The 52,721-nt window shown below is 60.6% G+C and carries 65 protein-coding genes, 1 tRNA gene and 1 pseudogene (1 of these 67 only partly in view); 33 read left to right on the top strand and 34 right to left on the bottom strand.

Annotated elements, in window-relative coordinates:
- From EOB49_RS05260 to EOB49_RS05245, 4 genes are all read left to right on the top strand, one after another.
- On the top strand, window positions 1-243 hold the 3' portion of the coding sequence (locus EOB49_RS05260; protein WP_127271130.1) for a Bax inhibitor-1/YccA family protein. The gene continues 474 nt to the left of window position 1, outside the view; the window shows 243 of its 717 coding nt (coding positions 475-717); its start codon lies beyond the left edge, outside the window; it ends in the stop codon at window positions 241-243.
- A gap of 175 nt (window positions 244-418) precedes the next feature.
- A complete protein-coding gene (locus EOB49_RS05255) occupies window positions 419-1,291 on the top strand; it encodes an aldose 1-epimerase family protein (RefSeq protein ID WP_127380360.1) in 873 nt (290 codons plus the stop codon).
- A gap of 40 nt (window positions 1,292-1,331) precedes the next feature.
- Entirely contained in the window at window positions 1,332-1,994 is a 663-nt protein-coding gene (locus EOB49_RS05250; RefSeq protein WP_127380359.1) for a glutathione S-transferase family protein, read from the top strand.
- Between the two features lie 64 nt (window positions 1,995-2,058).
- A complete protein-coding gene (locus EOB49_RS05245; RefSeq protein ID WP_127380358.1) occupies window positions 2,059-2,715 on the top strand; it encodes a DUF1629 domain-containing protein in 657 nt (218 codons plus the stop codon).
- A 2-nt stretch (window positions 2,716-2,717) separates the two neighbouring features.
- Here the strand turns inward: EOB49_RS05245 and EOB49_RS05240 are convergent, their stop codons facing one another.
- Window positions 2,718-3,629 (bottom strand): agmatinase, encoded by a 912-nt coding sequence (locus EOB49_RS05240; RefSeq protein ID WP_127380357.1) that lies wholly within the window; start codon window positions 3,627-3,629, stop codon window positions 2,718-2,720.
- Window positions 3,630-3,994: 365 nt separating this feature from the next.
- Here EOB49_RS05240 and EOB49_RS05235 point away from each other — a divergent pair, with 365 nt between their 5' ends.
- Window positions 3,995-4,804 carry a nucleotidyltransferase family protein gene (locus tag EOB49_RS05235; protein WP_023812007.1) on the top strand — a complete coding sequence of 270 codons (810 nt, stop codon included), beginning with the start codon at window positions 3,995-3,997 and terminating at the stop codon, window positions 4,802-4,804.
- Window positions 4,797-5,546, top strand: a complete 750-nt coding sequence (locus EOB49_RS05230) for a metallophosphoesterase (RefSeq protein ID WP_127380356.1) — start codon at window positions 4,797-4,799, stop codon at window positions 5,544-5,546. Before EOB49_RS05235 ends, EOB49_RS05230 begins: the two co-directional genes overlap by 8 nt.
- 38 nt (window positions 5,547-5,584) lie before the next feature.
- On the opposite strand, the gene EOB49_RS05225 is transcribed toward EOB49_RS05230, so the two are convergent.
- From EOB49_RS05225 to EOB49_RS05210, 3 genes and pseudogenes are all read right to left on the bottom strand, one after another.
- Window positions 5,585-5,770, bottom strand: a complete 186-nt coding sequence (locus EOB49_RS05225) for a hypothetical protein (protein ID WP_127271064.1) — start codon at window positions 5,768-5,770, stop codon at window positions 5,585-5,587.
- Window positions 5,771-6,168: 398 nt separating this feature from the next.
- Window positions 6,169-6,269 (bottom strand): annotated as a pseudogene (locus EOB49_RS05215) (hypothetical protein); the annotation flags it as partial.
- A 29-nt stretch (window positions 6,270-6,298) separates the two neighbouring features.
- A complete protein-coding gene (locus EOB49_RS05210; RefSeq protein ID WP_127322666.1) occupies window positions 6,299-6,694 on the bottom strand; it encodes a hypothetical protein in 396 nt (131 codons plus the stop codon).
- Window positions 6,695-6,948: 254 nt separating this feature from the next.
- Between EOB49_RS05210 and EOB49_RS05205 the strand changes: the two genes are divergently transcribed.
- Together EOB49_RS05205 and EOB49_RS05200 are read left to right on the top strand one after the other, a co-directional pair.
- A complete protein-coding gene (locus EOB49_RS05205) occupies window positions 6,949-7,176 on the top strand; it encodes a hypothetical protein (RefSeq protein WP_127322665.1) in 228 nt (75 codons plus the stop codon).
- 150 nt (window positions 7,177-7,326) lie between these two features.
- The gene (locus EOB49_RS05200; RefSeq protein ID WP_081738677.1) at window positions 7,327-7,485 is read left to right on the top strand and encodes a hypothetical protein; all 159 of its coding nucleotides are present in this window, start codon (window positions 7,327-7,329) and stop codon (window positions 7,483-7,485) included.
- Window positions 7,486-7,541: 56 nt separating this feature from the next.
- Here EOB49_RS05200 and EOB49_RS05195 read toward each other — a convergent pair whose 3' ends face one another.
- Window positions 7,542-9,443 carry a DUF4396 domain-containing protein gene (locus EOB49_RS05195; protein WP_127380354.1) on the bottom strand — a complete coding sequence of 634 codons (1,902 nt, stop codon included), beginning with the start codon at window positions 9,441-9,443 and terminating at the stop codon, window positions 7,542-7,544.
- A gap of 192 nt (window positions 9,444-9,635) precedes the next feature.
- Between EOB49_RS05195 and EOB49_RS05190 the strand changes: the two genes are divergently transcribed.
- Window positions 9,636-10,064, top strand: coding sequence for a hypothetical protein (locus tag EOB49_RS05190; protein WP_127268879.1), 429 nt, complete (start codon window positions 9,636-9,638; stop codon window positions 10,062-10,064).
- A 127-nt stretch (window positions 10,065-10,191) separates the two neighbouring features.
- On the opposite strand, the gene EOB49_RS05185 is transcribed toward EOB49_RS05190, so the two are convergent.
- The 4 genes from EOB49_RS05185 to EOB49_RS05170 all read right to left on the bottom strand — a co-directional run bounded on the left by EOB49_RS05185 (window position 10,192) and on the right by EOB49_RS05170 (window position 13,251).
- Window positions 10,192-10,350: a hypothetical protein gene (locus EOB49_RS05185; protein ID WP_127268877.1), complete on the bottom strand. Its 159-nt coding sequence runs from the start codon at window positions 10,348-10,350 to the stop codon at window positions 10,192-10,194.
- 84 nt (window positions 10,351-10,434) lie between these two features.
- Window positions 10,435-10,905 (bottom strand): YbhB/YbcL family Raf kinase inhibitor-like protein, encoded by a 471-nt coding sequence (locus EOB49_RS05180; RefSeq protein WP_127268875.1) that lies wholly within the window; start codon window positions 10,903-10,905, stop codon window positions 10,435-10,437.
- A gap of 46 nt (window positions 10,906-10,951) precedes the next feature.
- Window positions 10,952-11,158, bottom strand: a complete 207-nt coding sequence (locus EOB49_RS05175; RefSeq protein ID WP_013531530.1) for a hypothetical protein — start codon at window positions 11,156-11,158, stop codon at window positions 10,952-10,954.
- Window positions 11,159-11,259: 101 nt separating this feature from the next.
- Entirely contained in the window at window positions 11,260-13,251 is a 1,992-nt protein-coding gene (locus EOB49_RS05170; protein ID WP_127380353.1) for a protein-L-isoaspartate(D-aspartate) O-methyltransferase, read from the bottom strand.
- A 264-nt stretch (window positions 13,252-13,515) separates the two neighbouring features.
- Here EOB49_RS05170 and EOB49_RS05165 point away from each other — a divergent pair, with 264 nt between their 5' ends.
- The 4 genes from EOB49_RS05165 to EOB49_RS05150 all read left to right on the top strand — a co-directional run bounded on the left by EOB49_RS05165 (window position 13,516) and on the right by EOB49_RS05150 (window position 17,851).
- Window positions 13,516-15,927: a phosphoketolase family protein gene (locus EOB49_RS05165; protein ID WP_127380352.1), complete on the top strand. Its 2,412-nt coding sequence runs from the start codon at window positions 13,516-13,518 to the stop codon at window positions 15,925-15,927.
- Window positions 15,924-17,102, top strand: coding sequence for an acetate/propionate family kinase (locus EOB49_RS05160; protein ID WP_127380351.1), 1,179 nt, complete (start codon window positions 15,924-15,926; stop codon window positions 17,100-17,102). The genes EOB49_RS05165 and EOB49_RS05160 overlap by 4 nt, the downstream gene beginning before the upstream one ends.
- A gap of 10 nt (window positions 17,103-17,112) precedes the next feature.
- Window positions 17,113-17,550 (top strand): hypothetical protein, encoded by a 438-nt coding sequence (locus EOB49_RS37375; protein WP_245472502.1) that lies wholly within the window; start codon window positions 17,113-17,115, stop codon window positions 17,548-17,550.
- 88 nt (window positions 17,551-17,638) lie between these two features.
- Complete coding sequence (locus EOB49_RS05150; RefSeq protein ID WP_164749045.1) at window positions 17,639-17,851, top strand: hypothetical protein; 213 nt, start codon at window positions 17,639-17,641, stop codon at window positions 17,849-17,851.
- Between the two features lie 61 nt (window positions 17,852-17,912).
- Here the strand turns inward: EOB49_RS05150 and EOB49_RS05145 are convergent, their stop codons facing one another.
- The 4 genes from EOB49_RS05145 to EOB49_RS05130 all read right to left on the bottom strand — a co-directional run bounded on the left by EOB49_RS05145 (window position 17,913) and on the right by EOB49_RS05130 (window position 19,326).
- Entirely contained in the window at window positions 17,913-18,077 is a 165-nt protein-coding gene (locus EOB49_RS05145) for a hypothetical protein (protein WP_127380350.1), read from the bottom strand.
- A gap of 152 nt (window positions 18,078-18,229) precedes the next feature.
- Entirely contained in the window at window positions 18,230-18,430 is a 201-nt protein-coding gene (locus EOB49_RS05140; RefSeq protein ID WP_127380349.1) for a KTSC domain-containing protein, read from the bottom strand.
- Between the two features lie 80 nt (window positions 18,431-18,510).
- Window positions 18,511-18,945 (bottom strand): GFA family protein, encoded by a 435-nt coding sequence (locus EOB49_RS05135; protein WP_127267420.1) that lies wholly within the window; start codon window positions 18,943-18,945, stop codon window positions 18,511-18,513.
- Between the two features lie 81 nt (window positions 18,946-19,026).
- Window positions 19,027-19,326, bottom strand: coding sequence for a PRC-barrel domain-containing protein (locus tag EOB49_RS05130; RefSeq protein WP_013531539.1), 300 nt, complete (start codon window positions 19,324-19,326; stop codon window positions 19,027-19,029).
- 570 nt (window positions 19,327-19,896) lie between these two features.
- On the opposite strand from EOB49_RS05130, the gene EOB49_RS05120 reads away from it, so the two are divergent.
- Together EOB49_RS05120 and EOB49_RS05115 are read left to right on the top strand one after the other, a co-directional pair.
- Window positions 19,897-20,646: a Crp/Fnr family transcriptional regulator gene (locus tag EOB49_RS05120; RefSeq protein WP_127380347.1), complete on the top strand. Its 750-nt coding sequence runs from the start codon at window positions 19,897-19,899 to the stop codon at window positions 20,644-20,646.
- A 385-nt stretch (window positions 20,647-21,031) separates the two neighbouring features.
- Window positions 21,032-21,637 (top strand): alpha-ketoglutarate-dependent dioxygenase AlkB, encoded by a 606-nt coding sequence (locus tag EOB49_RS05115; RefSeq protein ID WP_127267416.1) that lies wholly within the window; start codon window positions 21,032-21,034, stop codon window positions 21,635-21,637.
- Here the strand turns inward: EOB49_RS05115 and EOB49_RS05110 are convergent.
- Complete coding sequence (locus tag EOB49_RS05110) at window positions 21,634-21,876, bottom strand: hypothetical protein (protein WP_185928984.1); 243 nt, start codon at window positions 21,874-21,876, stop codon at window positions 21,634-21,636. The two genes, EOB49_RS05115 and EOB49_RS05110, sit on opposite strands and share 4 nt — an antisense overlap.
- Before the next feature lie 296 nt (window positions 21,877-22,172).
- On the opposite strand from EOB49_RS05110, the gene EOB49_RS05105 reads away from it, so the two are divergent.
- Both EOB49_RS05105 and EOB49_RS05100 read left to right on the top strand, forming a co-directional pair.
- The gene (locus EOB49_RS05105) at window positions 22,173-22,790 is read left to right on the top strand and encodes an NAD(P)H-dependent oxidoreductase (protein ID WP_127320538.1); all 618 of its coding nucleotides are present in this window, start codon (window positions 22,173-22,175) and stop codon (window positions 22,788-22,790) included.
- Between the two features lie 145 nt (window positions 22,791-22,935).
- A complete protein-coding gene (locus tag EOB49_RS05100; protein WP_013531546.1) occupies window positions 22,936-23,100 on the top strand; it encodes a DUF3309 family protein in 165 nt (54 codons plus the stop codon).
- 126 nt (window positions 23,101-23,226) lie between these two features.
- On the opposite strand, the gene EOB49_RS05095 is transcribed toward EOB49_RS05100, so the two are convergent.
- A complete protein-coding gene (locus tag EOB49_RS05095) occupies window positions 23,227-23,937 on the bottom strand; it encodes a DUF1236 domain-containing protein (RefSeq protein ID WP_127380346.1) in 711 nt (236 codons plus the stop codon).
- 195 nt (window positions 23,938-24,132) lie between these two features.
- Here EOB49_RS05095 and EOB49_RS05090 point away from each other — a divergent pair, with 195 nt between their 5' ends.
- Window positions 24,133-24,585, top strand: a complete 453-nt coding sequence (locus tag EOB49_RS05090) for a hypothetical protein (protein WP_127380345.1) — start codon at window positions 24,133-24,135, stop codon at window positions 24,583-24,585.
- Window positions 24,586-24,927: 342 nt separating this feature from the next.
- Here EOB49_RS05090 and EOB49_RS05080 read toward each other — a convergent pair whose 3' ends face one another.
- Window positions 24,928-25,185: a hypothetical protein gene (locus EOB49_RS05080; protein ID WP_127267547.1), complete on the bottom strand. Its 258-nt coding sequence runs from the start codon at window positions 25,183-25,185 to the stop codon at window positions 24,928-24,930.
- 303 nt (window positions 25,186-25,488) lie between these two features.
- Between EOB49_RS05080 and EOB49_RS05075 the strand changes: the two genes are divergently transcribed.
- The 4 genes from EOB49_RS05075 to EOB49_RS05060 all read left to right on the top strand — a co-directional run bounded on the left by EOB49_RS05075 (window position 25,489) and on the right by EOB49_RS05060 (window position 27,359).
- Window positions 25,489-25,683, top strand: a complete 195-nt coding sequence (locus EOB49_RS05075; protein ID WP_127267550.1) for a DUF2934 domain-containing protein — start codon at window positions 25,489-25,491, stop codon at window positions 25,681-25,683.
- Window positions 25,684-25,772: 89 nt separating this feature from the next.
- Complete coding sequence (locus EOB49_RS05070; RefSeq protein ID WP_127322900.1) at window positions 25,773-25,937, top strand: hypothetical protein; 165 nt, start codon at window positions 25,773-25,775, stop codon at window positions 25,935-25,937.
- Window positions 25,934-26,824: an alpha/beta hydrolase gene (locus tag EOB49_RS05065; RefSeq protein ID WP_127380344.1), complete on the top strand. Its 891-nt coding sequence runs from the start codon at window positions 25,934-25,936 to the stop codon at window positions 26,822-26,824. Before EOB49_RS05070 ends, EOB49_RS05065 begins: the two co-directional genes overlap by 4 nt.
- Before the next feature lie 124 nt (window positions 26,825-26,948).
- A complete protein-coding gene (locus EOB49_RS05060; protein WP_127380343.1) occupies window positions 26,949-27,359 on the top strand; it encodes a DUF427 domain-containing protein in 411 nt (136 codons plus the stop codon).
- Between the two features lie 30 nt (window positions 27,360-27,389).
- Here EOB49_RS05060 and EOB49_RS05055 read toward each other — a convergent pair whose 3' ends face one another.
- Together EOB49_RS05055 and EOB49_RS05050 are read right to left on the bottom strand one after the other, a co-directional pair.
- Window positions 27,390-27,821, bottom strand: coding sequence for an HD domain-containing protein (locus tag EOB49_RS05055; RefSeq protein ID WP_127323294.1), 432 nt, complete (start codon window positions 27,819-27,821; stop codon window positions 27,390-27,392).
- A gap of 24 nt (window positions 27,822-27,845) precedes the next feature.
- A complete protein-coding gene (locus EOB49_RS05050; RefSeq protein WP_127380382.1) occupies window positions 27,846-28,241 on the bottom strand; it encodes a GFA family protein in 396 nt (131 codons plus the stop codon).
- A gap of 201 nt (window positions 28,242-28,442) precedes the next feature.
- On the opposite strand from EOB49_RS05050, the gene EOB49_RS05045 reads away from it, so the two are divergent.
- Complete coding sequence (locus EOB49_RS05045) at window positions 28,443-29,051, top strand: cysteine hydrolase (protein ID WP_127267549.1); 609 nt, start codon at window positions 28,443-28,445, stop codon at window positions 29,049-29,051.
- A gap of 100 nt (window positions 29,052-29,151) precedes the next feature.
- Window positions 29,152-30,426, top strand: a complete 1,275-nt coding sequence (locus EOB49_RS05040; RefSeq protein ID WP_127380342.1) for a DUF763 domain-containing protein — start codon at window positions 29,152-29,154, stop codon at window positions 30,424-30,426.
- 22 nt (window positions 30,427-30,448) lie between these two features.
- On the opposite strand, the gene EOB49_RS05035 is transcribed toward EOB49_RS05040, so the two are convergent.
- The 3 genes from EOB49_RS05035 to EOB49_RS05025 form a co-directional block, all read right to left on the bottom strand.
- Complete coding sequence (locus tag EOB49_RS05035; RefSeq protein ID WP_127380341.1) at window positions 30,449-30,892, bottom strand: PPC domain-containing DNA-binding protein; 444 nt, start codon at window positions 30,890-30,892, stop codon at window positions 30,449-30,451.
- Window positions 30,893-30,928: 36 nt separating this feature from the next.
- Window positions 30,929-31,246, bottom strand: a complete 318-nt coding sequence (locus EOB49_RS05030; protein ID WP_127380381.1) for a plasmid stabilization protein — start codon at window positions 31,244-31,246, stop codon at window positions 30,929-30,931.
- Window positions 31,247-31,416: 170 nt separating this feature from the next.
- Window positions 31,417-31,587, bottom strand: a complete 171-nt coding sequence (locus EOB49_RS05025; RefSeq protein WP_127380340.1) for a hypothetical protein — start codon at window positions 31,585-31,587, stop codon at window positions 31,417-31,419.
- Between the two features lie 160 nt (window positions 31,588-31,747).
- Between EOB49_RS05025 and EOB49_RS05020 the strand changes: the two genes are divergently transcribed.
- Genes EOB49_RS05020 through EOB49_RS05005 form a run of 4 tightly spaced genes read left to right on the top strand, consistent with a single transcriptional unit; the run spans window position 31,748 to window position 36,157 of the window.
- Window positions 31,748-32,365 (top strand): (2Fe-2S)-binding protein, encoded by a 618-nt coding sequence (locus EOB49_RS05020; protein WP_127380339.1) that lies wholly within the window; start codon window positions 31,748-31,750, stop codon window positions 32,363-32,365.
- A 1-nt stretch (window position 32,366) separates the two neighbouring features.
- On the top strand, window positions 32,367-33,389 hold the full coding sequence (locus EOB49_RS05015) for a xanthine dehydrogenase family protein subunit M (RefSeq protein ID WP_127380338.1): 1,023 nt from the start codon (window positions 32,367-32,369) through the stop codon (window positions 33,387-33,389).
- A 3-nt stretch (window positions 33,390-33,392) separates the two neighbouring features.
- The gene (locus tag EOB49_RS05010) at window positions 33,393-35,672 is read left to right on the top strand and encodes a xanthine dehydrogenase family protein molybdopterin-binding subunit (protein WP_127380337.1); all 2,280 of its coding nucleotides are present in this window, start codon (window positions 33,393-33,395) and stop codon (window positions 35,670-35,672) included.
- 23 nt (window positions 35,673-35,695) lie between these two features.
- Window positions 35,696-36,157: a RidA family protein gene (locus EOB49_RS05005; protein ID WP_245472500.1), complete on the top strand. Its 462-nt coding sequence runs from the start codon at window positions 35,696-35,698 to the stop codon at window positions 36,155-36,157.
- Window positions 36,158-36,205: 48 nt separating this feature from the next.
- Here EOB49_RS05005 and EOB49_RS05000 read toward each other — a convergent pair whose 3' ends face one another.
- A complete protein-coding gene (locus EOB49_RS05000; protein ID WP_127272262.1) occupies window positions 36,206-37,915 on the bottom strand; it encodes an HAD-IIB family hydrolase in 1,710 nt (569 codons plus the stop codon).
- Between the two features lie 231 nt (window positions 37,916-38,146).
- Here EOB49_RS05000 and EOB49_RS04995 point away from each other — a divergent pair, with 231 nt between their 5' ends.
- The gene (locus EOB49_RS04995; protein WP_127320809.1) at window positions 38,147-38,653 is read left to right on the top strand and encodes a ferritin-like domain-containing protein; all 507 of its coding nucleotides are present in this window, start codon (window positions 38,147-38,149) and stop codon (window positions 38,651-38,653) included.
- A gap of 58 nt (window positions 38,654-38,711) precedes the next feature.
- Here EOB49_RS04995 and EOB49_RS04990 read toward each other — a convergent pair whose 3' ends face one another.
- From EOB49_RS04990 to EOB49_RS04980, 4 genes are all read right to left on the bottom strand, one after another.
- Window positions 38,712-38,861, bottom strand: a complete 150-nt coding sequence (locus tag EOB49_RS04990; RefSeq protein ID WP_127380336.1) for a hypothetical protein — start codon at window positions 38,859-38,861, stop codon at window positions 38,712-38,714.
- Window positions 38,862-38,901: 40 nt separating this feature from the next.
- Window positions 38,902-39,873, bottom strand: a complete 972-nt coding sequence (locus EOB49_RS04985) for an SDR family oxidoreductase (protein ID WP_127380335.1) — start codon at window positions 39,871-39,873, stop codon at window positions 38,902-38,904.
- Between the two features lie 36 nt (window positions 39,874-39,909).
- Window positions 39,910-40,044, bottom strand: coding sequence for a hypothetical protein (locus EOB49_RS38600; protein ID WP_281060553.1), 135 nt, complete (start codon window positions 40,042-40,044; stop codon window positions 39,910-39,912).
- 131 nt (window positions 40,045-40,175) lie between these two features.
- Window positions 40,176-40,871, bottom strand: a complete 696-nt coding sequence (locus tag EOB49_RS04980; RefSeq protein WP_127380334.1) for a TetR/AcrR family transcriptional regulator C-terminal domain-containing protein — start codon at window positions 40,869-40,871, stop codon at window positions 40,176-40,178.
- 192 nt (window positions 40,872-41,063) lie between these two features.
- On the opposite strand from EOB49_RS04980, the gene EOB49_RS04975 reads away from it, so the two are divergent.
- The gene (locus EOB49_RS04975) at window positions 41,064-41,546 is read left to right on the top strand and encodes a RidA family protein (RefSeq protein ID WP_164781593.1); all 483 of its coding nucleotides are present in this window, start codon (window positions 41,064-41,066) and stop codon (window positions 41,544-41,546) included.
- A 114-nt stretch (window positions 41,547-41,660) separates the two neighbouring features.
- On the opposite strand, the gene EOB49_RS04970 is transcribed toward EOB49_RS04975, so the two are convergent.
- Window positions 41,661-42,347 (bottom strand): RNA methyltransferase, encoded by a 687-nt coding sequence (locus EOB49_RS04970; RefSeq protein WP_127320803.1) that lies wholly within the window; start codon window positions 42,345-42,347, stop codon window positions 41,661-41,663.
- Between the two features lie 312 nt (window positions 42,348-42,659).
- Between EOB49_RS04970 and EOB49_RS04965 the strand changes: the two genes are divergently transcribed.
- The gene (locus EOB49_RS04965; protein WP_245472496.1) at window positions 42,660-43,304 is read left to right on the top strand and encodes a GNAT family N-acetyltransferase; all 645 of its coding nucleotides are present in this window, start codon (window positions 42,660-42,662) and stop codon (window positions 43,302-43,304) included.
- A 13-nt stretch (window positions 43,305-43,317) separates the two neighbouring features.
- Here the strand turns inward: EOB49_RS04965 and EOB49_RS04960 are convergent, their stop codons facing one another.
- From EOB49_RS04960 to EOB49_RS04930, 7 genes are all read right to left on the bottom strand, one after another.
- Window positions 43,318-44,136, bottom strand: a complete 819-nt coding sequence (locus EOB49_RS04960; RefSeq protein WP_127380331.1) for an MBL fold metallo-hydrolase — start codon at window positions 44,134-44,136, stop codon at window positions 43,318-43,320.
- Window positions 44,137-44,139: 3 nt separating this feature from the next.
- Window positions 44,140-44,934, bottom strand: a complete 795-nt coding sequence (locus EOB49_RS04955) for a TatD family hydrolase (RefSeq protein WP_127380330.1) — start codon at window positions 44,932-44,934, stop codon at window positions 44,140-44,142.
- On the bottom strand, window positions 44,934-46,484 hold the full coding sequence (metG, locus tag EOB49_RS04950) for a methionine--tRNA ligase (protein ID WP_127380329.1): 1,551 nt from the start codon (window positions 46,482-46,484) through the stop codon (window positions 44,934-44,936). Before metG ends, EOB49_RS04955 begins: the two co-directional genes overlap by 1 nt.
- A 141-nt stretch (window positions 46,485-46,625) precedes the next feature.
- The gene (locus EOB49_RS04945) at window positions 46,626-47,681 is read right to left on the bottom strand and encodes a DNA polymerase III subunit delta' (RefSeq protein WP_127380328.1); all 1,056 of its coding nucleotides are present in this window, start codon (window positions 47,679-47,681) and stop codon (window positions 46,626-46,628) included.
- Window positions 47,678-48,352, bottom strand: coding sequence for a dTMP kinase (gene tmk / locus EOB49_RS04940; protein WP_164781592.1), 675 nt, complete (start codon window positions 48,350-48,352; stop codon window positions 47,678-47,680). Before tmk ends, EOB49_RS04945 begins: the two co-directional genes overlap by 4 nt.
- Before the next feature lie 140 nt (window positions 48,353-48,492).
- Window positions 48,493-49,656, bottom strand: a complete 1,164-nt coding sequence (locus EOB49_RS04935) for a D-alanyl-D-alanine carboxypeptidase family protein (RefSeq protein ID WP_206526088.1) — start codon at window positions 49,654-49,656, stop codon at window positions 48,493-48,495.
- A 103-nt stretch (window positions 49,657-49,759) separates the two neighbouring features.
- Window positions 49,760-50,992, bottom strand: a complete 1,233-nt coding sequence (locus EOB49_RS04930) for a septal ring lytic transglycosylase RlpA family protein (RefSeq protein WP_127380325.1) — start codon at window positions 50,990-50,992, stop codon at window positions 49,760-49,762.
- Window positions 50,993-51,363: 371 nt separating this feature from the next.
- Here EOB49_RS04930 and EOB49_RS04925 point away from each other — a divergent pair, with 371 nt between their 5' ends.
- Window positions 51,364-51,705, top strand: coding sequence for a hypothetical protein (locus tag EOB49_RS04925; RefSeq protein ID WP_236383389.1), 342 nt, complete (start codon window positions 51,364-51,366; stop codon window positions 51,703-51,705).
- Window positions 51,706-52,172: 467 nt separating this feature from the next.
- Window positions 52,173-52,262: transfer RNA gene (locus EOB49_RS04920), tRNA-Ser, on the top strand.
- Window positions 52,263-52,721: the final 459 nt, after the last annotated feature.

The raw sequence follows: 52,721 nt of genomic DNA, 5'->3' as shown, positions 1-52,721 counted from the left end.
ATCGCCAGCATCGTCAACATCTTCCTCGGCTCGACCGCGCTGCAGTTCGCCATCTCGGTGATCGGCATCGCCGTGTTCATCGGCCTGACCGCCTGGGATACGCAGACGATCAAAGAACAGTATGCCGAGAATTTCGACGCGGAATCGCGCCAGAAACTTGCCGTCTTCGGCGCCTTCTCGCTCTATCTGAACTTCATCAACATCTTCCAGCTGCTGCTGAATTTTACCGGCGAACGCGAATAACGACTATCCGCTGTGGGCAAGAGCGAGGGTTATTGCTCTTGATGCGGAGAGGTGGCCGGAGGGAGATCCTCCGGCCACAATTCGTTCCTGCAGAACCAGGCTACACCTTGAGTCCCCAAGAGCTTTTGCTAGTCTGCCCACCGCGCCGGCCTTCAACAACGACCCGCGAGGAAATGTGGCACAGGACAGCCAAAGGCTTCATGGCGACGGCATCTCGGCGACCATCGTCGCGCAGGGTGCCGAACTGATTGCGCTGCAAGACGCGCACGGATTTGAATTCCTGTGGCAGGCGGGGCCAGAATGGCGGCGGCACTCGCCGGTGCTGTTCCCGATCGTGGGGCGGCTGGCGGGCGATCATCTGCGCCATCGCGGCCGGACCTATCCAATGACGCAGCACGGGTTTGCGCGCGACAAGCCGTTTGCCTGGGCGCGGAAGGGGCCGCGATCCTGCACGCTGGTGCTCACCGACGACGCCGACACCCGGGCGCGCTATCCGTTCGCCTTTCGGCTTGAAGTGACCTACACGCTGGTCCGCCAGCAGCTTGATGTGACTTTCGACATCACCAACACCGGCGATGAGTTCCTGCCGGCGTCGATCGGGGCGCACCCGGCATTCAATTGGCCCTTGCAGCCGGATTTGGCCAAGACGGACTACCGGCTGACCTTTGCCGATGATGAGCCGGCGCCGATCCGCCGCCTTAAGGACGGACTGCTGCTGAAAACGCCACAGCCGACGCCTGTCGAAGGCAACACACTCCCGCTCTCTGAGCGGTTGTTCGACGAGGACGCGGTGATCATGGACCAGCCCGCCAGCTCCAGCGTGCGTTATGCCGCCGAGCGTGGCCCGGCTCTGGAGATGTCCTGGCAAGGGGTTCGGGAGTTGGGCGTCTGGTCAAAGCCGAGCGGCGCGCCATTCCTTTGCATCGAACCTTGGCACGGCCTTGCAAGCCCGGTGGATTTCGATGGTGATTTTGTCGACAAACCGGGCCTGATGCTGATCGCGCCGGGGGCAAAGCGCGTGATGAGCTATCAGATACGGCTGCTATGACGTTCCTGATCGGCAGATCCAGCCATGTCGGGAGTGCCCAGTGAAGCTGTATTTCAGCCGCAATCCGAATCCTCGATTGGCAGTCGCGGCGGCACTCCATCTCGACGCGAAAGTCGAATTTGAATTCGCCTCGCCCTTCGCTCCGGGGCAGGCGGAGAAATATCGGCCGTTAAATCCCAATCTCTCACTGCCCATCCTTGTGGATGATGAGGGAAAGAGCCTCTGGGAGGCAGACGCCATAGCCTGCAGGCTCTCGCGCAACGCGCATTCGGATTTCTGGCGCACCGGCGATGACGAACCCGAGATGATCCGCTGGCTGAGCTGGGGCAAGGAGCACTTCGCACTCGCTTGCGACACGGTGCATTTCGAACGTGGGACCAAACAGCGGTACGGCATCGGCCCGATCGATCAGAAGCGGGTGGAGGAGGGCCTAAACCAATTCCATACAGCCGCGGCAATACTCGACGCCGTGCTTGCCGAGCGGCAGTGGCTGGTCGGGAATTCGGTTTCCTATGCCGATTTTCGAATGGCGACCTTTCTGCCGTTCAACGATGCCGCCAGATTGCCGCTCGACGATTATTCCTCTGTCAGCCGCTGGTACCGTCGGCTTGAAGACATCGACGCCTGGCGTGACCCTTTCAAGGGGATGGATGCACCCGAATTGCCGCCGGTGCCGCAAACGGCTGTCGCGGATCAGCGGTGAGAACGCGCGCGAAGAACCGCGCAGCAGGCCGAGCCTACCAAGGCAATGATGTGCGGGGGATCGGATGAATATCTATGTCCTGAGCGTGGTCGAAGGACAGGAATGGGTCCTTCCTCGACAGGCGGACGACTACCAGCTGTTTTCGACGCTCTGCGGCCGGAAGCAGAGACAATGGCATCCGCCCGGGATGGAGATCCTGTGCGAACACGACGGCGGTACGCTCCGGCAGTATTCAGATTTTCCATGGCTTGGCGAGCATGTGCTCATCCTGCGGGCGAGGGCGTTGAAGTTGCTTCGGCCAACCCTCGAACCGTACGGTGAATTCCTGCCGCTTCGTGCTGACGAGCCAATATCGCTCTTCAATGTCACCACCGTGATCGATGCGCTGGACGAGGAACGTTCAAAGATCGTTCGCTTTGACGATGGCGGCATAATGGTGATCGAAAGCCTCGTCCTTCGAGCGGACGCAATCGGCGGTACCGAGATATTCAAGCTGCCCGAGCGTGCCGATGGGGTGCGAATATCCGATATCTATCTGCAGGAGACGATCGTACGCCGGATCGGGGAGCTTGGGCTCAAGGGCATTGCTTTCAACTTGGTCTGGAGCGACGGGCCGGCCGGACAAGGCAGGATCGAGTACCCAGGTGTGGAAAAGGGCATTTCAACCGCAAGCTCGCTCACGCGCCTTTGGGCCGGTCTGCGGCGAAAAGCAGGGTTTTGATATCAAACCTGCCGGACGACGGTGCCGACCACATTGACGAGAATGCGCGCGGCGGTCAGCGCTGACAGGCCGTCAATGTCAGCCAGAGGATAGAACTCGACAAGGTCGAACCCTGCGATCCGGGCCCGTCTGCCGAGGCCGGCGATCAGGTCGATCACCTGCGTGTAGGTGAGACCGCCGGGTGTACGCGCCGCCACGCCCGGCATGATGCTTGGATCGAGGCTGTCGCAGTCGAGGGTGACGACGACCCGCGCGCCCTCCGGAATATGCCGTAGCGCGGCTTCGACGCCCTGAGCGTGAACCTCGCGGGCGGTCACGAAGCGGCTGCCATAGCGCCGTGCCGCTTCGATCTCGGTGATGCGTGCGCTGCCGACGCTGCGCAGGCCGACTTGCACCATGCCTGCGACATGCGGCATCTCGCTCGCCCTGCGCATCGGGCTCGAATAGCCGTGGCATTCGCCATACACCTCGTCGCGCCAGTCGATATGGGCGTCGATCTGCAGGACCCAGACCGGCCCGTGCTCCGCAAAGCCGGCGAGGAAGGGAATGGTCATGGAACAGTCGCCGCCGATCAGGATCGGCACGGCCGGCAATGCCAGGATTTCGCGCGTTTTTGCCTCGATCCTGACCCTGTTGCCGGCATTGTCATGCATGGTGGTCAAGATATCGCCGGCGTCGATGCAAGAGGCCGGCTTGCCGTCGAACAGCGGGCCGCCGAGATCGAAATCCCAGTGCTCGACGAACGCGGCATCGTCCTGGCTCGCAACGCGGATCGCATCCGCCGCCAAGGCATGGCCGCGGCTGTCCTTGCCGGGATAAGTGCTGCCGTGACCGGCCCCGAAGATCACCGCGCGGGGCATGTGACCATCTGCGAGACGGTCTGGAAAGCCGAGAAAGGGAGGCGAGGGGGTCATGCCTTGATGGATCCTGATGATGCTTAGCGCACGCCGATCGGGTGCGGTTAAGTCAAGCGCCCCGGCTTCAGCTTTGTGCCGATTGGGTAAGCCCAATAAACTCTAAAACAATCGAGATCGATCACCCACCTGGTGTTTCAAATTTGGGCCAACGGGGCATTGGCGATGGCATGGGCCGAGCTCGAGGCGACATTGCGCTGCCGGCGAGGACGTTGGGGCGGCTTGCGTCGGCAGGCGCGATCCCGAAATTTCCAGTACGTGACGAGAATGAGCCTTGGCTGGTCGCCTGATAGCGGAACCAGGCGAGGTTCACGTTGTTACCACAGCGGGCGACTGCCGGTTGCCGGATTCGGAGTCATCGTTTCATGACCAATGGTCCATTGCCTGAAAACGTTCTGGTCTCGCTTCCCAAGATCGATGCAAAAGCGGCGCCGACGCTCAAAAATGCCGAGGCGGAGGTATTTTACACGGAAGCAATCCGTGAGCTTACCGCCACCGACATACCCTTTCTGGTCGCCGGGACCTACGCGGTAAGCGCTTATACGGGTGTCACCCGCCAGACCAAGGACCTCGATATCTTCTGCAAGGCAGGCGACTACGCGCGGATCCTCGCCCATTTCAAGCAGCTTGGATATGCCGTCGAAATCGAGGATGACCGGTGGCTCGGCAAGGTGTTCAAGGGCACGCATTTCTTCGACGTCATATTCGGCTCGGCCAACGGCACGGTGCCTGTTGGCGACCTGTGGCTGGAACACGCCCGCCAAACAGAGCTGTTGGGCAGCAGGGTGCGGATCATCGGCCCGACCGAACTCATCTGGTCCAAATGCTTTATCCAGGACAGAGGGCGACACGATGGCGCCGATATCGCTCATACGATTCTCAAGGCGGGCGATCAGATCGATTGGCACCGGCTGCTTTCTTATCTGGAGGTTCACTGGGAGGTTCTGTTGATGCAGCTTATCAATTTCAGGTGGATCTATCCGAGCGAGCGCGATCATATCCCGGCGTGGCTGCTCGATGAATTGCTCGACCGCCTCGCCAAGCAACGGCAGTTGCCGTCTCCAAGGATGAAGATCTGCCGTGGGCGGCTGCTTTCGCAAACCGATTACGAAATCGACGTCAAGGAATGGGGCTTCGCCGGCGTCGGTGGTGTGGGAGAATTCCGTGATGGCTGATCCCGTCGAGAGCAGCGCGCCCAAGGAGGGCGCACGCGCGCTCAAAGTTGCCGCGGTCGGGGATCTCCATGTGCGGGAAGATGCGCAAACCTCGTATCGCGACCTCTTCGGCGAGATATCGAGCGAAGCCGACATTCTCGTTCTCACGGGAGATCTGACCAATCTCGGCAAGCCTCGTGAAGCGGAGATGCTGGCCGAGGATCTGCGCAACTGCTCGATCCCGGTCGTGGCGGTGCTCGGCAATCATGACTACGAGTCTGGTGCGGTGGAAGACGTCACGAAGATCCTGCGCCAGGCGCATGTTCATCTCCTCGACGGGCAGGCAGTCGAAATCGAGGAGGTGGGTTTTGTCGGCGTGAAGGGATTCATAGGCGGCTTCGGGTCACGCATGCTCGGCTCATTCGGTGAACCGGCGATCAAGACGATGGTCGCGGAAAGCGTGAACGAAGCAATGCGACTTGAAAATGCGATGCGCCAGGTGCGGGCGAAGCGCACACTGGTGATCCTCCACTACGCGCCAATTGCCGACACAGTCGCGGGAGAACCGCCGGAGATATTTCCATTTCTGGGCTCTTCACGCCTGGCGGAGACGATCGATCGATTCCAGGTTAGTGCTGTCGTGCACGGTCATGCACATCGCGGTTCTTACGAAGGTCAAACACCTGGCGGAGCCAAGGTCTACAACGTCGCCATGCATGTGGCCAAGCCAAGCGGCCGCCCCTACGCCTTGCTCGAAATCTGACGCCAGCGGCATGCGCCGTGGTGTCCATTGGCCTTGACTCAATTGGTGGCGTTGATCGATTTCGCCAACTCTTCCAGCTTCCGGGGATCGTTGCCGTGACGGCGCACCAGTTCGCGAGCCTGCCTGGACGGCAAATCGGTCGTGGCCGCCAGTTGTCGCACCTGCTGATCGTCGATGGCGACCTGCGGCAATGTATGGTCGATATTTCCTTCCTTGTCCTTCATCGCGCTTCTCCTTGATCCTGTCGACGACAACGGCTCGAAAATCCGACCGGTTCCGAATGATCTGCAACTTTTGCCCCGGCACCTGGGCGGACCAACATACTCGTGTCCCGAGGGCGTAACGATCTCGCTGGATTCTGCCAGGAACCATGCCACGGCGCACGAGTTGTTCCGACTGAACGGAGATAGTTAGATGCCACAGCCAAGACAGCCAGACCCAAGTCGCGATGTGCCCGTGCCGCCTCCAACATGGAAGCCCGAGCCAATCGAGGAACCCGAACCGGAAAGGCTCCCGGACGAGACCCCGCTGCCGAATCCCGACGAGAATGAAGAGCCTCCCGTCCACGCGTAGGACGAAGGGGAGCCACTTTATCGCGGGGGCAAAGCACACCTCCGGACGGCTATCGATCGATCTCGCCAAACACGATGTCGAGCGATCCGATGATCGCGGCAACGTCGGCAATCATGTGCCTTCGAGACAGAAAATCCATCGCCGCAGATGGACAAGCGCTGGATGGTTGCTTCGGCGACTCAAGTCGTCGTCTGGATGATCAGCGTCAAGGTGCCATCGCCATCTATGTTTGCAGCGACAACCTGCGAGGAATTGAGCCCATTCGCCCTCAAAGCCGATGTCGCTTGAGGCGAAGCATCGACTGAGTTTTGCAGGCGTAGCAAATCTTCGGCGCTGGTCTGATTGATCACGGCATCCGCCTGCGCCTTGATTTCGTCAGGCAGATCCTCGACGGCGACAATGGCAACGCCGGTGAAATTCAAATCAGCAGAGCCTGGATCTGGCAGCGCCTGCTCCGGTTGCACTTCGCCCTGCGGTGGCGTCACCTGGGGAAGCTGCGGTCCAACAGTTTGGGCGTAGACGGGCTGAATGATGACCGCCCCGGAAAGTGCGACAGCTATCGTCAACATGCGCATGGTCGCTCCTTGCATCCTTCGAGGGAGATTTTGAAGGAAACCCCCATGCCGAGCGATGGTTCCCGCGGGGCTGGTCACACTGGGCAATTTCGCGTCGACCCACCCTGGGGAGACGCCGAACGAACATGGCCCAGACGACGTCATATGGCTGTCTCCCAAACGGCTGAGCGGTTGCGTACGGAATCGTACCATCGATTGATCTGCACCTTGGAGAGGATCAAAATAAAGCAGAGGTGACCATGGGAGGGAGCCGCATGAGCATCGCCAGATGGGCAATAAGACCTGTCGGTACCGCCAAGGCGTTTCTGGCAGAGGAGCTTCGAAGTGCTCGATACGGCGACATCGTTTCGGTCAAAGCGGCGATAGAGGCCGCTCGCAGCGACGCGCCTTATTTGCAGGATACAGACGATGAGTTGATGGAGACGATCGTCGAGCTGGCACGGGAACTGGGGCTGGCCGTCCTTTTTGACTCTCGCGATTGACCGATGAGCCATGGCTGGAGGACTCACCGGTGGTTGAAGCGATTTGGTACGAAATCGACAATTGGCTCATGGCCGAAAATGCGCAATCATTGGGAAATGGGACGACGGCTGGACGACAAACTCGATTGCAAGGCTTGTGGGACTATCCAAATGGACATTCCCGACAACGCCAAGGAATCGACGCCAATTCATTGCAGCAATTGCGGCGCCTTTCTCGGCGAGTGGGGCGAATTGCAGGACGATTTCTACCGCCAGGCTCGCGGTACCGAGGCATTCGACTTGCGCAACGGAACCATTATCAAGAAGTAGCGCGCAACGACGCGGCCTCCGGATGACATCGGCAAATTCGCAAGGGGTTGGCAGATCTAGCCGACCTCGATGACCACCATCAGCCCGCCGCCGCCCTTCTCCTCGACATTGTTGTTCGTCGTGTGATGCGGGATGTGGCAGTGAATGAGCCACTTGCCGGGACGCAGCGCCTTCCACACGACGTCATAGCGCTGTCCCGGTCCGACATTGATGGTATCAGCTAGGAAGCGCGCCGAGGGAGAAAGCGTCTCACCGTCACGGGCGACGACCTCGAAGGGTCCGCCATGGATATGCATTGGATGGACGAAGCCGTTGTTGGTGCCGATGAAACGCACCTTCAGCGTCTCGCCCACCTTCATAGGAATGGTGTCGGTTGCGGGATAGGCTTTGCCGTTGATGGTGAAGAAGTTCGGCATGCCGCCTTCCATGGGCATCGACGGATAAGTCAGCCCATCGCGCAGCAGCCATTCCTGAAGTTCGATGACATAGTCGTGGTCAGCCGGAACCTCGTCGGCAGGATTGGCGGGATCGATAATCAGCGCCCCATAAAGCCCCAGCGCCTGGGTGCGGTCCGGCTTGGCATGCGGATGATAGAAGTAGGTCCCGTGCTGGGTCGCGGTGAACGCATAGGAATAGGATTGTCCAGGCTCGATCGGCGGCTGGGTGATCTCGGCAGGTCCATCCATCTGGTTCGGCAGGATCATGCCGTGCCAATGCACCGTGGTTTCCTCGGGCAGGTCGTTGGTGACGTCGATGCGAACCTTATCGCCCTGGCGAATGTGGATGCGCGGACCGGGAATCTGGCCATTGTAGGCATAGGCGTCGACCGCGACGTTGGGCAGGATCTGCCAGCGGACCACCGATGGTCTGAGCTCGAACACCTTGACGCCGTCCTCTAGACGGAATGGCAGTTCCTGGTCGCCCTTGGCGGCAAGACCATAGGACGAGGTAACGCGACGCGGATCGGTTGCAGCCATGTCACGCATGGATTCCGCCGGCGTGTCGCTACCCATGATCATGCCTTGCGGCATGATCGCGCCGCCGACGTCACGCGCCGAAAGCGTCAGGTTCAGCCAGTTCGCCGGCGCGGCCATGCCGATCGCCAACGCCAACACCGACACAATACCGAGGGCTGCAATCTGCGGCGTCGTAGCGTCCGTCTCCATCTGATGGCCGCTGCGTTTGGACTTGTGGGAGGTGTTGCGGCTTCGTCGATCGTCGCCGGCGTTGGGGTGATGCGTAGCGTGCTGTTGATGGGCGGTCGGCTCTCCACTGCTCGTTTCGTTCGCCTGCGGGCGCTGCGTCATCAATCCGTGCTTCAGCCCGCGCGCGACCAGCCAGACATTGGCCGGATAGGCGAGCGTGAAGCCGGCGATGACGCCGATCGACATCACGCCCCAGAACAAAAGCTCGGTCGGCTCCATGGCGCGCATGTCGCGTCCCATCATCAGAAAGCTCATGACGGGCGCCATGCCGGCCATCATGAAATTCATCGAGATGAACTCGGGCAAGAAGCTCTTGCGCACGTTCTCCCAGTAGGTGCCGCCCATCATCGATTTCATGAACAGCGATTGGAAGATGAACAGGCCGAAGGCAAAGCCCGCCAGATATTCGACGATGAGGTCGAGCCACATCGGCAGGCCAAGCGTTGCCGTGATGACTGCGGCGAGAATGATGCCGGTCGCATCGCCGGCAACGCAGTGGATGGTCGAGCCGACCCCCTGTTTCCACAGCGGCCTGGTGAAGTCTTCATGCTCGCCTGGACGTGGCTCCTTGTCTGCAAGCACATAAAGCAGCAGCCCCAATGGACCCATATAGAGGGTCACCAGGATGAAGCCCCATTTCATCACCACCGGTTCGGGATTGTTGCGGTATTGATCGAAGCCGACATAAAGCGTCGAGGCGGCGGCAAGAGCGAACCAGACGGCAAGGAAATAGTCGATTGGCTGGATGAACATGGATGCATCCCGTCGCGGATCAGTGGCTTGTCACAAGCGGCCCCCGTCGATGAACGCAGCCGGCGTGTTTATGATCCCGCCGGCCCAATCTGGTTGTGTCGAATTCTCCAGCCTGGCGCTCTTGTCGAAGCATTAACGCGCGGTAATTCCCTTGAAGGCGTGGGCGCTTCGCTGCCTCAACAGGAGCTGGCCATGAAACATCAAACACTCGACCAACTGCATGCCGTCGCCAAGATTGAATCGTCGGCTGCTTATTCCGCCATGACACGAAATCAGCGCATAGAGCGCTGGGCTGAACTGCTGGAGCGTAATCCCGAGCGATGCCTTGGGGCGTTTGCAGGCACCGAACATCTGCACCCTGAAGCACGTTCATTGATGCGGGGCGAGGGAACGGCAATTTCGGTCGCCTTCGAGGATCCAGTGCTGCGCGCATCGGGTTTAAAGGACGACACATACGGTGAGGCAAGGCGCTTTTTCGAGCTCAACGACTGGCAGCTGCACGACATCGTCTGCGATTGCCACGTCGGCTCAACCATGAAAGCGCGCTGGGCTGCGACGCGGGTCCGCTCAGCCATCAGCGGCAGGTTCTTTGCATGGTTGCGGCAAAGGATAATGCGCTGACCGTAGTTGGGGATCGTCGTCGCTTCGGTGCGGCATACGATCCCCTGTCTTGACGATTGGATGTCTTGCCGATTGGATGTCTTGCCGATTGGATGTCTTGCCAATCGGATTGTCTTGCCGACGCGGATCAACGCTTGTCCTGGTATAGCCGGTTGGTCGCCCGGTCGCTCTCCCGTTGTTCGGCGGGTCCACGCCGACGGCGTGCGATAACGGCATAGGCCATCAGCACGATCAGCAGCAATGGGCCGCCGGCAACGACGACCAACCACATGATATCTCCAAACATGGCGGCATCTCCTTTCCCAGACAACCGGCGAGGAGGAGAACCGTTCCGTGCAGCAGGCCACCTCGGTCGCCCCTGGTCATTAACTTACGAATTGCGTTCGTAGGTTCCGATGAGTTCAGCCTGCTCAAGCGAATGTTTCTGCGCCTCCCGCCAGATGCGCTCGATGCCCACGCTGGCTGGAATGGCAAGGCTCGGCGTGTCGAGCGCGGCCAGCCGGAAATGGTAATGGTGAACGCCATGTCCGACCGGCGGTTCAGGGCCGTCGTAATAGGCGTTGCCAAAATCATTCGTTGCTTGCCTGAGGGCGCCCGGACCCGGCTTGCCGCTTTCGGCCTCGGGAAGTTCCCTCGTGTCCGGGGAGATGTTGAACACCGCCCAATGACCAAACGTTCCGCTCGGCGCGTCAGGATCCTGAACGACGAGAACGAGGCTCTTTGCTTCGTCCGGCACTCCAGACCATTTCAGCGGCGGCGATACGTTTTTGCCGTCTCGTGTGTATCTTTCGGGAATTTGTCCGCCTTCGGCAAAGGCGGCACTGCTAAGGGCAAGTGGCATGGTTCACTCCTTCCGGCGAAGTTGATCGCAGCGACGCGCAGGGCAGCTATTTGTTGGTCCGCATTTTTTGTCTTGGATCGATCCCGCCAGCGGCGGTCGTGTCGTTTTCGACGTCACCTTCGACCGTGTTCTCGCCTTCAAGCTCGAACTCTTCGCCTTCCTTGATCGTTCCCTTGGAAGTCCCGATACCAGGATTGTTCGCCAAGTCGGCATCGCTCGGTTTCTTCCATTTCGGATGTTTGGTTCCGGTCATGAGAAAACTCCTTCGACGGGGATTGCAGTTTTGAAATCGCAGACCGGATAGTTCGTTCCGGTTCCACGCCTCAGCTTCTTCATTGGTTCGCCGCGCGCCGGCTAAAGCCCGAACGGGTAGGTGTCGGGAACGCCGGTTCTTGCATGCTCCGGGCCAAGCGGCGTCACTGCCGCGGTTTTGTCGAACCATAGGAACGCGTCGAACTGCCGGGGCAGGGAAGCGTCCGCATAGTGGCTGCCCAGCTCGGTTTCCGGCCGGTAGATCACCCCGATGAATCGCTCCAGCCTGCGTTCCAGCAGCCGCTCACGCAGCGTTGTGTCGCGCCCGAGGTCGAGCAGGAACCGCGACACAAGGGAATCGTGGCAAAGCCGTTCGTAGCTGTCGGCGTGCGACGCGCGAATTTGCTTCACCTCCATTTTGCCGTCCCAGTCGCTGGCGGCCGCTACAGTGCCGGAATGCGTGCCCATACCGATCAGCGCTGCCTCATCCCCGAAACGCTGCCGGCAGAGCTGGCCGATGTTCAGTTCGTCCCTGACGACGCCCATCTCGGTAAAGCGGGCATCGCCGATATGGGAATTGTGCGCCCACACCACGGCCTTGGCGTTGGGGCCGCCGGCATGCAGCAAATGTTCCAACGTTTCGAACATATGCGTGTCGCGCAGGTTCCAGGACTCCGCACCGCCATAGTACATGATCCGGTAGTAGTGTTCGGCGGACGCGATCAGCCGGGCATTCTGACTGGCGTCGAGAAAGTCGGTGCCGTCCCTTTTTGCATATTCGAGCTGTTTGGCGAGCAAGTCCCGGCATTGTTCCAGCACCGCTTTTTCGCATTTTTGATAGCCGGCGGTGAGCACCGCGCGGCCGTAGGTGGACGGTTCGTGTTGCCAGGGCGTCAGGCAGCCATAGCGTTCGCGCGCGATCTTGCCTGCCTGGGGATCGACCCGGTCGAGATAGTCGAGGACCGCGCCGATGGAACCGCTCATATTGTAGATGTCGAGGCCGTAGAACCCTGCTTGCTCCGAAGGCTCTAGCTTCTCGTTGTGACGGCGCATCCAGTCGGTGAAGGCTGCGACATCGGTGTTGCGCCACATCCAGGTCGGAAATCGCTGGAATGGCGCACCAGTGCCGGTTCGCGGCCGACGATGGCGAACATAGCGGTCGATCGCCGCCGCGTCGGGCCAGTCTGCCTCGACCGCGACGATGGTGAAGCCGTGGCGTTCGATGAGCCTGCGGGTGATCGCCGCGCGCGCCCTGTAGAATTCGGACGTGCCATGGCTTGCCTCGCCAAGCAGAACAATGCGCCGGTCGGCGAACCGATCGAACAATGCGCCGAAGGCCGGATCGTCGAAATCGGGCAGGGGTTCGGCCGCGGCCGCGATCATATCAGGCAGGCTGATCGGATGGGGATGTCGAAGCGGACGACCAACGTCGGTGGCCGTGCCGTTTTCCGACCAACCCTGCTCGCCGATCAGAGGGACGAAGCGCACGCCGCCGAAATCCTCCTCGCTATAGGTTGCGGCGCCTGTCCGGGTGACTTTGAGCAGACGTTGCAAATCCGGGTCGTCGCCGACCGGAATGACGAGCCTGCCGCCGACATCGAGTTGCTCCTGAAGGGCGAGCGGTGCGCCGGGACCACTGGCTGTCACCACGATGGCGTCGAACGGCGCCGCCTGCGGCCAGCCCTTGGTGCCATCGCCTGTCCGAACCTCGATGTTTTGGTAGCCGAGTTTTTCAAACCGCCGCTTCGCGGTTTCGGCCAAACCGGGATGACGCTCTATGGTGTAGACCTGTTCGACCAACCGGCTCATCACCGCGGCCGCGTACCCCGAGCCGGTGCCAATTTCGAGCACATGGTCACCCGGTTTGACATCCGCCATCTCGATCATGAACGCGACAATGTAGGGTTGAGATATGGTCTGGCCGTCGGCGATCGGCAGCGGGGTATCTTCGTAAGCAAATTCCTCGAAGCCGGGTTCGACGAAGGCCTCGCGTGGAACTTCGCGCATTGCCAGCAGAATCTCACGGTCATGGATGCCACGCCGGCCGACATGGATATTGACCATTCGATCACGGGCACGAGGAAGATCGAGCATCTTTTAGCTCCCTTTGGTGCAACGCTTCGAGGCTATCCTTCGCGGTACCTGCCTTGAGCCTGGCCTTCGCGATTCCAGTTTCTAACCGCCGGAGGACTTCAAGGTTCCCGCCTATTTGCGGACAGGGGCCGCAAGCCCGGCCGAGGTCGCGTCCGGTCTCTCGGCCGCGCGGGTCGCGACGCCGTCCCGGACGGCGTCAGTCAGGGGTTGCTCAAGCGCAAAGATGCCCCAGTTATCACCAGCGAACCGAAGCTGGAGATGTCGATGAACGACAAGGCTGCCGCGACGCCGCAGGCTATCGGCCACGAACGGATCGACCTCATGGACCGCTACTGGCGCGCCGCGAATTACATCTCGGTCGGCCAGATCTATCTGCTCGACAATCCGCTGTTGCGCGAACCGTTGAAGGCCGAACACGTCAAGCCGCGGCTGCTTGGCCATTGGGGCACGACGCCGGGGCTGAACTTTCTCTACGTGCATCTGAACCGCGTCATACGCGAACGCGACCTCGATGCTCTGTTTATCTGCGGGCCGGGCCATGGCGGCCCCGCAATGGTCGCCAACACCTGGCTCGAGGGCACCTATAGCGAGGTCTATCCCGATATCGGGCAGGGCGAAGACGGCCTCAGGAAACTGTTCCGGCAGTTTTCCTTCCCCGGCGGCGTGCCAAGCCATGCCGCGCCCGAGACGCCAGGCTCCATCCATGAGGGTGGTGAATTGGGATATGCGTTGGTTCACGCCTTTGGTGCGGCCTTCGACAACCCGGATTTGGTGGTTGCCTGCGTCGTTGGTGACGGTGAAGCCGAGACCGGTCCGCTCGCGGCGGCATGGCATTCCAACAAGTTCCTGAACCCAGCCTCGGACGGCGCCGTCCTGCCGATCCTGCATCTCAACGGCTATAAGATCGCCAATCCAACGATCCTCGGCCGCATGGACGATCAGGAGTTGCGAAATCTTTTCGCCGGCTATGGCTACGAACCGTTCTTCGTCGAAGGCCACGAGCCGCTTGCCATGCACCAGTCGATGGCCGCGACACTCGACACGGTGCTCGATCGCATCCGGTCCATTCAGGAACAGGCCCGGGCTCCGGGATGGGATGGTCAACGCCCGCAATGGCCGATGATCGTGCTGCGCAGCCCCAAGGGGTGGACAGGTCCCAGAGAGGTCGATGGCGAGAAGGTCGAGGGTTTCTGGCGCTCGCATCAAGTGCCGGTGTCGAACGCACGCGGAAATGAGGGCCACCGCAAGATCCTCGAAAACTGGATGCGAAGCTACGAACCGGGAGAGCTGTTCGATGAAAGCGGGCACCTGTTGCCGGAGCTCGCGGCACTTGCCCCAACAGGGACAAAGCGCATGGGCGCAAGCCCGTACGCGAATGGCGGACTGTTGAAGCGCGATCTTGTGCTTCCCGACTGGAAAAGCCTGGCGCTGGAAGTTCCTCGTCCGGGAGGCGTTATCGCTGAAGCGACGCGGATTTGCGGAAGCTATCTTCGCGAGGTGTTCCGCCTCAATGCCGAGGCGCGGAATTTTCGCCTGATGGGGCCGGACGAGACGTCATCCAACCGCCTCGACAAGGTGTTCGAAGTTACCGATCGGCTCTGGATGCAGCGCATTGAACCCTACGACGTCCATCTTTCCCGTGACGGACGTGTCATGGAGGTGCTCAGCGAGCACCTCTGCCAGGGCTGGCTTGAAGGCTATCTGCTCACCGGCCGCCACGGCCTGTTCTCCTGCTATGAGGCCTTCATCCACATTGTCGATTCGATGGTCAACCAGCATGCCAAATGGCTGAAGACCTCCGGCGAGCTTGCCTGGCGCAAGCCGATCGCCTCGCTCAATTACCTTTTGACCTCGCATGTCTGGCGGCAGGATCACAATGGTTTCAGCCATCAGGATCCGGGCTTTGCCGATCTGGTCGCCAACAAGAAGGCCGATACGGTAAGGCTCTATTTTCCGCCGGATGCCAACACCCTGCTGTGGATCACCGATCATTGCCTGAGAACCTATAACCGCATCAATGTCATTACCGCCGGCAAGCAGCCGGCACCGCAATGGCTGTCCATTGAAGAAGCCGAAGCGCATTGCAAGGCGGGGGCGGGCATCTGGGAATGGGCCGGTACGGTTGCTCAGGGCGAGGAGCCCGACGTGGTCATGGCCTGCGCCGGCGACGTGCCGACGCTGGAAACGCTGGCCGCGACCGACATTCTGCGCTCTGCGATCCCCAACCTGAAAATCCGCGTCGTCAACGTCGTCGACCTGATGACGCTGCAGTCCAACACCGAGCATCCGCACGGGCTCGCCGATGGAGACTTCGATGCGTTGTTCACGAAGACACGGCCTGTAATCTTCGCCTATCACGGCTATCCCTATCTTATTCATCGCCTGACCTACCGTCGCGCCAACCATGACAACATGCATGTGCATGGCTTCCGCGAGGAGGGCACCACGACGACGCCGTTCGACATGGTCGTGCTCAACGAACTCGATCGCTACCACCTCGCGCTTGCCGCCATCGAACGTGTGCCGGGACTGGCCGAAAGGGCTGAAGGGTTTGCCGGCGAACTCCACGGCCGGTTGGTGAAGCACAGGGCTTATGTCCGCGAGCACGGCGAGGATATGCCCGAAATCCAGAAATGGAGCTGGCCCGACAAAGGCGCGGCAAAGGCGCGCCAATGACGCGTCGGTCGATTCTGGCGCTGAATGCCGGTTCGTCCAGCATCAAGTTCGCGCTATACGATCTTGCCTCGTCACAGGATCTGCAGCTCGTTTCGCGCGGCACGTTGGACCTGGGTGACACCCCCACCCTCCGCGCAAAAGCGGCCGACGGAACGGTGCAGTGCGATCGGCAGCTCGCCGCCGACAGGCCGCGTGACGCAGCCATAGGCGAGATGCTGAATTGGGTGCAGGGCGAAATTGGCGAAAGGAACCTGCTCTGCGCCGGCCATCGCATCGTGCATGGGGGAAGCGAGTTCATCGAACCTGTCCGTCTGACCCCAGACATCATCGACGCCATCGACAGACTGACGCCGCTCGCTCCGCTGCATCAGCCTCGTAGTCTCGCGCCGGTCCGCGCGATAGCCGCCTTGCAACCGGACCTGCCACAGGTTGGTTGTTTCGACACCGCTTTCCACCAGACGATCGATCTGCTCGTGCGGCGCTTCGCCCTTCCGCGCCAATATGAAGGGCAAGGCTTGCGCCGCTACGGGTTTCACGGTCTTTCCTATGAATACATCGCCGGGCGGCTCAGCGGGATATCGCCAACTCTTGCGGCGAAACGCACCATCGTCGCCCATCTCGGTAATGGTGCCAGCCTTTGTGCTTTGCAGCAGGGCAAGAGCATCGATACGACGATGGGGTTTTCGGCCCTGGATGGCCTCGTCATGGGCACGCGGTGCGGCGCCATCGATCCCGGCGTGCTGTTGCACTTCCTGCTGGAAAGAGGCATCGCGGCTGAGGAGCTGCAGACGATGCTTTACGAGAAGTCGGGACTGCTCGGCGTATCCGGTATTTCGGGCGACATGAGGACGCTGGAAGGGAGCAACGATCCTCGCGCCCAAGAGGCGATGGCGCTTTTTGCCTTCCGCGCGGCGAGGGAAGCAGCAGCGCTTGCAAACACGATGGGTGGTCTTGAATGCCTCGTGTTCACCGCCGGCATCGGCGAACGGTCTGCGTCCATCCGCAAGGCCATATGCGAAAAATTGACCTGGCTTGGCGTGGTGCTTGAAGAACGCGCCAACGACACCCACGCCGAAATCATCAGTCGTCCCGAGAGCAAGGTGGAGGTGCGCGTGATTGCGACCGACGAGGAAAGTGTCGTTGCACGTCACAGCCGCAAGGTGATGCAAGCCTGAAGGCTCGCCATTGGCATCGGAAACCCGGCGTCGGTTCGGCTCGGTAAAAGCGCGGGCAAGGGCATTCCCTGTACGAAAATTACCAAGCAAGCGGTCGGGGGAACCAACTGCCCATGGAAATATTGTGCGAGCAATCTCGGCTAACCCCGAGACCGTCGGCACGATGATCACGCCGACAGCCATACTTCAGGCATTGGCTGAGGAATCCATGTTTACGGACGATGTTGCGGTGAGGCGCCTGAAAATCCTGGTCCAGCAATATGTCGAGACACGCAAGAAACGCCACGATGTGATCTCTACCGCCAGGGCCGGAACCGCAATTCGGGAGGTGATGCCAAGTTGCCCGCTTTCGGGAAAGGCCTTCGATGATCTGATTGCGGCCTGCGCCATCGAGCATGGCCTGGCTGTGCTCTTCGACAATCCAGGTACATCAGGCACTGAAATCTGAGGCTGGCGCTTCCGATTCCATCATCGCAATGAGGAGTTCAGTCGGCATGTCCAGGTACTTTCTCGACCTTCGAGACGAGAGCGGAAGCTTGCAGGAGGATCCCGAGGGCCAGGAATTTTCTGATCTCGCGAGCGCCGAGGAAAACGCGATGGCGTCGGCGAAGGAAATCCTCGCCGAAGAGCTGCTGCATGGCAAGCCGCTACGTACCGGATTGGCCTTCGAGATTTTTGACGAGAACCGCAACCTGGTGCTGCGCTTCCCCTTTGCACTCGCGGCCGAAAAGGCCGGCGAACCCCCTTAATCCCGAATTGCCTGGCGGCTGATCCCCTGCAGGGGTCATGCAAGCCGGGCCTCAATGCGTCCTATCCCTCCGCCTTGAAGTTTCTGGCTTCTTTCTCGACCTTGGGGCTGTCCTTGCCATGCTTTTTCATAAGCTCCTTGGCCTGCTTGGGTGAGACGTCGGTGGTCTCTGCCAAGCGCAACGCCTTCTTGTCCTTGCTTTCGGTCTTCTGGTTCTTGGCCGTCATGGCTCTTGAACTCCCTTGAAGCCTGTTCCGATCGATCTTTGCCGGTCCCGAGCATATCCAGATGAATTGTCATTGCCTGGTTTGCTTCGACGAGACGTCAACGAGACGATGCGGGTCAGGTTCCGTGCATCGTCTGCTCATGTCCGAACTTGTCACGCCACGCGGCGATACCGATGGCGATCTCGGATGAATTCATTGAAGAAGCGGCCTTTTGAGGAAGCTTTGGTGAAAGCGGCATAAGTTACCGGAGCAACATCCTCATAGTCGTAACGTTTGCCGCTCGGAACAAACCAGACCGAGAGGATCCTGGTGGCGGGGTCGTTTTGTGCGTTTCGGATCACGGTCGATGGCATGGTGGCACCCGACGGGTCTGCCCGAATAACCCGTTAGCGATCGTCAGGTTCCGCCGATGCCCTCGCGCCTTGCACCGCGACTACCGGTCGCGCGGGTTGCCCAACTTCGGGTCGCGCTTCCTCGAATATCGGTCGATGCGTGGCAGGCTGTCATCAAACTCGATGTACGGTAGCCTCAGATCCCAATAGGCATGGGCTTGCGGCTGAAAACCTTCAGGTTTGTCAAGAAAACCGACCGTCACGTAGAACTCGTCCGGCAAACCTTCGTCGCTATAGCCTATCGAGCTTCCACAGTCCGGGCAGAACGTGCGGGTGACGCCTGGCGTTTTGGAAAAGGCCTTCGGTGTCCCTCTAAGAAGCTGAAATTGCTCAGGCCGGTAACCGACCCAGATTGTCATCGGACTTCCGATGGCCCGGCGGCAATCGTCGTCGTGATCGTAGCATATCCAGAAAGGCTCTCCGTCCATGGCTGCGGCGATCCCTCCGCAGAAGCAGGCTCCGGTCTCGCGCCGCATCGTCTGTCCATCCTGTCGCGCCCAAGGGACGTTCAGAGAGCGGCCAAGCGGCCGCTCCCGTTCAAGGTGAAGTCCTCGAAATCATGCATCGTGATGCTCGGGCATGCTCTTGAGCTGATCCTTGGTCCAGTTCGTCACCGCGTGAACGTCGCCGTCTTCATCGCGCATGAATTCCAACTGGCTCGCGGGAACGGCCACCGGCTTGGCACCTATGCCGAGAAAGCCGCCGACATCGATGACGACCTGACTGGCGGCTCCAGAGCCGTGGACGTGCGAAACGCTGCCGACCTTGTTGTCGTCCGCGTCGTAAATTGTGGCGTCTTCGAGAATGTCTGGCGTCAGTTCGGTGCTTGTGAGGCGTACGTGGTTGGTGTGATCCATCGTTCGAGACTCCTGTTGGGTGGAATATTTGAACCTCTCAGCCGGGCAATCGTTCCGAAGAATTTCGGGGCGACGGACGGACGACGCAAGGGCGCAAGAACCCTCAAATCAGCCTTGGCCGAATTGACTCGCAAAGCTCTGTACGGAAGCGTACACAAAGGGCAATCGTCAGCAGCACAATTGGGCGCTGACGCTTGGGAGTGACCATCGCTCTTGCCCATCGCGAGGCATGGCGTTGCATGGCGAAGGAGCCCGAGCACCCCGGTCTGCCAGTAGTCGCGATAACCGCGCTTGCGCGGGATACAGGCGCCACTGAACAGCAGATACGTGATATCATATCGCTCCTCGGGTTCGATCGCGCCTCTATCCTGCGGGAGGCTCGTTTGCTGGCGAAAGATGGTCAGCCAACAAGGCCTTCGAGTCTTCAGCAGTAACTGTCGGTTTCATACCAACGCGCCGGCCCGTCTAGTGCTGCGCGAGACGAGGTCTATGGTTCGTTACCGTCCGCTCGTTAGACGGGCGCGGCCGGCTAAGAGATCCCAGTGCTCTTGCCCAAGGGAAAAGAGTCTCGTGGATTACCAGATACTGCAAGCCAAGAGCGAATTGCTTCGCCGCATGAGCGCGGAGGATTTCGCGCGGCTGAAGCCGCATCTGGCGAGCGTTTTCCTGGAGTTGCGCGCGCCGCTGGAGACCGAGGGGCAGAAGATCGAAGCCGTCTATTTTCTGGAAAGTGGACTGGCGTCGGTGGTGGCCAAGACTTCCGCAGAGACCGAAGCGGAAGTCGGAATCATCGGGTTCGAAGGAATGACCGGCTCGGCCCTGATCATGGGGGACGACCAGGCGAACTTTGATTGCTACGTCCAGTCGACATGCGAGGCGCTCCGGATCGAGGCTGCCCGCTTCGTCGAAGCCCTGGAGGACAGCCCTACATTGCGGCCATTCCTGTTACGCTATGTCCAATATTTCCATGTTCAGACAAGCTATACGGCATCGATCAACGCACGGCAGAGCCTGGAAGTCCGGCTGGCGAGATGGCTTTTGATGTGCAGCGACCGCACTGTCGGCGACAGGCTTATAATAACCCATGAATTTCTGTCCATCATGCTTGGTGTCAGGCGTCCGGGGGTTACCGTGGGTCTCCAGATGATCGAGAGTTACGGCTATATCCGGGCGCGCCGCGGAGAGATCACGATCCGCGATCGAGATGGTCTCATGAAGTTGGCTCGAGACTCTTACGGCCCACCCGAAACCCAGTACCGCCGGCTTATCGGAGATTTGGGCTCGAAGCATCCCGCGAGGCAGGAGCGGCCACTCGCTTGAGGGCCGAGGCCAACAGAGGCTTCTCCGCCACTGAACCGCCAAGAAGACATTTCGAGTGGCCGACGCGATGATGCCGGTGAGACACCGTTGCCCAAACCCGCGCCGGCCACCGCGGCATGTTTTGGGGATGCCGCGTTGCCAATCTAGTTGCTGACAATCAACTGGCAACGAAGGCTCGCGGTTTGGTAAGAACCGTACGTACATGCATGCAACCCCCTCGGTCGCATTCAAGGCATGCCCGCGAAATCCTGAGTAGAATACCGTCACCCCGATAATCTCCGGATTGGCAGGCTTTGTCCGATGCGGTGATGTCCACAGGGTGGGGTGCAGATGCTGGCTCGGTTCCGATATTGCCAGGCGGGCTGGCCTTCACCATCTAGCTGGGATGGCGGCACCCAAATCGAAAACACTCGGCTCCGGCTCATCCGGGCTCCAGCACGATCTCTTTGGTGCTGCCGACGACCTGCCGGAAGGCTTCCTCTACCAGCCTGATCTTATCACCGCGCAAGAAGAAACCGAACTCGCCCGGCATCTCGAAGGCCTGCCTTTCGAGGCGTTCGATTTCCATGGCCATCTGGCAAACCGGCGCGTCGTGGGTTTTGGCCTGCGCTACGACTACGATAGGCGCCAGGTAGTCGAGGCCCCGCCGATCCCTGACTTCCTGTTGGCCCTGCGCGACCAGATCGCGGCGTTGGCAGGCAAGCCCGCCGAGGCCTTCGCGCAAGTGTTGATCAATGAATACCGTCCCGGCGCCGGCATCGGCTGGCATCGAGACAAGCCTCATTTCGAAGACGTTGCGGGTGTTTCGTTGCTGGCGCCTTGCAGCTTCCGGCTCCGGCGGAAGAATGGCGCCAAGTGGGATCGCCGGACCATCGTCGTCGAACCAAGGTCGGCGTATCTCATGACTGGACGATCGCGCACGGAATGGGAGCACAGCATTCCGCCAGTTGACCTGCATCGATATTCGATCACCTTGCGGACATTGCGCTAACTCCGCAGGAGCATAAGAACCTTCTTTTCCGCCGACGGCGGAGTGCCACGCGATCCACCGATCTCCGGAAGATCGAAAGCCAGCGTAAAGTATCGCGTGCCGAGTTCATCGATCACACCATCATAGATTTTCCGGGAATGGGGCCAGCCGTGCAGAAGGATCAAGGCCGGTCGACCTGGATCGCCGGCCATGGATACAGCCAGCTGCATATCGCCTGCTTCGAGGGTCTGGACGAGCATCGTCTATCCATTCTCAGGAATTCAGGAGAAAACGACGAGCGGTCAAATAGGTTGCCCGCCCCGGTTTCCGCCGGCGTCGCTCACCGCCGCCTGTTCTCCAGCGGTGGTCAGTGCTCAAGAGCCAGCCCGCTCTGAGCCGGCTGGACCGTCATCAAGTGGGGGAGGGGGCCACTCTCTCTGCTGGCCCGGCTACGGAACAAGCATTCAATCCTGGCGTTGAAATGCCGGGCGATCCCGCATGGGCTGTCGTGAAGAAGTCGGGGCGATTGCAATTAGGACAATGCAGGGAGATTCACATGCCGCTCACGGCCTTCGCACTTAATTGCTCGCTCAAAGCTTCGAACGACAGAGAAAAATCCTCCACCGATCGGTTGCTCGCCGATGTCCTGGCGGCGCTGATGCAATACGAGGTGAAGGGCGAGATCGTGCGTGCGCTCAGTCACGATATCAAGCCCGGCGTGCTCTCCGACATGGGCGAGGGCGACGATTGGCCGAAACTCAGAGAAAAAATACTGGGGGCCGACATTTTCGTACTCGGCCTCCCGATCTGGCTTGGTCAGCCCTCGAGTGTGGCCAAGCGCGTCCTGGAGCGGATGGATGCGTTTCTCGAGGAGACCGATGACAAAGGGCGCATGCCGGCAGCAGGAAAGGTGGCCTTGGTGGCCATCGTCGGCAATGAGGACGGTGCGCATCACTGCCACGCGGAATGCTTTCAGGCACTGAACGATGTTGGCTTCACCATCCCGGCCAATGGCGGGGTCTACTGGGTCGGCGAGGCCATGCAGGAGGTCAACTATGTCGATCTGCCGACGACTCCGGAAAAAGTCTCGGGTGCGATCGAAATGGCAGCATCAAACGCCGCCCATCTCGCTGGATTGCTGAAAGACCGGGGCTACTTGGGCGTCTCGGGGTGACCTTTGTTCGCCTGACATCCTTGAACCTGGCAGCGTCGATGCGGTCTCAGTCGGGAACAGGAAGGCTTGTAGCGAGTTCATAATCACATCAGCCGGCGACCGCCGCTCCGTCTAAGGCGCGAAGCCGCAAACAGGAGAGCAAGTCATGGGTCTCGGCACAATTCTTATCATCATTCTGATTATCGCATTGCTTGGCGGTTTTAGTGGGCTTGGCGGCGGGCCATTCTACGGCACCGGCTATTACGGCGGCGGCGGCCTCGGTCTTCTGCTGCTTATAGTCATTATCCTGGTCGTGCTCGGGCGTCTCTAGCCCTGGCGATGCGGTGGCAGGGTGTATCACCTGCCGCTTGCAGTCCCTTTTGCGGGTCGCTTTGAATCCATAGCAGCCCAGCAATGGCGGTCCGCCCTCTGGAGGGCGGACCACTGCTCGGACATATCAGGTCAAAATCAGGACGATCTTGAACGTATCCGGATCAACGATCACGATCCGGCCGTCCGCAAGCACGAAATACTCGTAGCTTTCGTAAGCGGGAACGATCTTGACGATACGAGCCGGCAAACGATGCAGCCTGACCTTTTGCCGCGGAACTTCGACGCCGACGGTGATGTCAAAATCGACGTTGGACACAGGCTCGACCTTCGTCTCCCGGATGATCTGAGTGACCTGCGTCTTCTGCTCCACCGTCACGTTGTTGATGGAACCGGTCGACGTCGTGTCCGGTGTCGAGGCCTTGCCCTGGGCCTGCTCGTCGGTTTGCGTCTTGGCCTTGTCCTGAGCCTGCTGGTCGGTGGTGGTGCCGGCCTTGCCTTGAGCCTGCTCGTCGGTTTGCGTCTTGGCCTTGTCCTGAGCCTGCTGGTCGGCGGTGGTGCCGGCCTTGCCCTGAGCCTGCTCGTCAGTCTTCAGCTTGGTCTTGTCCTGGGCCTGCTGATCGGTTGTGCCGGCCTTGCCCTGAGCCTGCTTATCGGTCTTCAGCTTGGCCTTGCCCTGAGCCTGCTCGCCCATCTTGGAACCGCCCTGGCAGTCAGCCTGCCCGGAAGCGCAATTGGCGTCTGCGCCAGACTGGCTTTCGGGCTGTTGTGTCTGAGCCATCGCCGTTCCACAGCCGAGCCCGATCGCCAGCATGCTGGTAATGAGAACATGTTTCATGGGGAAATCTCCCTGGGTAAGGTTCGTCCCTTCAGGGCGTAGAACCAGCACCCAAAAAAAATGTTCCGAGATAGTTGAGTGAGGGCTAAAAAACGACCTCGCTTGAGATCATACGATCGCGGGCGAAAGCCGCCGCTAAAAAGACCTTTTCAACTCTGCCGATTGCCCTAGCTCTCTCCTGAGAGGAGACCGGATATGGCAATTTATAGTCTGAGAGTGGTCAGCTTCATTTTCGTTGTATTGGCTTTCGTTCCGGCCGCCGCGCATTTCTTCACGATGTTCAACAAGATGAAGGTCGACGGGCCGAACTATCTGGCTGCGCAACGCGCCTATGATGGATGGAGCCTGTTCGCCATCGTAGTGCTGGGAGCATTGCTCTCTACGGCCGCCCTGGCGATCCTGCTCTACCGAGCGAGTGCCTCTTTCGGCTTGGTTGTTGTCGCCTTTCTCAGCATCGGCGCCACGCAATTTGCCTTCTGGACGCTGACCTATCCAATCAATCAGGCGACCCGGAACTGGACTGTCCTGCCTGAAAACTGGGAGCTGCTGCGGCGCCAATGGGAGTATTCGCATGCCATCGCCGCCGGCCTCAACGCCTTGGCGTTGCTTATGCTTTTCCTATCGGCGCTTCGCGCTGCGGTGCGTTGAACGACCACGTCTTCACCAGCACGGCCGCCGAGCGGGCAGGAACCACCAATAAAGCGAAAACATTGACCCGCCAGATGTTTCCAGCGTGGCCCGAAAATGAAGCGGTACTATTTCGATCTTCAAAACGGTGACGGCGCGATACCCGATGATAACGGGCAGCTGTTCGAATCCCGGGAACAAGCCAGAGCGGAAGCAATTCGTATTTGCAGGATGTTGCCCAAGACGAAATGCCCGACTGCGATTTCGTCAAGGTAACCGTCAAAGTACGCGATGAGATCGGTGCGCAGATGTTTGAGGCATCGCTTGTCCTGACCTCCGGATGGAGCGTGTGATGCCGCGGTGCTAGCGGCTATACCGCACCGGGATTTGCACGACATTCTCCGATCCAGGCAGATCGAAGGCCATGGCCAGCTGACGTACGGAGGCCATCTCCACGATCAGTTCCTCGATCGAAAGATCCGGCAGGCCGGTCTTCACCCTCTGCCTCACCCTGGCCGCAAGTTCATGGACCCGCACCGGGACGAAAAGCGGGCTGTCGTCCAGCAGCTTGCTGATTTCGATGACCACATCGGCGTCGATGTCTTTCGGCAATTCCCGCATGGGCGTCACCTCCAATCGAAGCAACAGCCCGCCATATCGGTGCGGCGGGCGATCAGGCATTGAGCGCCGGGCAGTGGGATCGGAGAGGGACGTGCTCGGCGCTGGCCGATAGCCTAATTCATAAAGCTGCGGGCATCGGTGTGTCACGAAAAAATATCAGTACGAAAATTACCAAGCGGTTTCGTCCCACGCAATCCACAAGCGCCTTCCCCGAAATCGCGGCTCCGGCAGCGGCTGTTCCCGACAGAGGAGGAACAAAAAATATGGCCCGGAATTGAGACTGACGAATTGGAGGATCTGGCCATGGACAGCAGGGAAGAAAAGATCAAACGGCGAGCCCATGAAATCTGGGAACAAGAGGGCCGGCCGGCTGGCCGCGAGCAGGAGCACTGGGACCAGGCCGTGCAGGAGATCGAGGCTGAGGGTTCGGAGACTGAACGTGGCCCGGTTTTGCCTGATCCGACAGTTGCAGCCGATTCCAATAGCTTGAAGCGTTGATCGTCAGATGCCGTGGCGTCTTGAGAGGACGATCAGGCAACCAAATTGGTGGAACCTCGTTTGCCGGACAGCAACCAGAGGAGGTTTCGATGAAGAGGTTCTTTTCACTCCTGGCCCTGGCCGCTGGCCTTACGCTCGGCGCCTGCGACAACAATATCGAGCCGATGAAAGCCAACACCGGCACCATCAACAAGAACCCACAGGTTGACCATGCCGCCAGGCCAGAGCCAGCTATTGCGCCTCAGAGCCAATGAACTCCGTCTCACATTGCGACACACCTCTGCTGCGCGTCGCCTATCTCGATGGTGGACCGCAGGACGGCGCCCCGGTTATCCTGCTGCATGGCTGGCCCGACGACGCGACGACATACGCTCGGATTTCGCCGGTCCTTCATGAAGCTGGCTTCCGGACCTTTTCGCCTTGGTTGCGAGGCTTCGGGCCGACATCGTTCCTGTCAAAAGAAATCATGCGCTCGGGCGAGATTGCCGCGATGGCGCAGGATGTGCTGGATTTTGCCGATGCGCTTGGCCTCAGCCGCTTTGCAGTCGTCGGACACGATTGGGGCGCCCGGATATCCTATCTGCTCGCGTCGGTTTTCCCGGACCGCATCAAGTGCTGTGCTGCGCTGTCGCTCGGCTGGCAACCAGGCAAACCAGCAACGCCGGCGCCCGGACAAGCGAAAGCATTTTGGTATCAATGGTTCATGGCGACGGCACGGGGCGCCGAGTTCGTACGAAACAACGGCAAGGAATTCGCCAGATACCAGTGGGACAGCTGGGGTCCATCAGGCTGGTTCGACGACGCTATTTTCGATGGTGTCGCGAGTTCGTTCGAAAATCCTGACTGGGCGGAAGTGACGTTGCATTCCTATCGGGTCCGATGGGAAGAGGCCGAGCCCGATCCACGCTATGCCGAACGCCGGCAAGCAGCGGTCAAGATCATCACGGTGCCGATCCTGACGCTTCATGGTGGCGCCGACCGCGTTGTGTTTGCCCAGTCCTCAGAGGGGCTCGAAGAGCATTTCACCGCGTTCTACAGGCGCGTGGTGCTGGATGGCATCGGACACTTCCCGACGCGTGAGGCTTCTGATCAGGTTTCGCGATTGTTGGCTGCGTTTCTCGACAGCCATGGCAAGCGCTGAAGTGAGGTCGTCATCCGACCTCATAATACAGGCCGGAACCTGACGCATCGCCGCGCATTTCGTCTCCATGCATGACGAACCGAAATGCGGCCTCGCAATCAATCGGCAGCCAGGGAGAATTTGAATGCAAGCTTCAGACGCAATCTCAGCACACCATGCTGGCCAGCTGGCCATAGAACCGTTTGTCGGCACGGTGACGGTACGATTTTCCGACGCCATAGTCGCTGCTACGGAACGGGCGAAAATGCTTCAGGAAGAAGGACATGAGCCCGTGTTCTACATCCCTTTCGAAGACATCTATTTCGACCTTTTCGAAAAGACGAACACCACCAGCCGCTCCCCTTCGAAAGGCACCGCGAGCTACTGGCGCGTCCATGCGGTGGGCAGCTCGGCTGACGATTTCATGTGGGCATACGAGACGCCTGAAACCGCGGCGCGGCCCATTGCACGTCATGGTGCATTCGATCCGGAAAAGGCGCGCATCGATGCTGAGCCCGCGGAGGACAGACGGCACACGCCCCACGTCCCGGAGTAGATTGCCCGTTCGCAGCGGGGCGATCTGAATTCAAGGCTGGTGCTGACGGCGCGGAAACTCGTCATAAAGGATGCGTAGTGCCTCCTCATATTTGATAGTCGATGCCCCGACCTGTCGGGCCTGCCAGATATTGTCCGCCAGATCCGCGCGCTTCACCGGCAGCGCCAGTGGATTCGATGCCGCTCGTCGCACGAACGCGAAGTAGTCCTCGCCATCCCTGCGCGACATGGCGTCGACGGCCGAAGCGATCGTCGGGCCAAAACCGGCCTCGTCCAACCTGGTCCGGTTCCAGCCTTCGCCCTTTTCCACGACGTCATGGAGATAGGCGACGACCTTCTGGTCCCTGGTTTCGACCGCGTCGACGACCCGGCGGCAGTGCTCGATATACGGTCGCCCGGTCTTGTCGCGCTGTGCTGCGTGGACCTCTTCGGCAATCTTGGCCGCCCGGTAAAAGATGCTCATCTGGCTTGCCCTTCAGACATGGTTTTACCATCGCTCCTCGGTATCGTGGTGCGGCAGGTCTATTCCGCAGCAAACCCAGCCAAGTCGCTGCCTCGATCCATAATTGTAGCGCGGCTCCAGGCGAGCCGGATCGTCGAACGTTCCGACATGCAGCGCGATCTCTCCGGGCGATGCGTCATAGGCAAGGCTGAGCGGCGATCCGCAGGCGGAGCAGAAGCCCCTCCGGGCAATCGGTGAAGATCTGCGATAGGTCGGCGTCGCATTGGTCCAGGTCACGCTTTGGGAAGGCACCCAGGCCAGAACCGCGAACGCACTGCCGGTCGTTCGCCGGCACATATCACAATGGCAATAATGCACTCTCGGTTCGCTTCCAACGCGGAAGCGAATCGTGCCGCAGAGACATCCTCCGCTCAGTTCCATTTTGGCGCCCCGGCTGACTTGCGGCTCCAACGTCCATCGCGCGGTCTCATGCGAGCACCTCCATTCATCTCAGCGGAAACGCCAGCCATTTGCGTCGGTTCCTGTGGCTATCTCAGGAACCAGTGCTTGCGCGCGGCGTTGCGTGTCTTTGCCGACAAAGGGAGGAAACAGGGAAATGCATCGTCGGTCGGAGAAGCGCTGATGTCGATGCCGGGGCTGGCATACGGACCTCTCGGCGATCGATGCATGCATGTCTGCGTGGATATGCAGCGGCTGTTTGCCGAGCCGTCTCAATGGGCAACGCCCTGGATCACCCGGGTTCTCCCGCAGATCGAGAGGCTGGTCGAAAGACGCGCGCCACAGACGGTCTTTACACGCTTCCTGCCAGCCGAAAAGCCGGGGCAGGGCGTCGGCACATGGAAGCGCTATTATGAGCGCTGGGCTTCCCTGACGATCGAGACGATCGGGCCCGAAATGACCGAACTGTTGCCGTCTTTAGCCGGCTACTGCCCGCCAGCGGCGATCATCGACAAGCACATCTACTCGCCCTGGTTCGAAGGGCGCCTCAGAGCCCTTCTGGTGGAGCGCGGCATCGATACGTTGGTCATTACCGGTGGCGAAACAGATGTTTGCGTTCTCGCCACCGTGCTCGGCGCCATCGATTTCGGCTATCGCGTGGTTCTCGTCACGGACGCGCTGTGCAGTTCTTCCGACGCAACCCATGATGCACTGCTGACCGTTTACCACCAACGTTTCGCGCAGCAGGTCGAGACGGTTGAGATGGAAACGGTTCTCTCGAACTGGACTTGACGTCCGCTAACCCGGCCCGGGTGGAAGTGTCCATGCTTCCTTGCGCGGTTGGGCTGCCTATCTGTTAAGAGAATGACGGACACCAGAACAGGTAGCAGACGTGACGCAACGATCGGGAAGTGCTGATCTTCCACTCCATGGCGGGCGCGTGCCGAAATGGCTCGGCGACCGCATGACGCGTCTTGGCGCTGTGATGTGCGAGGCGATCATTCATCACTATGGTCGAGACGAGCTGCTGCGGCGGCTGGCGCATCCATTCTGGTTCCAGTCCTTTGGTGCTGTCATGGGCATGGATTGGCACTCGTCGGGGATCACGACCAGCGTCGTGGGCGCTTTGAAGCGTGGCCTCACGCCGCTCTCCGGCGAGCTCGGCATTCATGTCTGCGGTGGTCGCGGCGCGCATTCGCGCAAAACCCCGCATGAGCTGGAGGCCATCGGCCAACGCGTCGGCTTCGACGGGGCGGGCCTGGCCACCGTCAGCCGGCTTGTCGCCAAGGTCGACAGCGCCGCGGTCCAGGACGGTTTCGATCTTTACCTGCATGGTTTCATCGTCACCGATGACGGTCGCTGGGTCGTGGTGCAGCAAGGCATGAACGGTGACAGCAAGGTGGCGCGCCGCTACCATTGGCTCTCCGAGGGCCTCAAGAGTTTTGTCGACCAGCCGCATGCCGCCATAGAGGGCGTCCATCAAGGTGAGATCGTCAACCTGACCGACAGGCGCGCCGACGCGTCGCGCCAAGGGCAACTGAACCTTTTGCAAGACCTCGGACCCGATCGCATCCTGGGCGAGTTTGCAGCATTGGAGCGTTGCGCGGAGCCGACGCGTCGGCGGGAACCGGAGCAGCCGCTGCTGCCGCATTTGGTCATGCCGGCCCATCATGACGTTCGCGAAAGCGATGTCGTCATGCATCGTCTTCACGGCAATATCGCAGCCGCCGCGGACCGCGGTCCCACCGATTTCGCCGAGCTCCTTCTGGTCCCCGGCGTCGGCGCGCGCACGGTGCGCGCGCTGGCCCTCGTTGCCGAGGTGGTGCATGGCGCGCCTTGCCGGTTTTCCGATCCCGGCCGCTTCTCGCTGGCGCATGGCGGCAAGGACAGGCATCCATTTCCGGTACCGCTGAAGGTCTATGACGAGACGATCGGGGTTCTGAAGTCGGCCGTGCAGAAGGCAAAGCTCGGTCGCGATGAAGAAATCGGTGCCTTGAAGCGGCTCGACGATCAGTCACGGCAAGTCGAGCGATACGTGACCGGCCCCAGCCTGAAGGAAATTGTCGCGGGAGAATTCGACCAGTCGCATCTGCTTGGCGGGCGCAGCGTGTTTGGCTGGGAAGCTGCGCCGGACACAGCATCAGCTGAGCGGAACGAGAAAGCGTGAGCACGGGTGGAGGGGCTGGAGATCAATCGTCAAGATCGATGAGTGCGACACCGAGCTCCGGACGCTTGCTGCGACGCAGATGACCGGGTGCTTCCACCAGGGTGATTTCGAGCGTTGGCCGAACGATGCCGTCAAGCAGATGTCCACCCCGAGTGGTGCCGTCACTCAATCCAAGCACCGCATGAACGTGCAGGCTGGGCTTATCGTCGTCACCCAGTGCGATATCGCCGATCGCGCTCAGAACCTCGCACTGTTCGTCGACAGGGATTTTGCGGTAGGTCTTCGAGGCCGGATCAAACCAGCCCACCGTGGCTTTCTCGAAAGCCCCTATGGCGGTCAAGGAGGCGCTGCCGATCTCCTGCTCGACCGCGAAGGCGGTCAGTGCCGCGAACGCTTCTTCGCCTGGGTCGAGCACCGCGACGAATGTCCGTTGTCCGCCGATCTCATTGACGAGCTGCGATTTCATCCCTGTGCTCCCGCCGCATTCAGTGCCGTCCTCAGATCAATGGGCGCGGTGTTCCGCATTGCGCTTGCGGGTCGCCGCAGCTTTCCTTGCCGATTCCGATCGGCTTGCGGCAGACCGTGATGCCGATGCCTTGCCGCCGCTTTTGCCGCCTTTGTGCGCCGCTGGATGGCCCGAGTGTTTGCCACGGCCGGAACCGCCTTCGTTCTTGCCGCCGCCATCGTCCTTGTTGACGGTAGCCCATGCGCGCCGCTCTGCCTCCTTGTCAGAAACCCCGCGCTTCTCATAGCCTTCGGCAATGTGGTCGGCTTTGCGCTCCTGCTTGTCAGTGTATTTCGATTTCTCGCCTCGTGGCATGGCCTGTTCCTCCTGTTGAATAACGGCTGAACGTCGACTCGACGCGCTGGTTCCAACAGGAGTCGCGTAGCCAATGGCGCATCGCGATGCATGGCCAAACACCGCCGCGCCGCGCAAGCTAGCGCCTTTCGGGCCGGGGAGAGTGCAGCAGCAAGGCGAGGGGGATTGGTTCAGCCGATTGCCAACCTCACGACGAGGGCCAGGATCACGACGCCGACCAAGCCGGCTATGAAGACGACCCGACGCGTGCGCGTTCGCAGGATGATATCGCCTTGTCTCGCCTGCTCCGCAGAGAATACGGGTCCATTGTCACCGTCCTTGCCATGCCGACTATCGCTCATGATCGCCTCCTTCCCGCTGTTGGCACACAACCATCGCTTGACCGGGGAGGTTCCGATTGCGTCGATCCCGCCGACAGAGGATCACAGGCTCGTGAGGAGGGAACTTTGCCCTCCGCGAGTGGTTTGGGTCGCTTGAGACCCAGCCAGCCCGGAGCCAGCCATGTCCGATGCCAAGATTTCCAGTGGCCTGAGCAGACGCATGTTCATGACGGCCTCTGTTTCGGCGGCGGCGGTGATGCCGCTTGTAAATTCCCCGACGAGAGCTGCCCAGCCCGCGTCCGCAAAACCGGCCGAACCGCGCGATTTGTCGGCGGTTTCGATGCGTATCAACAAGCAGACCTACAACCTCGCGCTCGACAATCGAACCAGCCTGCTTGACGCGCTGCGCGACCATGTCGGCCTGACCGGCACCAAGAAAGGTTGCGATCACGGTCAGTGTGGTGCCTGCACGGTGCTGATCGACGGAAAGCGGGTACTGTCCTGCCTGAGCTTTGCCGTCATGAACCAGGGCCGAGAGATCACAACGGTGGAAGGCCTGGCTTCGGCGGAAGGGGAATTGCATCCGGTCCAGCAGGCCTTCGTCGACCACGATGCCTTTCAATGCGGCTATTGCACACCGGGTCAGATCATGTCCGCCATCGGTTGCATCAACGAAGGCCATGCTGGGTCGGAAGACGATATTCGCGAATATATGAGCGGCAATCTATGTCGCTGCGCGGCCTATCCCAACATCGTTGCGGCGATCGTCCAGGCACGCGACGAGACCAGGAGGGCTTAGGATGCGCCCATTCGTATATGAAAGACCAACCAGCGTCTCCGCGGCAATCGCCATGGCGTCCCGTCCCGATACCGTGCATGTTCCGCCAACCGGTGCCGACACGCAGTTCATCGCCGGCGGCACCAATCTGGCCGACTACATGAAGCTCGGTGTCGCGCGGCCGGAGCGACTGCTCGACCTCAACACTCTTGCCGAGCCGGCCTTGCGGCAGATCAGGATAGACGATGATAAGATCCGGTTTGGTGCGCTGGTCCGTATGGGTGAAGCAGCAGACAACAATGATGTCAGGCGCCGTTGCCCGGTCCTCGCCGACAGCCTGAAATTCGCTGCCAGCGGTCAGCTTCGCAACATGGCGAGCCTGGGCGGCAATGTGCTGCAACGTACGCGCTGCGAGTATTTTCGAGAGATATCTTGGCCGTGCAACAAGCGCGAACCGGGCTCCGGCTGCGCTGCGATGGAAGGGTCCAATCGCCAGCATGCCGTGCTGGGTACGAGCGATGCCTGCATTGCCACGTATCATGGTGATTTCGCGCAGGCGCTGGTTGCGCTGGACGCCACCGTCGATGTCGAAGGTTCGCGGGGAAGGCGCACGCTCACTTTTGCCAAACTGCATAGACGGCCGGGCGAGACGCCCGACATCGAGACGGATCTGGCCGCCGACGAGCTCATTACCGCCATCGAAGTGCCGCTCGCACGGTGGAGCAGCCGGTCGCGCTATCTGAAGATACGCGATCGCGAGTCCTACGCGTTTGCGCTGGCGTCCGCGGCTGTCGCGCTCGACATGGATGGCGAGACGGTAAGGAGTGCGCGCATTGCGCTCGGCGGAGTGGCGACGGTGCCGTGGCGTGCGCGCGAAGCAGAGGACGCGCTACAGGGCAAAGTGCTTGACGAAGCCACGGCGCAGGAGGCCGCAGAGGCTGCTTTCGCCGATGCCAGACCGCGCGAGCATAACGCATTCAAGATATCGCTCGGCAAGCGCACGCTGGTGCGGGCGCTGCTCGAAACCCGGGATATGAAGGGCTGAGCCATGAACCAAGCTGCACCCGCTCCAAGGGAAAACCAGGGCGATCCCGTTGTTCGCATTGACGCCCGGCTAAAAGTTACCGGACAGGCCGGCTATCCCGCCGACATCGTCACGGCCAACGTCGCCTACGGTGCCCTTGCCACCAGCAGCATTGCCCGGGGCAAGGTTTCCGAACTTCACACGAAAGACGCCAGGGCCGTACCCGGTGTGCTGGACATCGTCACCTATGGCGATCTGGACAAGACCGACATGCCGAAATTCGGCAACACCGGCGCAAGTTCGATTGGGCCTTTGCACGACAAGACGGTTTTTCACGATGGTCAGATCATCGCTCTGGTGGTCGCCGAAAGCTTCGAGGCGGCGGAGGAGGCAGCGATGTTGATCCGCGCCGACTACGAGGACGAACGGCCCAGCGCCAGCTTTGATTCCAAGGGCGTGAAGATGGAACCGGCTGCCGGCAAAAGCCCGATGTTCAAGGAGGATGCGAAGGCCGGTGACTTCGACGCCGCTTGGGCGGATGCGACGGTGAAGATCGACGAAAAATATTCGACGCCGACCCAACATCATAATCCGATCGAGCTGTTTTCGACCACGGCCATATGGCAGGGCGACCAGTTGACGATCCACGAGCCCAGCCAGAATGTTACGGGCTGGAAGGTGGAACTGGCACGCCAACTGAAGCTCGATCCGGCCAATGTGCGGATCGTCAGTCCCTATATCGGCGGCGCCTTCGGCTCCAAGGGGCCGATGACGGCACGCACTGCGATCGTTGCCGTCGCGGCGCGGCGCATCGGCCGGCCGGTTCGCTGCGTCGTCAATCGCATGCAAGCCTTCGGTACGCAGACCTATCGAGCCGAAACGCGGCATCGGATCCGCATGGGCGCCGGCAAGGACGGCCGCATCACGGCGTTCGGACATGAGGCCTGGGAGGTGACGTCACGCCCTGACCCTTATGTCGTCGGCGGCACGTCCGCCACCGCGCGCATGTACAATTACGGCTCCGTTCTGACGCATGTTTCGCTGGTTCATGCCGACCGCAACACGCCTGGCTACATGCGATCGCCGCCGGAGACGCCTTATGTCTACGCGCTGGAAAACGCCATGGACGAAATGGCCGTGGCCCTCGGCATGGATCCTGTCGAGTTTCGTCGCATCAATGAACCGGAGAAGGAGCCGATCGGAGGCAAGCCATTTTCCAGCCGCTCGCTCATCAAGTGCTATGATCAGGCGTCGGAGGTCTTTGGCTGGTCGAAACGCGATCCCAGGGTCGGCTCGATGCGCGACGGCGATTGGCTGGTCGGGATGGGCTGTGCGACGGCAATCTATCCGACAGCCGCCGCGCCTTGCGCGGCCCGGGTTCGTCTCACCGCCGATGGCGAGGTTCGGGTCCAGTGCGGCTCGCATGAAATCGGCACCGGCGTTCGCACCATCGCCGGCCAGATGGCGGCCGAAAGGCTGGGGGTCGGCATGGACAAGATCAGCGTCGAGATGGGCGACAGTGCCTTGCCGCCGGCTCCCGTGTCGGGCGGATCGATCTCGACCGCCAGCGTCTGCTCCGCAGTCATGAAAGCCTGCGACGCGATACGCGAAAAACTGTTTGCCGCCGCTGCGGGCAAGGGGGCTCCGCTGGCAGGTTCGGCCAATGCGAAGCTGGACTTGAAGGACGAAGAGGTCGTTACCGAGACCGGCAAGTCCGCCAAGCTGGCCGATGTGTTCAAGGCCATGCAGGTCGGCGCCATCGAAGAATATGCCGAGTTTGCGCCGAAGGGTTCTTCGCCTGAAGCCCTCAGCAAACTCTATGCCGGACAATCGGAGTTTCATGGTGGAGAGAACGACGAAGATTCGGTCAAATATGCCTTTGGCGCCGAGTTCGTCGAAGTGCGCATCAACAGCTATACACGCGAAATCCGGGTGCCGCGCATTGTCGGAGCCTTCGCTGCCGGGCGCATCATGAACACGCGCACCGCGCGCAGCCAGCTGATGGGTGGCATGATCTGGGGCATCGGCCAAGCGTTGCACGAGGCCACGGAAATCGATCAGCGACACGCGCGCTACGTCAATCGCGACCTGCAGGACTATCTCGTGCCGGTCAACGCCGACATCAAACAGGTCGACGTTATCCTGGTCCCCGAAATCGACCACCAGGTCAATCCTGCCGGCGTCAAGGGCTTGGGCGAACTCGGCAATGTCGGAACGGCTGCTGCCGTGGCGAGTGCCGTCTATCATGCCACCGGCAAGCGCATTCGCAATCTGCCGATCAGAATAGATGATTTGATAGGCTGACGACCGAGAGCTCTGGACGGAGCATGGAACTCGTAACCCATAGGAAATTCAAAAACGGCAGGTTGATGCCGTGGGGAAAAAGCACGGTCGTCACCGGAGCAAAGGGATTGGTCTACCTCTGCGGAAATACGGCAACCGCCGAAAAATTACGATCCTGCCGGAAAGAGAGGAGGGGGCTTCCCTGGCGATGCGGCGGCACAGTGGCGCGCAATTTTGGCGAACATCAAATCAGATCTGGAAGAACTCGGCAGCGCGCTCGACTATCTCATCCGGCTGACCTTCTTCATCAAGGGGCCATTTCCCGATGGCGGCGTTCTAAGTTCACCCAATTTCGTCTCGACGTACTGGACGAGTTCTTTGCCGAGCATTGCCCGAGCACTGCAGCCATAACAACCCGCCGCCCTCGGAGGGTGATCGGGGTTGCAGCGCTTGCGCAAGCCGACATCGTCGTTGAAATTGTCGCGGTGGCGGCGTTGTCCGACTGAAAAAGTTTTCGCATGCAGCGATAGCTTAATCGCCTTGGCTCTCGAGTGTCACTCCGGGGCTGTGGCCGGAGCCGTGTAACGGCGGCGTACAGCGTCAAGCACCCGCTTGCGGCTATCCTGCGCCGACAGGGTCTTGTCCTCTTCCGCCTCGGCGGTTTCGCGCGCCAGGTCCTTGTCCCTGATCTGATGCCGGAACCATTTGGAATAGTCGCCGGTGCGCAAATGAAACTCCCAGGTCTTGTCGTCTATCCCCTCGGCGATCTGAGCGAAGATCATCAGATTGTGAGCCCTGAGGTTCATCGCATTGTCAGGGCCATGGAAATAGAAGCTGCCGGCTTCGTCGAGTTGGCCTTCGGCATATTTCCGGCTGTGCCGCTTGAGTGACTGACGTGGTTCAACCACCTTGACCGTCTTGACTTTCTTGCCCGACTGCGGCCGCCAGAACAGCACGCGCGCGCCTTTGGGCGTTGGAATGTCCTTTGGCGGCTCAATGCCAGTTTCCTTGCAGAAGACCTTCACCACGTCCTTCGCCTTGGGGCCAAGCGCAATGATGGCTGTGACAAGGCGCAAGGCGTCTGTCGAGATCGCCTCGGGGTGAACGGTGATCAGGATTGTGCCCGGCAATTCCAATGACAGGACCGCCCGCGTATCGTCGCGCCGCTTGGGCAGAAGATGGTGCGCTTCATCGATGACGAGCCAGTGCGGTCTCGCGGTGCGCCGGCGGAAACTGCTCAGGCCAGGCAGCAGGTCGGCAAAGAAATCCGGCCTCTCGTCGACGCGCAGGGCCAATCCATTGACGACAATGTTGCTGTCGGCCTTGGCGATCAGATCCAGCACCTGCGCCTTTGTCGGCGCGCTTGAGCCGTCTCCCAGGCGAACGGCGCCTTCGAGGCCGTCATAGTCGCCTTCGGGATCGAAGACGCAGAACTGAAAACCACTTTCGACGAAGCGTTCCGTCAGCGCGGTGGCCAAGGTGGATTTGCCAATGCCGGAACTCCCGGCAATGAGGATCGTGTCGCTCGGCGACAGGTAGACATCATCGCCGCCAGACGATCCAAGAACGATGCCGTCATGGCGCTTCGGCACTATCGCGTGATCACGCTTTATCAGCTTTGCGATTAATTGCTCCACGCCCTTGCCGCGGGCGCCACGCATGACCAGGTCGGCTGTATCCTTGACCGCCGGAATTGCATTGTCGACGGCGGCGCTGCAGCCACAGGCCTGCAGGAACGCGTGGTCGTTCTCGGCATCGCCGACGCCGACGACGTTGTGCGGCGAAAGTCGAAGGTCCTGAAGGGCCGCAGCGAGCCCGGTGGCTTTGTTGATGCCGCTCGGCAGGATCATCACCGCGCCCTTGTTGAAGATGATTTCCAGTTCGAGACCCATCTTCTTGATGATATCGAGCACGGTCGCCTGATGAGGTTCCCAAGTCGCGACGATCGATCGCCCGACCGAAAGCGGCTTGACGCCCTGCCGCTTCAATCTGGCGACGAATTTGGGCTCGGGCGATGGGGCGATCACCCGTTCTTCCTCGCTGGCCGGCGTGTAGATCATCGCGCCATTCTCAGCGACGACCTTGTCGAAGAGGCTAAGCTCGGGAAAGACGCGCTTGAGATCGGGCAGTTCACGCCCGGTGACGAGAACCAGCTTGCGGCCGCTTTTCTTGAACCGCTCAAGCGCGGCGAGCGTCTTCTTGGCGACGATCCCATCATGAGCCAGCGTGCCGTCATAGTCTGCCGCCAATGCAATGAAATACATTCCGCCGACCCTTCTCGTTCCGGTTGCCCTGCGGCTAGAACGTGTGATCGAGACAAAGGCTCCCCACCGACCGGATCGCAGGTCTGGAGAAGGGGCGGTTCGCCCTCGGAAATCAGGAACTCCTTCGGTGCCGGTACGTTGACCAGACAAGCCGGGAACCGTCCCGTCTTTGCTGGCGGCGTGCAAACCCCGTCGCCGAAATCCACACCGAGCGCAATGAAAGGTAAGGCCATGGGCTTCTTTTCGAAGGACATCAAGACACTCGACGATCTCTTCGTGCACACGCTGCGCGACATCTATTACGCCGAAAAGCAGATCGAGAAGGCGCTGCCGAAGATGATCGACAAGGCGACCGACCCGCAATTGAAAGCCGGATTTGAAAAACACCTCGACCAGACCAGAGGCCATATAGAGCGCGTCGAACAGGTGTTTGAATTGCATGGCGTCAAGGCCAAGGAGGTCAACTGTCCGGCAATCGACGGTATTCTCGAGGAGGCCGACGATGTGAGCGGTGACGTCGATGACAAGGAGGTTCTCGACGCGGCGCTGATTGCTTCGGCGCAGGCCGTCGAACACTATGAGATGACCCGCTACGGCACGCTCATCGCCTGGGCCAAGCAACTCGGCCGCACGGACTGCGCCAATGTTCTGGCCAAGAACCTGAAGGAAGAACAGGCGACCGATCGCAAGCTCACCGAAATGGCGGAAAGCAAGATCAACCTGCAGGCAGCCGAGTAAGGCTGCCATCCGGCCGGCTGATAACTCGGCCGGCCGGATTACCTAGGTTTCCACTCCGTCAGTGAGACGGGTCGACGCCCAGGGCCGCTGATTGCTTGCGCAGCGCCTCATCGTCATCCTGCGGCGCATGCCGAGCAGATCCTGCAGTTTCCGTGTAGATGCGGTACGCTACACAAGCGAGCGCCACCATGAAAAGCAGACGGCCCATCCATCCTACTCCTTGGTTACGGATTTCGTTTCGGCCATACTCAGTACCCTCCGACGACGGGCAAGATCTCGCCGGTGATGTAGCTCGAGCAATGCGGCGAGGCGAGGAACACATAGGCCGGCGCGAGTTCTTCCGGTTGCGCGGGTCGTTTCATTGGCGTGTCCGCGCCGAATTTCGAGACGTCGTCGGCTTCCTTGTCCGACGGATTGAGCGGCGTCCACACCGGACCCGGTGCGACCGCATTCACCCTTATGCCCTTGCCGATGAGATTGCCCGACAGGGCTCGCGTGAAGGCATGGATGCCGCCCTTGGTCATCGAATAGTCGACCAGTTGTTTTGAACCGTCGATACCGGTTACCGAACCGGTGTTGATGATCGCCGAACCGGGCTTCATGTGCGGCACCGCTTCCTGCGCCATATGAAAATAGCCGTAAAGATTGGTCTTCAGCGTCGTGTCGAAATGTTCTTCGGTCAACTCGCCGAAATCGTTGGAATGGATCTGGAAAGCAGCGTTGTTAACCAGCACGTCGATGCGACCGAATTTTTCAACGGTCTCCATGACCGCCTTGTGGCAGTGGCTGCGTTCGCTGACATCGGCCTTGACCAGGATGCAGCGTCGTCCCTCCTTTTCCACCGCTGATTTGGTCTCTTCAGCGTCCTTGTCCTCGGCCAGATAGACGATCGCGACGTCGGCGCCCTCGCGGGCGAACAATACCGCCACCGAGCGGCCGATTCCGGAATCGCCGCCCGTGATGAGTGCTACCTTTTGGTCGAGTTTTTTCGATCCGAGATAGTACGGCGCATCGTACAGCGGCTCCGGCTCTAGCGCCCATTCGTGCCCCGGTTTGGGCTGATGTTGCTCGGGGAAGGGGGGCTCGGGATATTCACGGGCGCCAGCCTGCATGGCGCCTTGCTGCTTCCCATTGCCTTTCGATTTGTCCTTGGCATCGACGCCACGTTGGATATGGCGCTGCTTGGCCGCTTCACCGGCTATTTCCGACTTCATCTGCATGATCGTCTCCTTGGCTTGGAGAGGAAACAACGCATGTCAGGCAAAAAGGTTTGCGCAAAGATCGAGAGATTCCGGCCAGCGTTTGGCAATGCGTAACAACGACATCGCCAGTTGCACCAATTCAGCTGCAATGCAGCCGCGCCAGCCACAGCGGCCGATGGGATCGAGCACCCGGGCTTGCCCGTTGCCTGTGCCGCCTTGGCGGCGAGCCAAATGTGATGATGTGGACTGGGAGCTATTGCGTCAAACTGGCGTGCGCAAAGCAGCGCCATCCGGTCTGCTCCGGGCGGAGCCGCCGGAATCTATCTTGCCGAGAGGCCATCGAGCAGGAAGTCCAGGCCTTTTCGGAAAGTGCCGTCCCAATCGTTGTCCAACAGCAGACGAGAGCGTTCGATTGTCGGATAGTGTTCGCTGAGATGTGTAAGACGCTGCTGTGCGGCTGCCCTGTCTTCTTCCGAGAGGTCGAAGCTTGCCCGGGTGAGGGTGGCGCCCATCACATAATTCCAGAGCGACCATATCGCGGCGTTGAGATCCGCGTCCACAACACCGGCTCTGGACAAGGTCTTGCTCAGCATTTCCAGGCGACTGAGAATGTTCGGGCCAAGCGCCCGTCGCGGCAACAGCGATGCCGACCAAGGATGGCGCAACATTCTGGCGCGCCAGTCTTCGAGCATATGAACGACGTCTCCGCGCCAGTCTCGAGAGACAACCATGTCGGGCGGTCCGCGATATTCGAGCACCGAGTCGAGCGCCAGATCAAAGACATCCTCTTTGTTGTCGACATGCCAATACAGGCTCATCACACCCGAGCCGAGGCGATCGGCCAGCCGACGCATTGTCAATCCGTCTATGCCCTGGGCGTCCAGCAGTTCCACGGCGATCGCCACGATACGCTCTCGAGACAGCGGCGGCTCGCTGCTCGCTTCCTGCATGGGCTGTAGCGAGACGCTTAGCCTTTGAGCCCCTTTGCTCCGGGCGCCGCTGCGTTTGGCTACCATCCGTCGTCCTCGCTTTTTCAGAACATCGATTTTGACCGGCAACACAACGAATGTCTATCTGGAACGATTGACTCGTACGACGTACTAAACGATGTCTCGTACATCGCACGATTCACGTGGCGATTTGGTTAAAGTTCAATCTGCAGGCGCCAGGGTAGGTTGCTCGCAGCCTGCGGAGCCAAGCGAAAAACCATGTCACGCACAATCAAGCATCTGCTTATCGGAGGGCTAATCGTCATGACCATTGCAGTTCCCGCTGCGTCGCCGGCGAACGAGTTCAAGCTGACCATCATCAATCCACAGACTCTCTACGACCCGTCGCCGAATGGCTACAGCACCGCGGTGATCGCACCGCGCGGAGCTCGGATTGCCTACATCTCCGGGCAGGGCGGCCAGGACAGCATGGGCGCCTTGTCGCCCGATTTCGCTGTCCAGGTTAAGCAGGCCTACGCAAACTTGCGTGCCGCGCTTGAGGGGATCGGCGCCAGGCCGAACCAGGTCGCCAAGCTCACGGTCTTCGTGGTCGACCACGACATGTCCAAGCTCGAGGTGTTGACCGAGAACGTCAAGGACATGTTCGGCGCGGCGTTGCCGGCGCAGACGCTGGTTCCGGTTCCCAAGCTTGCTATCGACCCCATGCTTTTCGAGGTGGAAGCCGTGGTCATTCTGGAGTAGGGGCGAGATCGCCCCACAAACTGAAACGGGTCGAGCGCGCCGCCGACAGCCGCACATCCGGAGCCATTATACGGAAGTAGAGCCGGCCAACGGTCGGTTGAGATTCGCGTCAGCTCAGGTCTGTCCTTCGGTTTCGCTCGAAGCAAAGCCGCCAATTTCGCGACGCATTACAGTAGGTAGTGGCTCAGCGCGTTTTCCCTTCCGGCTACCGCGGCGGTATTTGCTCTGATACTCGCGTCGCTGTTTCGCGATTTCGTAGAGTACGATACCCGAACTGGTTCCGAGGTTTAGGCTCTCGATCATCCCGAACATTGGAATTGCTACGCACATCTCGCTGCGCTCGACCGCGAGGGTGCTGATGCCCCGTTTCTCATTGCCGAACCAGACAGCGAGTTTGGTGTGCTGGGTATAATCGCCCTCGTGCAGGAAAACGCTGGTCTTTCCCTTTATATGCGGCGAGGTGACGACGGACACAAAGCCATGTTTTTCCAGATGGCTGAGGCAGGCGTCAGTGCTGTCGAATCGTTTCACAAACGTCCATTTGACGGCTGATACAGACGTTTCCGAAAGCGATTTCCGTTGGCGCATTTGCTGCCAGTCATCAGGAAGTGCTTTGCGTGGATCGACGATATAGACTCTTTCAACGCCGAGGGCATTTGCGTTTCGAATTACCGTTCCGATGTTCCTGATATCATTCGGATCTTCGACAACGGCTACCAAGTTCTTGCAGCGAAACGATTTGACCGCAGCCGCACGCTTGCGAACCGATACTCTGGGTTTCTGAGCCTCAAGGGTTTCCATGAGAGAGGTTCTTACCAGAGGCGCATCTGAATCCAAGGCCCGTGGCGACTCTATCGCCGCCACATCAGGAAGTCGCATAAGATAGATTATGGAACTAACGCATGGGCCAGGAACTGTAAATTACCGCTGATTCTCATAGGCTTGAGCGTTCGTGGCGTATTGCCTTGAGCGGATGGCCAACGCTAGGCTGTCGAAATGAAGATGGCAAACAGCGAGATCGAAGCGGCGATTGAAGTGTTCGTGCAAGGCTTCAGCGCCGACAGAAGCCGCACCTTTCCTTACGTGGCCAGCCGTGTTGGGCCGTTGTGGCTGATGCGCGACGCCGAGCGCAAGAATCCTCGCGATTACCGCGGCGAAGAATGGGTCGTCCATGACGTCGCCGCTCAAGAGGCCGATGCCATCGTGCGGCAGCATGCACGGCCGGGCTTTGCCATTTCCGTTATGATCGCGCACGAGGATCCGGACGGGCCGACACGAACCGCCTACAAAGCTCTCGGCTACCGGCTGCTTCGGACCGAAGGCTTTTTTGTCCACCGATTGCGCCGGATTCCCAGCCCGCCGGCGGTTGCTTCGATCGAACGCGTGCAGACAGCCGAACGGGCGGCGCAGTTGGGAAAGATCATCCGCAGGCAGCCGATCCCAGACGATTTGCTCGGCGACAGCGCGCCATTCCGTCAGTATGTGGCAGTCGATGGCGCCGATATCGTTGGGCGCGTACGCAGCGTTCATGCCGTGGGAGCCACATGGTGTTCGAGCGTGTATGTCGAGCCGTCGCACCGGCGTCGCGGCATTGGCCAGGCTTTGATGTCGAGAATGTTGCACGACGATCGGGCTTTTGGGTCGAGATACTCGGCGCTGGCTGCAACCCACGTCGGGGCGCTGCTTTATCCCCGGATGGGCTACGAGCGGATCGGAACGCTGCTGATATTTGCGTCAAGGAGCCGGAAGACCGTATGAGGGTTTATTCGCATCATGCTGATTCGTAAGGGATTTCAATCGCCATCCCATCATAGGCCGGCTCGACGTTGGCGGGTGTCTCGTTCATCACCGTGGCGTAGTCGAGCGGAACATGCATATGCGTCAGCACGGCGTGTCTTGGCGCCAGCCGCTCGATCCAATCAAGCGCTTCGCCAAGGGACAGGTGACTAGGATGCGTCCGGTATTGCAGCGCGTCGATGATCAGCACGTCGAGGGCGCGCAGCCGTTCGGCGGTGGGGTCCGGAAAGTCGCTGATGTCGGGGCAATAGGCGAGACCGCCGATGCGGAAACCGAGCGATACGATGTCGCCGTGGATCTGCGGCAGCGGCTCGAGGGTGAGGGTACCCCCCTCTCCTTCGATGACCACCGGCCTGGTGTGGTCGATGAGATGCGGCCTGACGATCGGCGGATAGGAACTGCCTTGCGGCGTCTCGAAACAGTATCCGAACGCTTCCCGCAGCCGAAGCATCGTCGCCCTGTCGGCATGAACGTCGATCAGTTGGCGCTGATCGAGAACGAAGCCGCGCAGATCGTCGATGCCATGGATATGGTCGGCATGCGGGTGGGTATAGACGACCGAATCGATACGTTTAACGCCGGCCAGCAGCATCTGCTGCCGAAAATCCGGCCCCGTGTCGATGACCACAGTCGTGCGGCCGCCATTCGACGCGATCCGCTCGACGAGTGCGGCGGCACGCGTGCGCCGGTTCTTCGGGTTGTCGGGGTCGCAATTGCCCCAGTCGCCGGTGATGCGCGGCGTACCTGGCGACGAGCCGCAGCCGAGAATGGTGAGGCGCAGCCGGTCGGTCATCGTTCAGGCGCTTTGCTCTACAGGCCGCGGCATCTTGCCGAACAGCCGGAAGAAATTATCCGTCGTCAGATCGGCGATTTCAGCTTCGCTGACGCCGATGGTTTCGGCCAGCACCTTGGCGGTATGGGCGACATAGGCGGGCTCGTTGCGTTTGCCGCGAAACGGCACGGGCGCCAGGTAGGGCGCGTCGGTTTCGACCAGCAGGCGGTCATGCGGCACATCGGCGGCAATGGCGCGCAACTCAGCCGAATTCTTGAAGGTCAGGATACCCGAGAACGACACGTAGCCGCCGAGAGCGACGCCAATTTCGGCGAGCCGATGTCCGGAAGAAAAGCAATGCAGGATGAAGGGGAAGGCGCCCTTCCCCGTTTCGGCCTCAAGAATATCAGCCATATCTGCATCGGCATCGCGCGAATGGATGACCAGCGGCAGCCCCGTTTCGCGTGCGGCGGCGATGTGATTGCGAAAGCCTTGTGCCTGCGCATCGCGTGGCGCCTTGTCGTAGAAATAGTCGAGACCGGCCTCGCCGATCGCCACCACTTTCGGGTGGGCGGCCAGCCGCACGAGATCGGCAGATGTTACGTCCAGCTCTTCCGCGGCATTGTGCGGATGGGTGCCGACCGAACAGTATACTTCGTCGAAAGTCTCTGCGATTTCAAGGATTTGCTGAAATCTCTTCACGCGAGTTGAGATCGTCACCATGCGGCCTATACCGGCCGCCTTGGCGCGAGCGACAACAGCAGCCCGCTCCTCGGCGAAATCTGGAAAATCCAGATGGCAGTGGCTGTCGACGAGCATCAGACGTTCGCGTCCGGCTGTTCGACGTAACGTGGAAAAACCCCTTCCGGCACGGGCAACGCGGTGCCCGGCACCAGCGCATGGTCCGCGTGGACATGCGCGAAATCGCGGCTGTCCGCCGGCACCGCCAGCAGATCGAGCAGTTTCGCGGCTGATCCCGGAGTAAAGGGCTGACACAGCACCGCCACGCGGCGCACGACCTCGGCGGTCGTCCACAGCACGGTTTCCATGCGCTCCGGATTGGTCTTCTTCAACGCCCATGGTGCCTCTCCGGCAAAGTAGCGATCGGCTTCCGCCACCACGCCGAAGATCGACGCCAGCGCCAGATGGATGCCCTGCTCGGCCATCGCTTTGCGCGCGGTGTCGAGAGCGGCGACGGCCTGGTCCAGGATCGCGCTGTCGGCATCCGTCAGGTCGCCGCGCTGGGGCACCACGCCGCCGCAGTTCTTGGCGATCATCGACAGCGAGCGCTGGGCCAGATTGCCGAGACCATTGGCAAGGTCGGCATTGGTGCGGTTGACGATCGCGTCATGGCTGTAGCTGCCGTCGTTGCCGAACGGCACCTCGCGCAGGAAGAAGTAGCGCACCTGGTCGAGACCGTAGTGCTCGACCATCGCGAATGGATCCACGACGTTGCCAACCGATTTCGACATCTTCTCGCCGCGGTTGAACAGGAAGCCATGCGCGAAAACGCGCTTTGGCAACTCGATGCCCGCCGACATCAGAAAGGCCGGCCAATAGACCGCATGGAAGCGGACAATGTCCTTGCCGATGATGTGCGTAGCCGGCCAATAGCGCCATTGCTCGGCCTTTGTGTCGGGATAGCCGGCGGCGGTGATGTAGTTGGTCAAGGCGTCGACCCAGACATACATCACATGCTTGTCGTCGCCCGGCACCGGCACGCCCCATTTGAAGGTCGTGCGCGAGATCGACAGATCCTTCAGCCCGGACTTGACGAAGCTGAGCACCTCGTTGCGGCGCTCGGTCGGACCGACAAAGTCGGGCTGGCTCTCATAAAGCGCCAGCAATTTGTCCTGATAGGCGGAAAGCCTGAAGAAGTAGCTTTCTTCCTCGTTCCATTCGACGGGCGATCCAAGCGGTTCGCGACGCACGCCGTCGTCGCCGACGATCGTCTCACCTTCGTCGAAATAGGCTTCCTGGCGAACCGAGTACCAGCCGCTATAGCGGTCGAGATAGATGTCGCCATTGGCGGCCATCGCCTTCCAGATTGCCTGGCAGGATTCGTAGTGGCGCGGTTCCGTCGTGCGGATGTAGTCGTCGTTCGAGCCACCCATCGCCTCGGTCATGGCGCGGAAAATCGCCGAATTGCGGTCGGCCAGCGCCAGCGGCGTTATGCCCTCCTTCTCGGCCGTTTGCTGCATCTTCAGACCGTGTTCGTCGGTACCGGTCAGGAAGAAGACGTCCTTGCCATCCAGGCGCTGGAAGCGCGCCAGGGCATCGGTTGCAATGACCGTATAGGCGTGGCCGATATGCGGCTTGCCGTTCGGATAAAAGATCGGGGTGGTGATGTAGAACTTGTCGCGTGACATGAATGAACCGTCATGAATGTCTGAATGGAAAGGCGTGGCGGTGGATATCGTATCGAGGCAGCATTTGCCATCCCGATGCCAATGCATGCCGCCCAAAAGTGGCCCCGGTTTAAGGGGCAACGGCATGCATCGGGAAAACCGTCACATTCGCATTGCAGAATTCAGGCGGTCGATCATGATCAGGGCGTGCTGCTTCTTGTCGAGATTGTAGGTATCGGTCTCAGATATAGCGTCCAGCGCCTCATGCCAAGTGTCCGACAGCGTTTTGGCCCGTGCGAGATCGCCAGCCAGTGCTGCCTGGCTTGCCGCCTCCGACAACAGGTCCAGCGCCCGGCGGTTGAAGATATCGAACTGGATCGTCTGATCGCGGCCGGCCACGGCTTCGGCGAGGCGAAACGCGCCGCCGACATCGCTCTTTCTGCCGGTGACCAGAGTGTCGAGCGTGGAGGCGATCTCCAGCCCGCCATACTGCGTCAACAGGATCGCGTTGCGGGCGCTGCCCCCTGCCCGCCCGACCAGTGCCGCGCGAGCCGCCGGATCGCCAGGCGGCGCCGGCTCGGTCGTTTCCAGCACCGTCATCAGGTCGTCGGGGTCGAGCGGGTTCAATCGAACCACCTGACAGCGCGACCGGATCGTCGGCAGCAGGCTGCCCGGCGCGTGGACAATCAGGATGAACAGCGTCCGTGCCGGTGGCTCTTCAAGATTTTTCAGCAACGCATTGGCGGCATTGGTGTTCATGTCGTCGGCGGGGTCGACGATGACGACCCGATAGCTGCCGTCGTGCGAGGTCAGCGACAGGAAGCGGCTGACCTTGCGGATCTCATCGACGGTGACGACTGTCTTGAAACTCTTGGTCTTGTCGTTCAGCGGCCGGGTCAGATGCAGCACGGAAGGATGCGCCCCGGTGGCGATCTGGCGGAACAGCGACGACGCCGGATCGGGAGCGGCAAGGCTTTCCGGCGCGTTCGCAAAATCCGGGTGCTTCAACAGATGATGCGCAAGATGGAAGGCGAGCGTCGCCTTGCCGATGCCGACTGGCCCGGAGAAGATCAGCGCATGCGGCAGCTTGCCCGCCCGATAGGCAGCGGTGAGCACGCCCGCAGCCTGGCCGTGCCCGACCAGAAGGGGCGTTTCGGAGGGCTCCGGCACGCCGTCGAGCGTGTCGTGCTGCTCGGGTGCAATGCGCTCGAAGATCATGCCGGCGTTGCCTGCCTGTCGCGTGCCGGCGTTCTCGCCGCCAGTGCCGCGAACACCGCCGCGGTGACGACGTTCTCGACCGCGTCGGGCTCGGCGGCTGCGTCGACGACGATGCAGCGCTCCGGCTCGGCCTTGGCGATCGCCAGAAACGCCTCGCGGCGGGCCTGATGGATCGCCAGCGTCTCCTTTTCGAAGCGGTCGGCGACTGCCTCGGTGCCGCGCCGCAGCGTTGCGCGCCTCAGGCCTTCCGCCGGATCGATGTCGAAGATCAGCGTCATGTCCGGCATCATGCCGTTGATGGCGACCTGCTCCAGCGCATCCATGAACGCCGGATCGATGCCGCCGGTGACGCCCTGGTAGACGCGTGAGGAATCGAGGAAGCGGTCGCAAAGCACGATGGAGCCACGCTCGACCGCCGGCCGGATCACCTGCTCGACATGATCGGACCGCGCGGCGGCGAAAAGCAGCGCTTCCATCTTCGGCCCGAACGGTTCGGCGGCGCCTGAAAGCAATACGTGCCTGACCGCTTCGGCGCCCGGCGAGCCGCCGGGTTCGCGGGTAAGCAGCACATCGTAGTTCTTGGCGCGCATCTTCCTGGCCAGCCGCTCGATCTGCGTCGACTTGCCTGCCCCCTCGCCGCCTTCGAAGGTGATGAAAAAACCGCGTGCCAACCGAGAGGCCTTCTTGTCCATGGCTGAATGGGATTGTAGAGCTCTAGATAGTCCGCGTTCGGCCAAACGTCCATGCCGTCAATTTTTTGCTTTCATGCATGTCGTTCGCCAAAACCATGGCAAGATTTGAGCGACGTGCCTTAGCGCAGCCAGCCGACCGCCAGTTCCTTGACTGCATCGAGGGCGCGCTGCGGCAGCGTGCCGACGCCGATCGATTCGGCGGCGAAAAGCGGCGTCTCCTGGCTCAGCGTATCGCCGATCCAGACGCGCAGCGCGCCCACCGGCTGCCCCTCCTCCACCGGTGCTGCAATCGGGCCGTCATAGACGATCCTGGCCGTCAGCTTGTCGCGATTGGTGATCGGCAGGAAGATGTCGATCGGACCCTTGGCCTTCAGCATCACCCCGGGCTTGGCGCCGCCAAAAACCTGGGCTTCTCCAACCACTTCGTCCCTGGCGAAGATTTCGGTCTTCTCGAACGAGCGGACACCCCAGTCGAGCAGCTTTCGCGCCTCTTCGGCACGCTCCTTGTCCGAGGCCAGCCCGCTCATCGCCGCGATCACCCGTGTGCCGTTGTGACTGACCGTACCGACGATGCCGAAGCCGGCTGCCTCGCTCGCACCGACCGCCAGGCCGTCGGCGCCGATGTCCATCGCCAGCAGCGGATTGCGGTTCCTCTGCGAGATCTTGTTCCAGGTAAAATCCTTCTGGCCGTAGTAGCGGTAGAAATCCGGATAATCACGCCACAGGTGCAGGGCGAGCTGCGCCAGCTCGCGCACGGTCGTCTGTTGGCCATCCGCCGGCAGGCCGGTCGAATTGACGAAAGTCGACGTCTTGAGGCCGATCTGGCGGGCCCGTTCGGTCATCTGCGCGGCAAAATTGTCCTCGGATCCCGACATGCCTTCGGCGATGATGATGCAGCCGTCATTGGCCGCCTGCACGATCACGCCCTGAATCAGGTCTTCGAGCCGGATCGACGACTTGAGCTTCGCGAACATCGTCGATGTTCCCGAAGGCGCGCCACCCTTGCGCCAGGCGTTTTCGCTGACGACGAACGTATCGTCGAGCTTCAGGCGACCGGACTTGATGGCGTTGAAAACCACTTCCATGGTCATCAGCTTGGCCATCGAGGCCGGCGGTATCGGCTTGTCGGCATCCTTGGAAAACAGCACTGTCCCGGTCTCGGCGTCGATCATGAAGGCCTGTGCGGCCTTGGTCTCGAACAGCTGCGCACCGGCCGGAGCCTGGAAAAACAGCAGCAGGCCAAAAACCAGAAGCCCGGCGAGCGGGAGCAAGCGAAATTGCATGATGTTCGACCCGTTGGCCGGCACCGCCGGCAAGCCCGCAAAAAGTATCGGGCTTTTTGCACGGCGGATCAACCGCGTAGCGGAAATCCGGCCTGGCTTGTGCTCAGTTGCGCACAGCCAGCGCATCGGGAGCGCCATGCGACCAGGCAGCCTGCAACATCTCGTCCAGATTGCGGTGGCCATCGGGATAGAGATTGACCGAATACCAATCCTCGCCGTCGAGTTCCGAACGCTGGATCTCGATCTTGCCGAAGGCGGCAAGCTGAGCGGCAATACGCTTTGCTTCTCCGGCATCCTCGAACGAACCGGCAGCGACGTAGTCGGTGGATGTACCGGCCGGTGGCGGCTGCCGCTTCCACGATTGAAGCACGTCGGCCGGCGACCTGCCGTCGCCACCCAGCGCAGCGAAGGCATTTGAGGCGCGTTCGACCCGTTCGTCGGCGTAGGACAGCGAGGCCACGGCAAACGGTGATTGCGGCGGCAGATTGATCTGCGGGCGTTCCGGCACGATGGGCCCGAAATCGGGAAGCGCCAGATCGCCATAAGCCGACGGCTGCGCCGACATGGCCGGCTGGACAGAACCGGAATCGGTCAACTGGCCCGGAAACGGCACGGCGGCGCTGCCCGCAGGCAGGCTTGGCGACGGCCCGTTCATAGCGACCATGACGCCGGTCGGCAGTCCGTCCGACGGGTCGGGCACTCTGTTGCCGGGATGGTAGGAAGCCATCAGATATTGGTCGTCATCACCGTCAAGCGGCGCGCGGCCGACATACTCGACCTTCACCTGAGCGGTGCCGGTGTTGGCATAGTCAAGCATCTGGGCAGCGCGCTCCGACACATCGATGATGCGGCCTTCGTGATATGGGCCGCGATCGTTGACGCGAACGATGACCGAACTGCCGGTCTTGAGATTGGTGACACGGGCATAGCTTGGCAGCGGCATGGTCGGGTGCGCTGCGGTCAGGTGGGTCATGTCGTAGACTTCGCCATTGGCGGTAAGCCGGCCATGGAAGGCGTCGCCATACCAGGAGGCCAGGCCGACCTTGGCGTAGCGCTTGTCTTCCTTCGGGTAATACCACTTGCCGCGGACCTGATAGGGTTTGCCGAGCTGATCCCTGCCGCCGCCACGTTGGATGCGCCCATTCTGGGAGATCACACGCGGGCTTGCCTTCACGCCATATTCGGATTCGGCGAAATATTCCTTGGAGCGGGTCTTCTTGTAGACCATCGCTTTCGGCTCGGGCTGCGACGCACAAGCCGCCAGCAAGGCGGCCGACATGGCGAACAACGCGACTGTAGCAGCGCGACGAAGACGCGGTTCCGTCACAGCCTGCATTTTCCTGATGTCCCCTTCAGTCTTGACCTGGACGTCGTATCCAACCGTCGAAGAAGCCGAAACACTCACCGACCAATACCAGCGACGCCTTTGAACCCCGATCCTTTGTGCGCAGGAATTGCTTATCACGGTATTAACCGATTGTGGCTGCAACCGGGCAAGATTGTGGCGTCTCCACCACGAGAGCCCTCTGAAAAGTAACGATTTTCGCGCTTCCACGCGAGATATGTGATGCCCTCTGCCACAGAGAGCCTGGCTTCGCTCCTGCCGGCGATACCTGCCCGTTGACAGGCTTTGTCGGGCAGCGGACCGACAGTCCGGAACAAAGAAATGCGCCGCTAGTTTCATCCGCAGGGCACTCGAACAGAAGGATGAGCATGATGAAAATGGCTTCATTGACAATCGCGATCGCAATGTCACTTTCTGCCGGGTCTGCGATCGCCGCATGCCCGGACAAGTCGGCTTCCAATGCCGGGACGGATGCCGAGCAGACCGCCGGCATTTCGAAAGATGGAACTCACGCGCCCTTAGAGGCCCCGAAAGCCACGGACAGCGCGGGCAAGCCAACCGCCAAGGATGGCGCCACAATGCCATTGGCGGGCGCTGAAGGCGGCGGCGACAAGAATCTCGCAACCTCGCAGCAGGACATTGAGGCGCAGCAGCATGGTGACAAGGCCGCGGCGGCAAAGGCCGATGAAAGCTGCAAAGACTGAGGACCGCTCAGGCCGGAGCCAAATTGCAGCTTCGGCCTTCCTCACCAGCAGCTGTTCCCTTGGCGAACTAAATTTTTGGGGAAATACCGCAGCCGTCCCAAGAGGTTGGCCCTGTGGGGATTAACCCGTCCGCCCGGTTGCTTGATGGGTTCCGGTCGATAGCCGGATTGCGCCCTTGCCTGGCCCCCTGCATGCAAGCACTGCAGCGCCTCACATCTCGGGCAACGCCCGCGGCGGGCTCTCTTCTTCATGCACCATTGGACCGCGCTAGTCCCGGTGCTCGATCCCGACACGCTCAGAGTCTGCCCAGGAAAGCAGGAACCGACGCAGCGGTGGTTGACGCAGCCCTCAATGCCGCTTTACAGGAATGAGGCGTGAACCAGCCGGGAGCGCCTTCGGTGCCAATCCGGTGCCAACAGGCCAAACGAGCTGGCCTCGCGCTACCCTAGTGGTTGAAGAATCACGATGGAGGAATGGCCGAGCGGTTTAAGGCACCGGTCTTGAAAACCGGCGTGGGTGCAAGCTCACCGTGGGTTCGAATCCCACTTCCTCCGCCAGACGTCGAAGGTCCGTTCCGGAGACATGGGTAGCAGTTTGTACCTAAGACATGATGACAACCGCGTGCTTGACGGGTTGTCGATTGGTTGCAAGGTCCTCTGTTCCAGTCGATATATCCGAACTGCGAGTCATCGTCTCGATCAGAGCGCCCGGTTGCGTCAGGCTCACTTTGAAGTTCGGATGGATGACTGTTATTTCCTCTCGGGAGCGCTCCGCCGAACATCTCCATGGTCCTTTCAATGAGGCGATAGATAGTCAGGCTGCGCCGGCTGCAGTTGCGGTCAATGGCTGGAGGAAGTGATCGTTGATGACACCGGCCGCCCCTGCATTCAGGCATGGGCGGCCGTCTTGTGGAGCGGGATGGCGCGGCTCGATAAGCAGCCAGCCTGTTGGCGCTGGATCGCTCCAGCTTTCGTTACCTTCCCCAGTTCAGCCCGCGGCGCTCGGCACCGGCGTGT

Origin of the sequence: Mesorhizobium sp. M7A.F.Ca.MR.148.00.0.0 (genome assembly GCF_003997735.1) — a bacterium.
In the GTDB taxonomy this organism is placed as follows: Bacteria; Pseudomonadota; Alphaproteobacteria; order Rhizobiales; family Rhizobiaceae; genus Mesorhizobium.
The sequence above is the reverse complement of the archived record's forward strand: the minus strand, read 5'-3'. Positions and strand labels throughout refer to the sequence as shown.

Coding starts and splice junctions, on each gene's coding strand:
- EOB49_RS05245 (WP_127380358.1), top strand. CDS start 2,059: ATGAATATCTATGTCCTGAGCGTGGTCGAAGGACAGGAATGGGTCCTT.
- EOB49_RS05240 (WP_127380357.1), bottom strand. CDS start 3,629: ATGACCCCCTCGCCTCCCTTTCTCGGCTTTCCAGACCGTCTCGCAGAT.
- EOB49_RS05235 (WP_023812007.1), top strand. CDS start 3,995: ATGACCAATGGTCCATTGCCTGAAAACGTTCTGGTCTCGCTTCCCAAG.
- EOB49_RS05230 (WP_127380356.1), top strand. CDS start 4,797: ATGGCTGATCCCGTCGAGAGCAGCGCGCCCAAGGAGGGCGCACGCGCG.
- EOB49_RS05225 (WP_127271064.1), bottom strand. CDS start 5,770: ATGAAGGACAAGGAAGGAAATATCGACCATACATTGCCGCAGGTCGCC.
- EOB49_RS05210 (WP_127322666.1), bottom strand. CDS start 6,694: ATGCGCATGTTGACGATAGCTGTCGCACTTTCCGGGGCGGTCATCATT.
- EOB49_RS05205 (WP_127322665.1), top strand. CDS start 6,949: ATGAGCATCGCCAGATGGGCAATAAGACCTGTCGGTACCGCCAAGGCG.
- EOB49_RS05200 (WP_081738677.1), top strand. CDS start 7,327: ATGGACATTCCCGACAACGCCAAGGAATCGACGCCAATTCATTGCAGC.
- EOB49_RS05195 (WP_127380354.1), bottom strand. CDS start 9,443: ATGTTCATCCAGCCAATCGACTATTTCCTTGCCGTCTGGTTCGCTCTT.
- EOB49_RS05190 (WP_127268879.1), top strand. CDS start 9,636: ATGAAACATCAAACACTCGACCAACTGCATGCCGTCGCCAAGATTGAA.
- EOB49_RS05185 (WP_127268877.1), bottom strand. CDS start 10,350: ATGTTTGGAGATATCATGTGGTTGGTCGTCGTTGCCGGCGGCCCATTG.
- EOB49_RS05180 (WP_127268875.1), bottom strand. CDS start 10,905: ATGCCACTTGCCCTTAGCAGTGCCGCCTTTGCCGAAGGCGGACAAATT.
- EOB49_RS05175 (WP_013531530.1), bottom strand. CDS start 11,158: ATGACCGGAACCAAACATCCGAAATGGAAGAAACCGAGCGATGCCGAC.
- EOB49_RS05170 (WP_127380353.1), bottom strand. CDS start 13,251: ATGCTCGATCTTCCTCGTGCCCGTGATCGAATGGTCAATATCCATGTC.
- EOB49_RS05165 (WP_127380352.1), top strand. CDS start 13,516: ATGAACGACAAGGCTGCCGCGACGCCGCAGGCTATCGGCCACGAACGG.
- EOB49_RS05160 (WP_127380351.1), top strand. CDS start 15,924: ATGACGCGTCGGTCGATTCTGGCGCTGAATGCCGGTTCGTCCAGCATC.
- EOB49_RS05145 (WP_127380350.1), bottom strand. CDS start 18,077: ATGACGGCCAAGAACCAGAAGACCGAAAGCAAGGACAAGAAGGCGTTG.
- EOB49_RS05140 (WP_127380349.1), bottom strand. CDS start 18,430: ATGCCATCGACCGTGATCCGAAACGCACAAAACGACCCCGCCACCAGG.
- EOB49_RS05135 (WP_127267420.1), bottom strand. CDS start 18,945: ATGCGGCGCGAGACCGGAGCCTGCTTCTGCGGAGGGATCGCCGCAGCC.
- EOB49_RS05130 (WP_013531539.1), bottom strand. CDS start 19,326: ATGGATCACACCAACCACGTACGCCTCACAAGCACCGAACTGACGCCA.
- EOB49_RS05115 (WP_127267416.1), top strand. CDS start 21,032: ATGGCGGCACCCAAATCGAAAACACTCGGCTCCGGCTCATCCGGGCTC.
- EOB49_RS05110 (WP_185928984.1), bottom strand. CDS start 21,876: ATGCTCGTCCAGACCCTCGAAGCAGGCGATATGCAGCTGGCTGTATCC.
- EOB49_RS05105 (WP_127320538.1), top strand. CDS start 22,173: ATGCCGCTCACGGCCTTCGCACTTAATTGCTCGCTCAAAGCTTCGAAC.
- EOB49_RS05100 (WP_013531546.1), top strand. CDS start 22,936: ATGGGTCTCGGCACAATTCTTATCATCATTCTGATTATCGCATTGCTT.
- EOB49_RS05095 (WP_127380346.1), bottom strand. CDS start 23,937: ATGAAACATGTTCTCATTACCAGCATGCTGGCGATCGGGCTCGGCTGT.
- EOB49_RS05090 (WP_127380345.1), top strand. CDS start 24,133: ATGGCAATTTATAGTCTGAGAGTGGTCAGCTTCATTTTCGTTGTATTG.
- EOB49_RS05080 (WP_127267547.1), bottom strand. CDS start 25,185: ATGCGGGAATTGCCGAAAGACATCGACGCCGATGTGGTCATCGAAATC.
- EOB49_RS05075 (WP_127267550.1), top strand. CDS start 25,489: ATGGACAGCAGGGAAGAAAAGATCAAACGGCGAGCCCATGAAATCTGG.
- EOB49_RS05070 (WP_127322900.1), top strand. CDS start 25,773: ATGAAGAGGTTCTTTTCACTCCTGGCCCTGGCCGCTGGCCTTACGCTC.
- EOB49_RS05065 (WP_127380344.1), top strand. CDS start 25,934: ATGAACTCCGTCTCACATTGCGACACACCTCTGCTGCGCGTCGCCTAT.
- EOB49_RS05060 (WP_127380343.1), top strand. CDS start 26,949: ATGCAAGCTTCAGACGCAATCTCAGCACACCATGCTGGCCAGCTGGCC.
- EOB49_RS05055 (WP_127323294.1), bottom strand. CDS start 27,821: ATGAGCATCTTTTACCGGGCGGCCAAGATTGCCGAAGAGGTCCACGCA.
- EOB49_RS05050 (WP_127380382.1), bottom strand. CDS start 28,241: ATGGAACTGAGCGGAGGATGTCTCTGCGGCACGATTCGCTTCCGCGTT.
- EOB49_RS05045 (WP_127267549.1), top strand. CDS start 28,443: ATGTCGATGCCGGGGCTGGCATACGGACCTCTCGGCGATCGATGCATG.
- EOB49_RS05035 (WP_127380341.1), bottom strand. CDS start 30,892: ATGAAATCGCAGCTCGTCAATGAGATCGGCGGACAACGGACATTCGTC.
- EOB49_RS05030 (WP_127380381.1), bottom strand. CDS start 31,246: ATGCCACGAGGCGAGAAATCGAAATACACTGACAAGCAGGAGCGCAAA.
- EOB49_RS05025 (WP_127380340.1), bottom strand. CDS start 31,587: ATGAGCGATAGTCGGCATGGCAAGGACGGTGACAATGGACCCGTATTC.
- EOB49_RS05020 (WP_127380339.1), top strand. CDS start 31,748: ATGTCCGATGCCAAGATTTCCAGTGGCCTGAGCAGACGCATGTTCATG.
- EOB49_RS05015 (WP_127380338.1), top strand. CDS start 32,367: ATGCGCCCATTCGTATATGAAAGACCAACCAGCGTCTCCGCGGCAATC.
- EOB49_RS05010 (WP_127380337.1), top strand. CDS start 33,393: ATGAACCAAGCTGCACCCGCTCCAAGGGAAAACCAGGGCGATCCCGTT.
- EOB49_RS05005 (WP_245472500.1), top strand. CDS start 35,696: ATGGAACTCGTAACCCATAGGAAATTCAAAAACGGCAGGTTGATGCCG.
- EOB49_RS05000 (WP_127272262.1), bottom strand. CDS start 37,915: ATGTATTTCATTGCATTGGCGGCAGACTATGACGGCACGCTGGCTCAT.
- EOB49_RS04995 (WP_127320809.1), top strand. CDS start 38,147: ATGGGCTTCTTTTCGAAGGACATCAAGACACTCGACGATCTCTTCGTG.
- EOB49_RS04990 (WP_127380336.1), bottom strand. CDS start 38,861: ATGGGCCGTCTGCTTTTCATGGTGGCGCTCGCTTGTGTAGCGTACCGC.
- EOB49_RS04985 (WP_127380335.1), bottom strand. CDS start 39,873: ATGCAGATGAAGTCGGAAATAGCCGGTGAAGCGGCCAAGCAGCGCCAT.
- EOB49_RS04980 (WP_127380334.1), bottom strand. CDS start 40,871: ATGGTAGCCAAACGCAGCGGCGCCCGGAGCAAAGGGGCTCAAAGGCTA.
- EOB49_RS04975 (WP_164781593.1), top strand. CDS start 41,064: ATGTCACGCACAATCAAGCATCTGCTTATCGGAGGGCTAATCGTCATG.
- EOB49_RS04970 (WP_127320803.1), bottom strand. CDS start 42,347: ATGGAAACCCTTGAGGCTCAGAAACCCAGAGTATCGGTTCGCAAGCGT.
- EOB49_RS04965 (WP_245472496.1), top strand. CDS start 42,660: ATGCGCGACGCCGAGCGCAAGAATCCTCGCGATTACCGCGGCGAAGAA.
- EOB49_RS04960 (WP_127380331.1), bottom strand. CDS start 44,136: ATGACCGACCGGCTGCGCCTCACCATTCTCGGCTGCGGCTCGTCGCCA.
- EOB49_RS04955 (WP_127380330.1), bottom strand. CDS start 44,934: ATGCTCGTCGACAGCCACTGCCATCTGGATTTTCCAGATTTCGCCGAG.
- metG (WP_127380329.1), bottom strand. CDS start 46,484: ATGTCACGCGACAAGTTCTACATCACCACCCCGATCTTTTATCCGAAC.
- EOB49_RS04945 (WP_127380328.1), bottom strand. CDS start 47,681: ATGATCTTCGAGCGCATTGCACCCGAGCAGCACGACACGCTCGACGGC.
- EOB49_RS04935 (WP_206526088.1), bottom strand. CDS start 49,656: ATGCAATTTCGCTTGCTCCCGCTCGCCGGGCTTCTGGTTTTTGGCCTG.
- EOB49_RS04930 (WP_127380325.1), bottom strand. CDS start 50,992: ATGCAGGCTGTGACGGAACCGCGTCTTCGTCGCGCTGCTACAGTCGCG.
- EOB49_RS04925 (WP_236383389.1), top strand. CDS start 51,364: ATGAGCATGATGAAAATGGCTTCATTGACAATCGCGATCGCAATGTCA.